Annotated in this window: 48 protein-coding genes and 2 pseudogenes (1 of these 50 running past the window's edge); 21 read left to right on the forward strand and 29 right to left on the reverse strand. The window is 43.3% G+C overall.

The annotated features are described in order from the left end of the window. Window positions 1-55: 55 nt before the first annotated feature. The 4 genes and pseudogenes from ACED28_RS06705 to coxB all read right to left on the reverse strand — a co-directional run. Window positions 56-748: pseudogene (locus tag ACED28_RS06705) on the reverse strand (cytochrome c oxidase subunit 3); the annotation flags it as partial. A 38-nt stretch (window positions 749-786) separates the two neighbouring features. Then, window positions 787-1,461, reverse strand: a complete 675-nt coding sequence (locus ACED28_RS06710) for a cytochrome c oxidase assembly protein (protein WP_248367173.1) — start codon at window positions 1,459-1,461, stop codon at window positions 787-789. A gap of 11 nt (window positions 1,462-1,472) precedes the next feature. Further along, window positions 1,473-3,134 (reverse strand): cytochrome c oxidase subunit I, encoded by a 1,662-nt coding sequence (ctaD, locus tag ACED28_RS06715; protein WP_371709533.1) that lies wholly within the window; start codon window positions 3,132-3,134, stop codon window positions 1,473-1,475. Continuing rightward, window positions 3,131-4,333 carry a cytochrome c oxidase subunit II gene (gene coxB / locus ACED28_RS06720; RefSeq protein WP_371709534.1) on the reverse strand — a complete coding sequence of 401 codons (1,203 nt, stop codon included), beginning with the start codon at window positions 4,331-4,333 and terminating at the stop codon, window positions 3,131-3,133. The genes ctaD and coxB overlap by 4 nt, the downstream gene beginning before the upstream one ends. Window positions 4,334-4,823: 490 nt before the next feature. On the opposite strand from coxB, the gene ACED28_RS06725 reads away from it, so the two are divergent. Then, window positions 4,824-6,548, forward strand: coding sequence for a phospho-sugar mutase (locus ACED28_RS06725; protein ID WP_102249373.1), 1,725 nt, complete (start codon window positions 4,824-4,826; stop codon window positions 6,546-6,548). A gap of 127 nt (window positions 6,549-6,675) precedes the next feature. On the opposite strand, the gene ACED28_RS06730 is transcribed toward ACED28_RS06725, so the two are convergent. The 4 genes from ACED28_RS06730 to yegD all read right to left on the reverse strand — a co-directional run bounded on the left by ACED28_RS06730 (window position 6,676) and on the right by yegD (window position 11,418). Beyond that, a complete protein-coding gene (locus ACED28_RS06730) occupies window positions 6,676-7,308 on the reverse strand; it encodes a LysE family translocator (protein ID WP_371709535.1) in 633 nt (210 codons plus the stop codon). A 150-nt stretch (window positions 7,309-7,458) separates the two neighbouring features. Beyond that, complete coding sequence (locus ACED28_RS06735; protein ID WP_009845667.1) at window positions 7,459-8,091, reverse strand: fumarylacetoacetate hydrolase family protein; 633 nt, start codon at window positions 8,089-8,091, stop codon at window positions 7,459-7,461. A 390-nt stretch (window positions 8,092-8,481) separates the two neighbouring features. After that, window positions 8,482-9,540 (reverse strand): porin, encoded by a 1,059-nt coding sequence (locus tag ACED28_RS06740; protein ID WP_102249374.1) that lies wholly within the window; start codon window positions 9,538-9,540, stop codon window positions 8,482-8,484. A gap of 525 nt (window positions 9,541-10,065) precedes the next feature. Next, complete coding sequence (gene yegD, locus ACED28_RS06745) at window positions 10,066-11,418, reverse strand: molecular chaperone (RefSeq protein ID WP_371709536.1); 1,353 nt, start codon at window positions 11,416-11,418, stop codon at window positions 10,066-10,068. Window positions 11,419-11,842: 424 nt separating this feature from the next. Here yegD and ACED28_RS06750 point away from each other — a divergent pair, with 424 nt between their 5' ends. Beyond that, window positions 11,843-12,151 (forward strand): DUF1289 domain-containing protein, encoded by a 309-nt coding sequence (locus ACED28_RS06750; RefSeq protein WP_135380773.1) that lies wholly within the window; start codon window positions 11,843-11,845, stop codon window positions 12,149-12,151. Between the two features lie 188 nt (window positions 12,152-12,339). On the opposite strand, the gene ACED28_RS06755 is transcribed toward ACED28_RS06750, so the two are convergent. Next, the gene (locus ACED28_RS06755) at window positions 12,340-12,690 is read right to left on the reverse strand and encodes a HopJ type III effector protein (RefSeq protein WP_371709537.1); all 351 of its coding nucleotides are present in this window, start codon (window positions 12,688-12,690) and stop codon (window positions 12,340-12,342) included. 193 nt (window positions 12,691-12,883) lie between these two features. Here ACED28_RS06755 and ACED28_RS06760 point away from each other — a divergent pair, with 193 nt between their 5' ends. Then, window positions 12,884-13,543 carry a PilZ domain-containing protein gene (locus ACED28_RS06760; RefSeq protein ID WP_371709538.1) on the forward strand — a complete coding sequence of 220 codons (660 nt, stop codon included), beginning with the start codon at window positions 12,884-12,886 and terminating at the stop codon, window positions 13,541-13,543. Between the two features lie 145 nt (window positions 13,544-13,688). Here the strand turns inward: ACED28_RS06760 and luxQ are convergent, their stop codons facing one another. The 5 genes from luxQ to ACED28_RS06785 form a co-directional block, all read right to left on the reverse strand. Further along, window positions 13,689-16,262 carry a quorum-sensing autoinducer 2 sensor kinase/phosphatase LuxQ gene (gene luxQ / locus ACED28_RS06765; RefSeq protein WP_371709539.1) on the reverse strand — a complete coding sequence of 858 codons (2,574 nt, stop codon included), beginning with the start codon at window positions 16,260-16,262 and terminating at the stop codon, window positions 13,689-13,691. Beyond that, the gene (locus ACED28_RS06770; protein WP_371702639.1) at window positions 16,262-17,356 is read right to left on the reverse strand and encodes a substrate-binding domain-containing protein; all 1,095 of its coding nucleotides are present in this window, start codon (window positions 17,354-17,356) and stop codon (window positions 16,262-16,264) included. The genes luxQ and ACED28_RS06770 overlap by 1 nt, the downstream gene beginning before the upstream one ends. Window positions 17,357-17,662: 306 nt before the next feature. Next, window positions 17,663-17,977, reverse strand: a complete 315-nt coding sequence (locus tag ACED28_RS06775) for a GIY-YIG nuclease family protein (protein WP_009845674.1) — start codon at window positions 17,975-17,977, stop codon at window positions 17,663-17,665. Further along, window positions 17,978-18,634, reverse strand: coding sequence for a YceH family protein (locus ACED28_RS06780; RefSeq protein ID WP_371709540.1), 657 nt, complete (start codon window positions 18,632-18,634; stop codon window positions 17,978-17,980). A 63-nt stretch (window positions 18,635-18,697) separates the two neighbouring features. Continuing rightward, complete coding sequence (locus tag ACED28_RS06785; protein ID WP_371709541.1) at window positions 18,698-18,898, reverse strand: hypothetical protein; 201 nt, start codon at window positions 18,896-18,898, stop codon at window positions 18,698-18,700. 195 nt (window positions 18,899-19,093) lie between these two features. On the opposite strand from ACED28_RS06785, the gene ACED28_RS06790 reads away from it, so the two are divergent. From ACED28_RS06790 to ACED28_RS06800, 3 genes are all read left to right on the forward strand, one after another. Continuing rightward, window positions 19,094-19,408, forward strand: a complete 315-nt coding sequence (locus ACED28_RS06790; RefSeq protein WP_004730049.1) for a DUF496 family protein — start codon at window positions 19,094-19,096, stop codon at window positions 19,406-19,408. Between the two features lie 170 nt (window positions 19,409-19,578). After that, complete coding sequence (locus tag ACED28_RS06795; RefSeq protein WP_009845677.1) at window positions 19,579-20,205, forward strand: D-Ala-D-Ala carboxypeptidase family metallohydrolase; 627 nt, start codon at window positions 19,579-19,581, stop codon at window positions 20,203-20,205. A 165-nt stretch (window positions 20,206-20,370) separates the two neighbouring features. Continuing rightward, the gene (locus ACED28_RS06800; RefSeq protein ID WP_009845678.1) at window positions 20,371-20,607 is read left to right on the forward strand and encodes a hypothetical protein; all 237 of its coding nucleotides are present in this window, start codon (window positions 20,371-20,373) and stop codon (window positions 20,605-20,607) included. A gap of 32 nt (window positions 20,608-20,639) precedes the next feature. On the opposite strand, the gene ACED28_RS06805 is transcribed toward ACED28_RS06800, so the two are convergent. After that, window positions 20,640-23,225, reverse strand: coding sequence for an ATP-binding protein (locus ACED28_RS06805; RefSeq protein ID WP_371709571.1), 2,586 nt, complete (start codon window positions 23,223-23,225; stop codon window positions 20,640-20,642). Between the two features lie 814 nt (window positions 23,226-24,039). Here ACED28_RS06805 and ACED28_RS06810 point away from each other — a divergent pair. Beyond that, a complete protein-coding gene (locus tag ACED28_RS06810; RefSeq protein WP_009845680.1) occupies window positions 24,040-25,476 on the forward strand; it encodes a glyceraldehyde-3-phosphate dehydrogenase in 1,437 nt (478 codons plus the stop codon). Window positions 25,477-25,721: 245 nt separating this feature from the next. On the opposite strand, the gene ACED28_RS06815 is transcribed toward ACED28_RS06810, so the two are convergent. Continuing rightward, complete coding sequence (locus tag ACED28_RS06815; protein WP_371709542.1) at window positions 25,722-26,801, reverse strand: 2Fe-2S iron-sulfur cluster-binding protein; 1,080 nt, start codon at window positions 26,799-26,801, stop codon at window positions 25,722-25,724. Window positions 26,802-26,913: 112 nt separating this feature from the next. After that, the gene (gene hcp, locus ACED28_RS06820) at window positions 26,914-28,575 is read right to left on the reverse strand and encodes a hydroxylamine reductase (RefSeq protein WP_012600311.1); all 1,662 of its coding nucleotides are present in this window, start codon (window positions 28,573-28,575) and stop codon (window positions 26,914-26,916) included. A 276-nt stretch (window positions 28,576-28,851) separates the two neighbouring features. Between hcp and ACED28_RS06825 the strand changes: the two genes are divergently transcribed. Continuing rightward, window positions 28,852-29,082 (forward strand): hypothetical protein, encoded by a 231-nt coding sequence (locus tag ACED28_RS06825; protein WP_029222888.1) that lies wholly within the window; start codon window positions 28,852-28,854, stop codon window positions 29,080-29,082. Window positions 29,083-29,135: 53 nt separating this feature from the next. Further along, complete coding sequence (locus ACED28_RS06830; RefSeq protein ID WP_012600309.1) at window positions 29,136-30,299, forward strand: carboxylesterase; 1,164 nt, start codon at window positions 29,136-29,138, stop codon at window positions 30,297-30,299. Window positions 30,300-30,408: 109 nt separating this feature from the next. Here ACED28_RS06830 and ACED28_RS06835 read toward each other — a convergent pair whose 3' ends face one another. From ACED28_RS06835 to ACED28_RS06845, 3 genes are all read right to left on the reverse strand, one after another. After that, a complete protein-coding gene (locus ACED28_RS06835; RefSeq protein WP_029222887.1) occupies window positions 30,409-31,023 on the reverse strand; it encodes a LysE family translocator in 615 nt (204 codons plus the stop codon). 100 nt (window positions 31,024-31,123) lie between these two features. Beyond that, window positions 31,124-32,071 carry a LysR family transcriptional regulator gene (locus tag ACED28_RS06840; protein WP_017100954.1) on the reverse strand — a complete coding sequence of 316 codons (948 nt, stop codon included), beginning with the start codon at window positions 32,069-32,071 and terminating at the stop codon, window positions 31,124-31,126. A 93-nt stretch (window positions 32,072-32,164) separates the two neighbouring features. Then, entirely contained in the window at window positions 32,165-32,626 is a 462-nt protein-coding gene (locus tag ACED28_RS06845; RefSeq protein ID WP_371709543.1) for an Lrp/AsnC family transcriptional regulator, read from the reverse strand. A 243-nt stretch (window positions 32,627-32,869) separates the two neighbouring features. Between ACED28_RS06845 and yjeH the strand changes: the two genes are divergently transcribed. Further along, window positions 32,870-34,141, forward strand: a complete 1,272-nt coding sequence (gene yjeH, locus ACED28_RS06850; RefSeq protein WP_371709544.1) for an L-methionine/branched-chain amino acid transporter — start codon at window positions 32,870-32,872, stop codon at window positions 34,139-34,141. Window positions 34,142-34,187: 46 nt separating this feature from the next. On the opposite strand, the gene ACED28_RS06855 is transcribed toward yjeH, so the two are convergent. Continuing rightward, entirely contained in the window at window positions 34,188-35,645 is a 1,458-nt protein-coding gene (locus tag ACED28_RS06855; RefSeq protein WP_371709545.1) for a PLP-dependent aminotransferase family protein, read from the reverse strand. Between the two features lie 90 nt (window positions 35,646-35,735). On the opposite strand from ACED28_RS06855, the gene ACED28_RS06860 reads away from it, so the two are divergent. Further along, window positions 35,736-36,395 (forward strand): pyridoxamine 5'-phosphate oxidase family protein, encoded by a 660-nt coding sequence (locus tag ACED28_RS06860; protein WP_102394154.1) that lies wholly within the window; start codon window positions 35,736-35,738, stop codon window positions 36,393-36,395. Between the two features lie 83 nt (window positions 36,396-36,478). Then, window positions 36,479-37,381 (forward strand): urea transporter, encoded by a 903-nt coding sequence (locus ACED28_RS06865; RefSeq protein ID WP_371709546.1) that lies wholly within the window; start codon window positions 36,479-36,481, stop codon window positions 37,379-37,381. A gap of 6 nt (window positions 37,382-37,387) precedes the next feature. Here ACED28_RS06865 and ACED28_RS06870 read toward each other — a convergent pair whose 3' ends face one another. After that, entirely contained in the window at window positions 37,388-38,395 is a 1,008-nt protein-coding gene (locus tag ACED28_RS06870; RefSeq protein WP_017097042.1) for an AraC family transcriptional regulator, read from the reverse strand. Between the two features lie 134 nt (window positions 38,396-38,529). Here ACED28_RS06870 and ACED28_RS06875 point away from each other — a divergent pair, with 134 nt between their 5' ends. From ACED28_RS06875 to ACED28_RS06900, 6 genes and pseudogenes are all read left to right on the forward strand, one after another. Then, window positions 38,530-38,880: a hypothetical protein gene (locus ACED28_RS06875; protein WP_012600300.1), complete on the forward strand. Its 351-nt coding sequence runs from the start codon at window positions 38,530-38,532 to the stop codon at window positions 38,878-38,880. After that, window positions 38,874-40,097, forward strand: a pseudogene (locus tag ACED28_RS06880) (HlyD family secretion protein). Before ACED28_RS06875 ends, ACED28_RS06880 begins: the two are co-directional and overlap by 7 nt. Before the next feature lie 754 nt (window positions 40,098-40,851). Beyond that, the gene (gene codB / locus ACED28_RS06885) at window positions 40,852-42,090 is read left to right on the forward strand and encodes a cytosine permease (RefSeq protein ID WP_371709547.1); all 1,239 of its coding nucleotides are present in this window, start codon (window positions 40,852-40,854) and stop codon (window positions 42,088-42,090) included. A gap of 9 nt (window positions 42,091-42,099) precedes the next feature. Beyond that, window positions 42,100-43,377, forward strand: coding sequence for a cytosine deaminase (locus ACED28_RS06890; protein ID WP_371709548.1), 1,278 nt, complete (start codon window positions 42,100-42,102; stop codon window positions 43,375-43,377). A 361-nt stretch (window positions 43,378-43,738) separates the two neighbouring features. Then, a complete protein-coding gene (locus tag ACED28_RS06895; RefSeq protein WP_004730009.1) occupies window positions 43,739-43,951 on the forward strand; it encodes a cold-shock protein in 213 nt (70 codons plus the stop codon). Window positions 43,952-44,355: 404 nt separating this feature from the next. After that, window positions 44,356-45,372 carry a GGDEF domain-containing protein gene (locus ACED28_RS06900; RefSeq protein ID WP_371709549.1) on the forward strand — a complete coding sequence of 339 codons (1,017 nt, stop codon included), beginning with the start codon at window positions 44,356-44,358 and terminating at the stop codon, window positions 45,370-45,372. A gap of 260 nt (window positions 45,373-45,632) precedes the next feature. Here ACED28_RS06900 and ACED28_RS06905 read toward each other — a convergent pair whose 3' ends face one another. Next, window positions 45,633-46,235 (reverse strand): malate synthase, encoded by a 603-nt coding sequence (locus tag ACED28_RS06905; RefSeq protein WP_009845698.1) that lies wholly within the window; start codon window positions 46,233-46,235, stop codon window positions 45,633-45,635. A 170-nt stretch (window positions 46,236-46,405) separates the two neighbouring features. Between ACED28_RS06905 and ACED28_RS06910 the strand changes: the two genes are divergently transcribed. Beyond that, window positions 46,406-47,938 (forward strand): DUF3612 domain-containing protein, encoded by a 1,533-nt coding sequence (locus tag ACED28_RS06910; protein ID WP_017097047.1) that lies wholly within the window; start codon window positions 46,406-46,408, stop codon window positions 47,936-47,938. 914 nt (window positions 47,939-48,852) lie between these two features. On the opposite strand, the gene ACED28_RS06915 is transcribed toward ACED28_RS06910, so the two are convergent. After that, entirely contained in the window at window positions 48,853-50,424 is a 1,572-nt protein-coding gene (locus tag ACED28_RS06915) for a DEAD/DEAH box helicase (RefSeq protein WP_012600290.1), read from the reverse strand. A gap of 164 nt (window positions 50,425-50,588) precedes the next feature. Beyond that, a complete protein-coding gene (locus tag ACED28_RS06920; RefSeq protein WP_017097049.1) occupies window positions 50,589-51,944 on the reverse strand; it encodes a diguanylate cyclase in 1,356 nt (451 codons plus the stop codon). Between the two features lie 273 nt (window positions 51,945-52,217). Between ACED28_RS06920 and ACED28_RS06925 the strand changes: the two genes are divergently transcribed. After that, on the forward strand, window positions 52,218-53,426 hold the full coding sequence (locus tag ACED28_RS06925) for a DUF3541 domain-containing protein (protein ID WP_017097050.1): 1,209 nt from the start codon (window positions 52,218-52,220) through the stop codon (window positions 53,424-53,426). Between the two features lie 97 nt (window positions 53,427-53,523). On the opposite strand, the gene ACED28_RS06930 is transcribed toward ACED28_RS06925, so the two are convergent. From ACED28_RS06930 to ACED28_RS06945, 4 genes are all read right to left on the reverse strand, one after another. Then, window positions 53,524-54,135 (reverse strand): trans-aconitate 2-methyltransferase, encoded by a 612-nt coding sequence (locus ACED28_RS06930; protein ID WP_017097051.1) that lies wholly within the window; start codon window positions 54,133-54,135, stop codon window positions 53,524-53,526. 45 nt (window positions 54,136-54,180) lie between these two features. After that, entirely contained in the window at window positions 54,181-54,450 is a 270-nt protein-coding gene (locus ACED28_RS06935) for a hypothetical protein (RefSeq protein WP_017097052.1), read from the reverse strand. Between the two features lie 339 nt (window positions 54,451-54,789). Continuing rightward, window positions 54,790-55,998 carry a NupC/NupG family nucleoside CNT transporter gene (locus ACED28_RS06940; RefSeq protein ID WP_009845705.1) on the reverse strand — a complete coding sequence of 403 codons (1,209 nt, stop codon included), beginning with the start codon at window positions 55,996-55,998 and terminating at the stop codon, window positions 54,790-54,792. 441 nt (window positions 55,999-56,439) lie between these two features. Then, a complete protein-coding gene (locus tag ACED28_RS06945; protein WP_017100968.1) occupies window positions 56,440-57,060 on the reverse strand; it encodes a hypothetical protein in 621 nt (206 codons plus the stop codon). A gap of 420 nt (window positions 57,061-57,480) precedes the next feature. Between ACED28_RS06945 and ACED28_RS06950 the strand changes: the two genes are divergently transcribed. After that, window positions 57,481-57,671: the beginning of a hypothetical protein gene (locus ACED28_RS06950; protein WP_009845706.1), read on the forward strand. It continues 286 nt past the right edge of the window; only the first 191 of its 477 coding nucleotides appear in the window; it begins with the start codon at window positions 57,481-57,483; the stop codon falls past the right edge of the window.

Genomic DNA, 57,671 nt, shown 5'->3' on the forward strand with positions numbered 1-57,671 from the left:
CTCATTAGTGATTGTACTCACTTAACTCAGTGTCCAAAACTGCTGGTGCGGATCAGGTATTGCCATAGATGCCAGATTGAAGTGTCAATCCCATCTCTTGATAAGCGTGAAGGTACTCTTCAACTTGGAAGAACAGGAAGAAGCCAGCCAGAACAATGGTTATCTCTAGCCACACAATCAAAGCCATACGCTTATTTTGTTCAAGACTGATATGTGCCATGTGCAGCGTCACAGAGGAAAGCAGCAGGATAATGGTGTTCTTAAGCGGGATACCTTGCCAAGGCATGGCTTGTGTCGTTACGCCATCAGGGGTAGTCGTTAATGGCCATATCGATTGGAACATCGGCCACAATACTTCATGGGTCATTTCATTATTACCCGCACCACCAATCCAAGGGACAGAAATCATACGAGCATAGAAAAGCGCGCCAAAGAAAGCGCCGAAGAACATGATTTCGGAGAAAATAAACCAACTCATTCCTTGTCTAAAAGAACGAGATATCTGCTCAGAATAAACGCCACTTAATGATTCTGTGATCACATTGCTGAACCAACCTGCGAGCATGTAAAGCAGCACAGCAAACCCGACTAACAACACCGCTTTGCCAAATACACCACCGGCTGCGTCGGTGCCCATATTTTGTACCGTCAAGCCAGCACCAACCGCGACCAAAAACAGCGCTACGGCACCCACCAATGGCCAGTGGCTTTGATGTGGAACGAAATAAACTTCCTTTTTAGAACTCATCGCTCAACTCCTTATGTTGATACTGGTTCTGTAAATCCCTAGTTACTTGCGAGTGTGCTCGCTTTTGGTGAGCCAGATTGTAGTGTGTTCAATGTTGATGTGCTCACTTCAGGCTTACTTGCCTCTCCACTCACCTGACTCGTGATGTTAAACAGCGTATAAGAGAGTGTAAGCGTATGTATTGATTCAGGAATGTCTGGCTCAATGTAAAATATCAAACCCATTTCTGCGCTCTTGTGCCCATCCAATGGTTGCTGATTAAAGCAAAAGCACTCCATCTTATTGAAGTAAGTAGCCCCCATACCTGGAGAAACCGATGGTACGGCTTGACCAACCAATGAGGCTCCAGAGAGGTTTTTGGCAATGTAGTTAGTTTGAACCACCTCACCAGGATGAACCTCTAACACACGAACTTCAGGCGAAAACTGCCACGGCATATCTGGCTTAATGTGCGACATGAATTCCACTCGAACAGTACGAGAATAGTCGGGCAGCATTCCCTGAGGTTGAACCGCTGAAACCGTGTTGGTTTTCCCGTTGATCCCCAAGGCTTCACACATTACGTCATACAGAGGAACCAAAGCGAAACCGAAGCCAAACATCGCAACCACACTCAACACCAAATAGCCCGTCAGCTTTTTGGTTGACCGCTTATTAGACAGGCGCTTTGGTTGTTTTTTATCTTGATTGGGATCGCTTTGCTTATCACTCATGGTTCTGTCCTCTAATCCACTTTAGGTGGATGAGTAAAGGTGTGGTGAGGCGCAGGGCTTGGTACTGTCCACTCAAGTCCTTTAGCTCTGTCCCAAGGCTTGCTTGGTGCAGGCTCTCCCCCTCTTACGCACTTAATCGCTAGCCATAAGAAAATCAGCTGAGACAACCCAAAGGCAAAACCACCAATCGACACGACTTGGTTAACGTCAGCAAACTGAATTGCATAATCAGGAATACGACGCGGCATACCCGCTAACCCTAAAAAGTGCATAGGGAAGAACAGTACATTGACTGAAATCACCGACGTCCAGAAATGCCACAGGCTGAGCTTGTGGTCGTACATATGTCCGGTCCACTTAGGTAGCCAATAATAGGCAGCAGCCATAATCGAGAACACAGCACCTGTTACCAGAACATAATGGAAGTGAGCCACAACAAAATAAGTATCGTGATATTGGAAATCAGCTGGCACGATAGCGAGCATCAATCCAGATAACCCACCAATCGTAAACAAAACAATAAAGGCAATCGCAAACAGCATTGGGGTTTCAAAGGTCAAAGCCCCCCGCCACATGGTCGCCACCCAGTTGAAGACTTTCACACCGGTCGGCACCGCTATCAACATGGTGCAATACATGAAGAACAGTTCAGCAAATACTGGCATACCCGTGGTGAACATGTGGTGTGCCCAAACCAAGAATGACAACAGTGCGATACTACAGGTCGCATAAACCATCGAGTGATAACCAAACAGGCGCTTACCACTGAATGCAGGAATGATCGCCGAGACAATACCAAAAGACGGCAAGATCATGATGTACACTTCGGGGTGCCCAAAGAACCAGAATATGTGCTGGAACATCACCGGGTCCCCACCACCAGCGGCATCAAAGAAGCTAGTGCCAAAGTACTTGTCAGTTAGTACCATGGTCACCGCACCCGCGAGAACGGGCATCACGGCTATTAGCAAGAAAGCGGTAATTAACCAAGTCCATACGAACATCGGTAGCTTGAACCAAGTCATGCCCGGCGCACGCATGTTCACTATGGTTACGATCACGTTAATCGCCCCCATGATCGAACTGATCCCCATAATATGAACTGAGAATACGAATAGCGCGGTACTGTCTGGACCATAAGTTGTCGAGAGTGGCGCGTAGAAGGTCCAACCAAAACTTGGGCCGCCTCCCTCAGTAAACAAAGATCCGATCAAGATTAGAAACGCAAAAGGCAAGATCCAGAAACTGAGGTTGTTCATTCTCGGCAACGCCATATCTGGAGCTCCGATCATCATCGGGATCATCCAGTTAGCCAAGCCCGTAAATGCTGGCATCACGGCACCGAATACCATGATTAAACCATGGACTGTAGTCATCTGATTGAAGAAATCTGGCTCAACAAGTTGTAACCCGGGTTGGAATAGCTCAGCACGGATCACCATTGCCATGGCACCACCCGTTAAGAACATCGCAAAACTGAACCACAGATAAAGTGTACCGATGTCTTTATGATTGGTTGAGTAAAGCCAACGCGCCCAGCCTTTAGGTGCCGCATGTGAATCGTGATCGTCAACAGGCAAATCATCATTGCCCAGCGTACCTTCCGCAGAATGGCTCAGAACTTGGTCTTCTGCAGGAGCCGATTTCACCGGCTTATTGATTGGTGAACTCATAACTGATCCTTAGCATCATTTTGTGCATCATCCGTTGAGCTTTCAGAACTGCCTTCTTGCTTCGCCTTATAAGCGTTGATATCTAAAGCCTGAACAATATCGCCGGTGTTATTACCCCAAGCATTTCGTTGATAAGTCACTACCGCTGCGATCTCTTTCTCGGTTAACTGATTATCGAATGCTTGCATCGCCGTTCCGCCACGACCATAAACAATGGTGTCGATATGAACATCGACATCACCAAGGGCAATAGGACTTCCTTTGATGGCAGGGAATGCTCCGGGAATTCCCTCACCGTTTGCTTGGTGACAAACCGCACATCGAGTTTTGTAAACCTCTTCACCGATGGTATTCAACTCTTCCAAAGAAAGTGACGCATCTAATGCATCTTTCGCGGCTTGTTGTTCGGCTATCGCCAACTCTTTCTGTTCTGCTAGCCATGCGTCAAAATCGTCTTCTTCCATGGCATGCACCACTATCGGCATGAACCCATGAGCGCGGCCACACAACTCTGCACACTGCCCTCGGTAGACACCGGGCTCATCTATCTTTGTCCAAGCCTCATTAATAAAACCCGGAATGGTATCTTTCTTAACGGCGAATGCTGGCACCCACCATGAGTGAATCACATCGTCGGAAGTCATCAAGAAACGGACTTTACGGTCAACAGGCAGTACAAGCGGCTTATCAACTTCTAGCAGGTAATGCGCGCCTTTCACTTCAATTCCTTCAATCTCTTTATCACTGGTCGCTAGACGGCTGAAAAATTCGACGTCTTCACCAAAATAGCTGTAATGCCATTTCCATTGTGAACCAGTGATTTTAACGGTCAGATCTGATTGGGAGGTGTCTTCCATCGCTATCAAAGTTTTGGTGGCGGGTATCGCCATAGCGATGAGGATAATAATAGGGATGATGGTCCAAAGAATTTCGACTTTCGTGCTTTCGTGAAAATGGGCAGCAACTGCGCCCTTTGATTTCCTGTGCCTCAGAATCGAATAGAACATCACTCCAAAAACAACAAAGGCAATCGCACAGCAGATATAGAAGATCAGCATATGAAGCTCGTATACCTTACCGCTGATCTCAGTGACACCTTGAGTCATGTTGTATTCACTGCTTGCATGCACCAAAGGCGACACCAAAACCACAACAAAACTTTTCAAAAGCCACGCTAGCCTAACCAGTAATCTTTTCAAAAGATCTCTCCTTATCCTTCCTAATTGGATACTTGCGACCTAAATGTCGTTGCGAGCTACATGTCATTACGAGCTATGTGTCATTCCGAGCCAGACAACATTCATTGTTATTCCAGCTGAACATGAAAAGCTGAATCTCAATCTACAACTCACATGGAGCTAGCCTGTAAACGGGCTGCTGACCTCATCTGAACTTAAGAACCAATACGGATCATAAGCGTTGTAAGTTTCCACTAAAGATTCAAAAACGACGAACTTGTTAAGTTTTGTTATATTTATGTAAAAGGCTAGTTAGTGATATCCAATTGTTCAAGGTAAGTTTACTTATTAAACAGTCAATTATTTGAAGTGGCTTTACCCATATGCCTTTCCCTTACTGTTGGAATTTATTTTAAATCGAGTTTTACGATTGCTTTCATAGAAATGATAATCAGTATCATTTAAATTAAATCAACAGAAAGACACCCCGATATTAAAAGGTTTAGTGATTATGCAAGATGCAATGAACTGGTTAGCGAGAGACCCAGACCCAAGAACTCGTGAAGAGCTTCAATACCTTATCGATGAGGGAATGCACGACGAACTTGAAGACCGCTTTATTCAACGATTAGAATTCGGAACGGCGGGACTGCGCGGCAAAGTCGGATGCGGCCCAAATAGAATGAACCGCTTGGTCATACAAGAAACAGCCACAGGCCTTGGCCACTATTTAATTGAACATGTCGAAAATGCCTCTATGCGTGGTGTAGTGGTTGGCTACGACGGTCGTTTAGATTCAAAGCAATTCGCGATTGATACAGCTTCTGTACTCACCGCTTTAGGTATTAAGGTTTACCTAACTTCGAATGTTGCAGCGACACCTATCGTTGCCTTTGGTATTGAGCACTTCAACGCGGCGGCGGCGGTTGTAGTGACGGCGAGCCACAACCCGCCGGAGTACAATGGCTTCAAAGTGTACTGGGAGAATGGCGCTCAAATCATTCCCCCTCATGATGCAGGCATTGCTGCTGAAATAGATATCGCATCGACCAAGCCCATCCCATTGATGAGCCTTAGTGACGCTGAAACACAAGGTAAGTTGGTATGGTTAACTGAAGGTTACTATCAGACCTATCGTGCTGCTATCAACCAGAGCCCACACGTGAGTAAAGAGATCGAATCGGCGAATACCACCATCACCTATACCGCTATGCATGGTGTCGGCGCACAAATGGCGGAAGACCTACTTCATGATTCTGGATTCCATAAAGTGTTCAGTGTTGCCGAACAGAGAGAACCAGATGGTCACTTCCCGACGGTGAACTTCCCCAACCCGGAAGAAAAAGGCGCGATGGATCTTGTGGTTAACTTAGCAAAAAGTGTCGATGCCGACATCGCTTGCGCTAATGACCCAGATGCAGACCGATTTGCGGTTGCCGTTCGAACCGATGATAAAGTCAGAACTGAAGATGCTTCCTACAAAATGCTCACGGGTGACCAAGTGGGTGTGTTATTCGCGCACTACTTGCTATCAAAGCCACACACTAAAAACCAGTTAGTTGGTAACAGTATCGTATCTTCAACTCTACTTGAGAAAGTGGCTCAATCCCATGGTGCGACTTACTTCCAAACGCTGACTGGCTTTAAATGGTTAGCGAATATTGGCATGCAATTAGAAGATGAGAAAAACGAGTTCTTGTTCGCCTATGAAGAAGCGTTAGGCTACACAATTGGTACTCAGGTACGAGACAAAGATGGGCTGTCTGCTATCGTCGTGTTTGCTCAACTGGTTGAGGAGTTAAAATCTCAAGGGCGAACCGTTTGGGATCTTCTCGCTCAAATTTCATTTGAACATGGGGTTCATACCAACGCGCAACGTAGTATTGCCCTAGACCCAGATTCACCATCGATTGGTTCTAAACTCCGCTCGGCACAACCAAAAGTAATAAACGGTGTCGCTATCTCTGTGATTGAAGATCTGCAGTCTTCTTTGCGCTTTATTGTCGGTGGGGCTACCGAGGCGATTAACCTGCCAGCAAGTGACGTACTCATCTATCATCTCGAGGATGGTTCACGCATTATCGTCCGCCCTTCAGGAACAGAACCAAAAGTTAAGGTTTATTATGAGACGGTAACAAAGTTCGAAGGGACAGAAACCTATGACGATACTCGCAAGCGCGGTGAAGAGTACATGGATAGGCTCATCGAACAACACCAGAAAGAGTTGAACTCTTAGATCATCATTCTTTCAAAAAATCAGTTCCATGAAGTGCAATATGTAACTGATCGACATAAAAAATGGACGCTCGAAGCGTCCATTTTTGTATCGGCGGCTAACCCCGATAAACTGTTTGAGTTGCAGTCTACGAGGTAAAGAAGGAAGACAACATCCACACCGCTAACACGAGAAAAACTCCGCCCATCACTTTTTGCTGATAGGTACGAAACTTAGCATTTTCTACCAAAGATTTACCAATAGTACCCACTAACGCCACAAGTAAAAAGTTGAACGTCAAACCTAGCACATTCAGCAATAAACCCAGAACGAGCATCTGCTCACCCGAAGTCGCTTCAATACTCGTCGATACAAACTGCGGTAAGAACATCACGAAAAAAACCAACGCTTTAGGATTAAGCAGGTTACTAATAAGTGCTCGTTGGTAGTACGCTTTTGCAGCACGGTTGTCGCTTAACTCAGGCGCATTGCCCTGTTCTGTTCGAAGACAATCCCACCCCATCTTTAATAAGTATGCACCGCCTAATAGATGAAGGGCTTTTAAAGCCACTGGACTCATCGCAATCAATGCTGAAACGCCCATTGCTGCCAATACTGTCAGGATAATTCCAGAAGTCGCATTACCTAAGCTCGCAAACACACCGACTTTACGGCCATAGCTCATGCTTGAGCTTGCGATGAGTAACATATCAGGGCCTGGTAAAAGGAGAAGAGCTACAACGGCCGTCAGGTAAACAGGTAGGATGGTTAAATCGATCATGGGTTTCAGTATTGATAAAAATGGAGGCGAATTTTATATCAATTACTAACACCCTTCCAGATGCAATCAGTTGCTAGGTGTTAAATTAATCGAATTAAACACCATCAATGAACAGTAAAGCCAATTTATTAACTAAATACAAAAGACTAATTAACGTGCTACCCACTCGATCTCAATCACAGTGGTTTCGCCACACTTTAGACGACCAAGGAAAATATCACCTTGATGTACCTCTCCAACACCTTTCGGAGTGCCCGTCATCACAACATCACCGTCAAGCAAAGTCGTATAAGAAGATAACTCTTCGAGGATGGTCTGTGGGGAATAAAGCATCTGTTCAACATGCCCTTTTTGAACGCGGACACAGTTAATAAATAACTCTATGTTTAAGTCAGAGAGGTCCAAGTTATCTATGGGAACAAAGCGACTAAAAACAGCAGAACCATCAAAAGCTTTAGCACGTTCCCAAGGCAGACCTTTCGCCTTCAAACTACTTTGTAACTCGCGTTTGGTAAGGTCTAAACCTAGCCCCACGGCAGAGTATTCACCGTTTTCAACAATGAAGCAGATTTCAGCTTCATAATGTAACGTTTCTTGATGGAAAGATGATAGAGAAGACGTAACGCTAGTGCTCGGCTTATTAAACACCACCATAGAGTCAGGGATAACATTATTAAGCTCTTCGATGTGATCAACATAATTGCGCCCAATACACAGTACTTTGCTGGGTGTTGCTGTTCGTTTCGAATTCATCAATTGCTCCTGATCTACAACGCTGCTCATAGTTTGTCCCTAAACTGTTTTTTGGAGCGCAGAGTTTACCGCATCATTAAAAGAGAATCTTCGACAAGATGGTTATCAATATCTAAATTCTGATCTTTAGCTCAATTAAATGATTTAAATACTTTTATCCGAAGATCGCGACGTATAAGAACTGATGACAAGAGCCATAGCTACGTAGATCATCGCTGCGTAGATCATAGCTACGTAGATGAAATGAATGGCTGGGTAACATGAAGGAAAAGCTAAAAAAGATGCGTATAGAACGAAAGCAGCCCTCTCAAACCAAAAGGCTTGAGAGGGCTTAGCATGGTGTCTAGGACAGTATCCAAAAAGGTAAATTTAAGGAGTAAACACTATGCATAATAGTGGTCAAACTAAATGAGTCGCGACTTATAGGTAGAAACGAGCACCAATAGTCCACTTGTCGTCAGTTTTTCTGTTGTCTGCATCGTTTAGATCAAACTGATAGCCAGTGTAGCCAACAACATTGCTAGTAAAGTTGTATTCAGCTTGTAGAGCTAGCTCTTCACGGTCAGTTTGTGTTGCCGCGCCTTTCGTCGCTTCGCCTTCAACAACTTCGTAGTTAACGCTTAAGTTTAAGCTGTTCGCTAAAGCGTAAGCCGCTAGCAATTCATATGCATCACTTTCTTCAAGGCCTACGTTCATGTTTTCGTTTGAAGCGTAGATACCTGCTAGGTATAAACCTGAGCCGTAAGAACCGTATGCAGCAGAAACTAGGTGAGATTCAGCCGTCTTAGAAACACCACCCTCTTTGAAGTCACCAGTGTTGAAGGCATAACCCAATTTAACACCAGCGATTGAGTAACCAAGAGTCGCTTGAATACGATCATCGTACGCAACTGTTGTACGAGAGTGAATGATATCGTTGATATCTGTGTCATCGTAAACGTCTGTCGTTACTGTGTTACTACCCTGCCAACCTAGACCAAAGCTAAGCTCACCCGCTTCACCAAAATCAAATCCGTTGCGGTAACTTGCCATTTTGTCTGCACGACCAGTACCTAGCGCACCGTGGTTGTCGTATAAGAAATCGTTCGCGAAAGCGATCGGCATATCAGTAGCTGAAGCTACATCGTAGTATGGCGCCCACTGCGTACCTGCAACAGCACGACCTAGCTCATCATGAGTTAAACCTACGTAACCAAGACGAGTAGTAAACGACTCATCACCACCGTTTAGGTAATTAAGCGCCCATTCGCCTTTAGCGTCAGCTGTGAAGCCATTACCTAATTCTTGCGTAGCATTAAAGTTGATACGTGGTGAGTTTGTACCAACATCCGTATCGCCTTTCTCTGAACCATTCAGGTTTACAGAAACGTGACCACCAACAGAGAAGGCTGTACCGTCTTCGTTATAAAGCTCTACCGCAACTGCCTGTGTACCAAATACTGCACCAGAAATTGCTAGCGCTAAAAGTTTCTTATTCATTGTCATATCCATTTGTAACTGGGAGAGTGATTCCATAACAACCTCGTACTTACGAAGAGGTTGTTACCTGCATTTAACAAGTGGGAAAACACTAATATACGACTGACAAAAAAGTTGCATTAAAATATATAAAATAAAAAAAATCGCGCTATAAAAACAAAAAATATCATTAAAAACAAAGCATTAAAAACAAACCTCAAGCTAATTTTTGGTATTCTTTGATATAAAAACCTTTGATTTTTTGATTTTCCAATCATAAAAACAGCATTAGACACTTAAGCTACAAACGACTTTCCAGACCATTCTGCGACATACCATTAACTTAGAAACATCCAGTAACATAATGAGCCGTGCTGAAATATTTAGCCTTGTGAAACAATTCCCAATTTGAACTAGGAAAAGTTGCTTTATTGGTTATTGGTTATTGGTTATTGGTTATTGCTTTATTGAAAGTTCACTAGAAAAAATACAAAAAAAAGGGCAACCAATCCGTGACTGGTTGCCCTAATACAAGTTAGTACATTCTTATTTGAAGCAAACCTCAGCCCAACGTGCTAGGCCTGAGGTTACGGAACCAAAATAGTTACCACTCACAATTGGCACATTCGGTACGGCTTGTTGTACTGCTTCTCGAAGAATAGGAGAACGGGCTGAACCACCCGTCATATAGATGACATCTGGCTTTTTCTGACCTTGTTGAATCGCTTCTTTGACCAATTCAATCATCTTAGATTTTGGCGTTTCAATCGCTTCAATCATCTGCTCAACGGAGATATCCACTTCAATCAGATCTGATGCAACATTGATTGCTGTTCGATATTGGGAGGATTCTGCCAATGCAATCTTGGCTTCTTCCGCCCGACGCACAATGCTGTAACCTAAAGTATCGTGATAGACCTTCATTAAACGGTCTAACTTTTGAGGCTCTGAAGCTTCTTTACGAAGTAACTTTAACGCGGCTAGGTTTTCCCTTGAATAGAAGTTTTTTTGAGCTTCTACATTGTTTATCGCAATTGGATTCCAGAATTGAGTCAACGGCATATCGATACCCGAAATACCCTTACTACCCATACCGAAAGGTGACATCAATTGTTTGAAGGCAAGGTAAATATCAAGATCATTACCCCCAACCCTTTGTCCACTGTGTGCTAACAAGCTTTGGGTGCGGTTCGCTTTACCAGACCAACTTGGCCCCATTTCTAACAATGAGCAATCGGTGGTACCACCACCAATATCGACAACTAATACCGTTTGGTTCTCAGTCAGAGTACTTTCGTAATCAAGGCCTGCAGCGACCGGTTCAAACTGAAAAGCGATATCAAGGAAACCTGCACGTTTGGCTGCACGTGAGAGTATATCTTCGGCTTGTCGGTTTGCTTCTTCACCACCACGACCGTGGAAGTTAATTGGTCGCCCAATAACAGCTTGTTTGATCGGCTCTTGAGTCGTGATTTCAGCTTGATGCTTGATATTCGCCATCATGGCGCACACTAAATCTTCGAAGAAACTCACCTGAACATCATGCAATCCACTGGCACCAAGGAAAGACTTAGGGGACTTAACGTAATAAACGTCACGAGGGTCTTCCAAATAAAGGTCCAATGCAGCCTGACCAAATGCCATGTCTTCTGGCACTAGGTCGATACTCTCTTCTCGGTTCAGAGCGATAGCACGTCGCAACACCTGCTCACCAATCGCATCACTCGGTTTGATATTCAAATGGCGAAATAGGTGCTCAGAAACGCTCTCACGAGTAGGTGAAAATACCGTTGAGGGAATATAATGGTTGCTACCTTCTAATGGTAACAGGCTTGGTTCTCCATCAACCATCGCCGCGACAGAACAGTTCGCTGTTCCATAATCAAACCCAATAAACATAATATCCCCCACTCAACAAAAGGGGCGAGATGCTACATGAAAAGCCTTTAAATTACGAGGTCATTTGTCGATTTTACTTAGGGTCTGTTGACCTTTCGTGGTTAAATTTTTGTTCGAGATAGAATCGTTTTAGGCGCGGCAAGATGTATGTAGCCTAGTCATTCTAAGTAAATACATCTTAACAAAGTATAAAACGATTCTAACCGAACCCTTCGGGCAGCCTTTGTGGTTCATTTCTACTGTGTTATCGGCTTCTCATGTAGGCTAGCTACACTTCAAAGCCTCTGCCTTGTAGAAATTTCCCACAAAGTGCTGCAAAAATCAGCTCGAAAGATCAACAGACCCTTGTGTTTTTGGTTTGATGACTCTTAAAAAGGAAACAAATATGCTACATTTCAGCCCAAATGAATCATGGGTTAGATAGATGAAAACACCTTGCCGAGCGGCTTGTAAAAATAATGGCGGAATGTGCAGTGGCTGCTTTCGAACAATGGATGAAATTATAGGTTGGAAAGGCTTATCTGAAGACGAACGAACGTCAGTCATGGATAACCTTAGTGGCGAGAGTTCGACTCACCAATGTCCGCAGTGTCATGAGCCAGCTCAATGCGATATTAGTGCGGGTAAAGAGACGTGTTGGTGTTTTGAGTTAGAGAAGCGTGATACTAGCAACATTCCAAAGGCTGGTACTTGTATGTGCCGTAAATGCCTGTCTGCCTTGCCTATTCAGTAGCTTACGAACCTAGTCAAGAGTTTTCATACATAATCAACAGCTTGCAAACATAATCAATAGCTTACAAAGCTACTCAGCAGCTTACGAGCCTGTTCATCATATACAAAAAAGCGAGAGGTTGTTCTCTCGCTTCAAGATACGACATTAAGTTTCGACCTACTACTTACTAATAGTTATCTAGTTAGTGGTTACTTCGATTTTGCAATCAGCGCAGGCTGAGAAAACTCTACTCCGCTCCAGCCATGAGTCATGAAGTTACGAATATTTTGATGGTCAGTGTTGTCTGGAAAACCTAATACGTCATTACGATAAAATTGACCAAAACAAGCAAGTGTTTTCTCTGCAGATAGACCTTGCTCTAAACCAAAAGCAAAAATCTTACACGAACCATTATTCTGCCCAGCGGCATTCACTACATCGCCATTACGAAATTCACTCTCAGCAAAATCATAATGAGCTTCTATCACTTTTATTGTGTCTTCAAATTGCACGCTTTCTGGGGTATCAGCCAGAGTATTCAATAAGGTTTGCAGTTCCATTTAATATTTCTCCATCAAGTACATATCTGAAGCAGTGTATCTTGTTTTTCAGCAAGAGTAAGCCGTTGTTTACTTGAATCCGTTATTCATTTTTTTGACGTCCATGACTAATTACTTCAATGAAACTAATGACATATTTTTATCAGAGCGTTATATTATTTTATCAAACGATCAATATTGTTTAGTAACGAATATGCATAAAGACAGAAGGTTAGAACTGTTCAGATACCTTAAACCAGGTACAAAAACAGTGGGTGTATTGGAGTTTGGCCTAGATGACTCAATCCAGATCAGCACACTTTATATCGGACACAAAGAAGATCAGTACCTTATACTTGAACTTTCAAAAAAAGCGACCGAAGCACTAACGCTAAGAAAGCTCATCAACGTTGATATTATTGTTCGTGCTATTACCGATACTGAACTTGGACACATTGTCGCGTTTAAGACGACTGTACTGGCCCACATCACCTCGCCAGCACACCTTATCTTCCTTCGCCCTCCCTCAAGCTTTGCGAACAAACCTATCCGTGAACATGAAAGGTATAAGATGCGTCTCAGCTGTGAAGTCACTGTTGATACTCTATCACTAGACGCCACTCTGGTTGATTTTTCAGCTTCAGGCTGCGGTATCTATCTTACTCAACAGTCAGATATCGATGTGGGCTGGAAGATAAAAGTAAATTCCAATTTAAATGAACATTTGGATGACGATCTGGTTTACACCGTGGTGAGTAAGAAAAGGCAAAAACAAGGCTGGCTATTAGGCATTCAGTTTCCTCAACACCTAAATATGAGTGATGAGTTGAAAACGCTTCTGTTGGAACAAGCTTTTGTAACTGGCTCTATCTAAATACACGCTAACAGGAATACAAGCTAAAGGGAATACAGATACAAAAAGAGCTCTTACTCAGCTCGAAACCCGTAAAACTTATTCAATTTCATCAATTAGATAACACCATTTACAACCAGTTAAAGAGCACCATTTAATCTTCAGCTTAATGCTGAGTATCATCCCAGTACAATTGTTTGAAATGAACAAAAGCTTTGTGCAACGACGCTTCTTTTATCGGTTTTACGATCACGTAATTTGCTCCAGCAGCCATGAACCTTTCTCTTGTTGACTCTTGAGCATCGGCAGTACACGCATAAATCGGAGCTGTTACGCCAATTTGCTCTCTTAGTTGCTGAGTGGTTTCAATCCCACCAAGATTAGGGAGTTGATTATCCATTAAGATAAGATCGTAAACCGTGCTTTTTGCTAGCTCTATCGCTTCCAAGCCACCTTTTGCCCAAGTAACCACCATCCCATATTTTTTGCAAAATGCCTGTGCGATAAAGGCGTTGGTGTGATTATCTTCCACTAGCAGCACTTTCAACGAACGACTAAACAACGCCTCAGGATCGATGTGGGCTTGTTTCTTAACGTCGGCTAACAGAGGCTTGGAGTGTAACTCCACTGGGATTTCTACAATGAACTCAGACCCCAGATCTTTAACGCTTCGGACTTGAATGTCTCCCTCCAGCATATCGACAAGGTTCTTTACAATCGTAAGCCCAAGTCCTGTACCACCATACTCCCGAGTCGTCGTTTCTTCTGCTTGAACAAAAGGTTCAAAAATAGCATCGATCTTACTCTCATCAATACCGATGCCACTGTCTTTTACTCGAACAATCAAGCTAGCGTAATCAGTATTCAAGATACTTTCGATTTCAAAACTGACGGAAATACTGCCTTGATGTGTGAACTTAAGGGCGTTGCTCAGTAAATTAAACATGATCTGGTTCAAGCGAACCTGGTCGGTGTTTATTTCGATGTCATCAACCAAGTGATTCACAATGGTGAACTCGACGGATTTATCCTCACAAAGTGGGCGATAGATGCTATCTAAGGTGTTAACCAACTCTCCTAGAAGGAAATCTTTCTTCTGAATATTGAATTGTCCCTGCTCTATCTTAGAAAAGTCCAAAATATCATTTAGTACCGCCAGTAGATGTTCTGCACTATGACAAAGTACATCAACCTGATCACGGTTATCTTCACTGTGTATTGAACGTTTAAGCAACTGAGAGACACCGAGAATACCATTCAGTGGCGTACGAATTTCGTGACTCATTTTAGCGAGGAAGTCTGCACGCACACTGGCAAGATGCTCTGCCTCTTCACGCGCTCGATCTGCCTGTCTTTCTGCTTCTATAAGTTTAGTAATATCTTGACCTTGTACCACCACACCGCTGATGCCGTGTTCAACACGGATTGCAGACATGTTCCAGCGAAAAACCTTCTCGCCGATTGGCACGTTAATGCCCGTTAGTTTAGAGCCTTGAACCACCATCTGGATATTCGGCAACATACGGAGCTCAAACTCTCGAGCCATTGCACCATAGTTATCATCTTCATCAAATAGCGCCATACGAGCCGCTGGGTTCATCTGAATTAAGTCACCTTTTTCGGACCAAACCAAAATTGGAGAATGCGCAAAATTAAACAGATCTTGAAATTTTTGGTGTTGCTCAGATAAGCGCTCAAAAGTATCTTCCAACGTGCAGCCAATGTGGTGAAATTCGAAAATATTTGAACCATCAAACTTGCTGAACTCTTCATTGCCACTTGCAGAGCGAGTGAATTCCATTAACTTATCAAGTTCTGCTGCGACTTTTCTTTGAATCCAAGCTCGCGCAAGGAAAGACATGATGATGATCACCACAATCATAACAATGATGGTACGTTCATAATTGTCTTCGAGTGCAATGAGGTTAGTGTTTTTCTGGATCGCACGAATGGTTAGAGGAGTTTCAACAGCATTGATCTTAATGGTTGCAACAGTGACGAAATGACGAGGTAGTTGCTCATACGTTTTATAACTGAGGACGTCTTTTATCGTATAGCTTTCGTCGCCACTGAATGTCGATGTCACAGGAGTACCATGCGCTTCAATGACGATATTTTCGCAATTACTGCCTTGCTGGATAGATTCAGCCAATGGAAAGTTGTTGTCTAGAACAATAGCAACATAAAGCTGCCCTAGAACTTCACCAGTCTTGTTATCAACAATAGGCGTTCGTCGAGCCAACAAATGACGCTTGCCGATATCCGTAGCCAGCTGAATGAAGTGCCAGTTACTGCTAAAAGCGACCTCATCAGAAATATGTTTTAAATTGGACGTATCCAAACCATAGAACTGACCATTGCCATCTTCCCAAGCCAAACCGTTATAAGTAGAAACAAAGCGTAAGTCGGGAGCATGTTCCGGCTCGCGTTGGTCAACACCATAAAAAAAGTAGCTCAGAGCCTCTTCATTGTTGGTATCAAAATACTCCCTTAAAGTTTCACTGTGTGAGCTACTGTCTTGATGGATTTGCAGCACTGATAAGCGATAATCGAACATGTTTTGGATCAAGCTAGAAGTTTGCTTAACCGTTCTATTCGTCTCTTGCTTAACGATCCTACTGCTTGTTTCGTAGTTATGAATAAGCACGCCAAGTGCCATCACGCCTATCACTAAAATAATGATACGCGTAATTAATTTGGCTAAAGTGTTCTTTGGTGTAATGGCGTAGCTTTTTTTCATTATTGGTCTGAGTACCTAAATGCTCGCTGCTTAAGTTCTAAAATACGATCTGGAGAATCCTCTTTAGTCACAATTTCAAACTCACCTGAATAAACGGTAGGAACTTCCAACCCTGTAAGATCCCATTTAATCGCCTCTGCCATCGCAATACCCGTATCATCATTCATGCGCATGACCGTAACATCTAAGTCACCCCTTGCTATAGCTTCCAATTCTGCAGAGCCGCCTCCCCAGCCATTCACTAATACATCTCGACCAGATTCTCGAATAGCTTCTGCTGCGCCCAGAGCAATATCAGTTGCACATGCATAAATAAAGTTTAGATCCTTATCGTTAGCAAGGCTGATTTTAGCTGCTTGGTAACCGCTCTCTTTATTTGACTTAGTGTAAAAGGACGACTTAAGAGCAAAGTTAGTATCAGAATTCACATCATGGATAAAGGTATCTCCACGAGCATCACTGATATAACCTTCAGAACGATATAACACAGAATACTTGCTGTCCGGTTCACTCACTTGTTTGAAGTAATCCGCTAGCTTTAAACTACCCGTCATATGGTCGAAACCCACGTACATGAATGGCTGCCTATCGGCCCATGCACGTACTGGTGTGGTAATATTTTGCAAAATCAACTTGGTGTCCGTTGAGCTCAACACATGTTCAATAAACTTACGGTGTCGCGTCGTCTCTAACGTAAAAATCAAATAATCCGTTTTATTTTCAATCGCTTCTTGCAAAGAGATACTCTGCTGAGAGGGGTTAGCATTATCACGAGTAAAAACCTGATTTATTTGATAATTAATTCTCAATTTATCTAGGCGTTTCTCAAAGGCTTGGATATTACGAACCCAATAATCAGAGATCTGTTGCCCCGGGTACACAACTGAAATGGTGATAGGTTCATCCTGAACTTGCCTCAATGGCATAGGGGGATTTTGCACAGCTTCAACCATTTTATCGGTCAATGCTTTTTGCTCTGGAAATTTAGTGAGGTAATCCTGATATTCCCAATAGCCATTCAGCACGTGGGTACCGTGGGAGAGAGCAGACGCAGAAAACACGGCAACTCCCAATAATATAAGTAAACGTTTCATATTTTTCTCGTTTTATATGAGCTACTTTGGCTCATTTTTCAACCTAGCATGACACCATCTCTTTGTATGGCTGAAGGATATTATGTAGGACAACGAGGATAAATGATAGCGTCTAATACTAATTGGAATGCCATTCTAAATGTGCAGTGTGTAAATTTGGAATAGAGACTAAGATTAATGAGTCCTAAGATAAAAACAACTCAATTAAAAATAAAAACATTACCATTTAATCAATAACTTAAGGGGTAAACTTGCAACAATTCACGTGACTAACATTCAGCCGAGAATAAGAACTCTAACGATAAGTTACGATACTGGAATATACTGAATTTTGTCTTGTTGCCACTCAATGATTAGTTTGAGTGATACTAATTTTTCTTTACGAGATTTAGGTAATTGTTTGATCGCGTATTCGGTCTTTAACGCCTCACTTTTTGACCCAACACCAATACTCCAAACCAACTTAAGTGGGCCTTTACCTTTTAAGGCTTTTGCACCTTTGCCCGTTTGATGTTGTTCGAATCGACGTTCTAAGTTATTCGTCACTCCACAATAAAGAGCATTGTGTCGATTGCGGATCAAATACACGACCCAATCCGCATTTTTATCAGATTCCGACATTTAAAGCAGTGATTCAACCAGAGCCTTAAGCTCTGCCACTTCTTCACGTAAGCTCGCGACTTCGGATTCAAGTTCTTCAAACTTTTCACTGGATGCAGATGATGAAACAGCGCTTACCGATGCCGTCGCAAACGCTTCAATGTCTACTTCGCCGTTCAGTAAGTGTTGGTAGCGTGATTCTCGTTTACCCGCTTCTCGTGGTAACTTTACGACTAACGCACCCGCTTCTCTTGCCGCGAGTTTTTCGAGTATTGATTCAACCTCTTTCACATCGCTAAAGTTTGCAAGACGACCAGTTCGAGTACGAAGCTCACCCGGGGTTTGGGCCCCACGAAGCAGCATGCAGCAGATGATTGCACGCTCTTGCTCTGTAAATTGCAGATCACCAAATTCAGTGTTGCAGAAACGGTGCTGATACTTATTAACTCGGCTGTTGAAGCTGCTTTCATCGCTCACCATACGACGTCCTATCAAACCATCAACCGCATCTAAAACGTCTGACTCAGACAGAAAGAGCACAGGTTCACGGTTACTCTTTTGATTACAAGCCGTTGTTAAGCTATTTAGTGTCAATGGGTAATGATCTGGAGTAGTCACTTCTTTCTCGATCAAACAACCGATAATTCTCGCTTCAATTGGGGAAAGTACTGTGTTCATCGTTTTTCCTTTTTATTATTTTGATAATTCCATCTCAACATTTAACAATGCAGCCAGTCATGGCTAATGCTCAGACAAAATCGGTACTCGTTTCTTTCTGCCTTGTTCATCAATCATTATGATCTTAGAACGATTTAGCTCTATTTCCACGATTTCCAAATTAGTGCGCTCTTGTACATACGCATCACGAAGCTTATTTTGTTCTGCCGAAGATTCAACGACATCGTCGCCCAAATCTTCTGTTTCCAATTGTTGTTGATTCATTTCACATGTCGTATCAATGCAGTATCTAGATGGGATACTAACTTGAACGGTAAGATAAAAACAATCACACGTTAGAGAGAGTGACGAATAATTAAACAACCTTACTTTTGCTTTGATCTAAATACTGTTACATCATCAATTGATGTGCTTTAATCAGAACCAGACAACGTATTTGACGATTAGGAAAAGGAATCTATGAGCAGCGTATTTGAAATTGTTAACCAAGCACGACGTAAGAACAAACTTAAGCGTGAACTTTTAGACAACGAAAAGAAAGTTCGTGACAACCGCAAGCGTGTCGACCTTCTTGATAACCTACTTGATTACATCAAGCCAGAGATGACTCACGACGAGATCCTAGGCATTATCAAAAACATGAAAGCTGACTACGAAGACCGCGTTGATGATCACATCATCAAGAGTGCAGAGATCTCTAAAGCTCGTCGCGACATCAGCCGTCGTATTCGTGAACTAACAGAAGAAGACAAGCAAACTCAAGGTAAGAAGTAATCTAACCTAAAGAATTTACTTGCAACAATGTTAGTAACCCACTCTTTGTAGTGGGTTTTTTTGTGCCTAAATTCCGGCGTCTATACTTAATCGAACGTAATATCCTTAGTGTACGTAAGTAACTAGGTGAACGTTAATAACTAGGCGAACCTAAGCGATGGAGAGACTTTATGTACGGAAGTATTCTGATTACCTTGGCACTATCAACAACGCAACCTTACCCTGAAAAATTTGAGAAACTTTATACCGAAGAAACCGAAATCACTTATGACGACCTCGTGGTCGATGTTCATGGCTACAAGGTTCCCACGAGATCAGCATTTCGAGGTTGGATGCTCCTTAACCACGCCCAAGATCAAGTCAAGGCGATCGGACAGCAACTCAAAGATAACGGCATCACCCAAAGCATGCCTCTGCACTTAGTCTTGTTGCAAGGCACCGACTGGGCAATGAGCAACACCACTCTGTTTACCCTACCCAATAAAAAGCATGTACCAAAAATGATTAATACCCTTAAGTACATTCAACAATATATTGAGCCTGAGATTGGCGTTGTTATTCCTGTGTCTGGAGAAAGAACCGATATCTACAATAAGCAAGCGGGTGGCGCACTGCGAAGTAAACACTTAGAGTTCTGCGCTTTAGACTTAGTGCCTGCTAATGATATTACTCGCGAAAATCTACACGTGAAGCTTAAAAAGATTCATGCGGAATTTGGGCAAAAGAATAACGTTGGACTGGGTTTGTATTCTGGTGTTCGATTCCACATCGATACTTGTGGATTCAGACAGTGGTAAGAACACAAAAGGGTCATAAAGACACACAAATCAATAGAGTCACTGTGACTCACAAATAGAATCACGAAAAATTAAACTATTGATTTAACACTAAAAATATAACTGGAACGCTAATTGCTATTGATAACAAGTATCATAATTATTAATAGCAATTAGGAATTCAATATGAAGACGATGACTCAACGCTTTCAAACTCTACTTTCTGTTTCAAATTTCAGTTTAGCGATCACCGCCTTGCTAATGCTACTCAGTATTATTGTTGCTTATCCGATGGCCGATTACTTCTCACTACCCATTCAAATTTTCGCACACATCAGCACCATATTAGTGGCCGGGTTACTAAAAATCAGCTACGTAGGCCGCTGTGTTGCACAATACAGCCTTGGGCAAGAAGTACGCTAAATCACACAGCGCTAGCCTTGATACTGGAACCATTAGACAATATCAAGGCTACTGAAAAGATCATACAGTTGGTGGGATTTATAAGGTTTCGGCAAGTAGGCGTTCATGCCTGCTTCAAAGCAATTTTTGATGTCCTCTTCTAAGACACTAGCGGTTAAAGCAATAATGGGGAGTGGTGGGGTTTGTTGATCTGTCTCCCACTCTCGAATCACACGAGTCGCCGTTATACCATCCATAACTGGCATCATGCAGTCCATTAGAATGGCATCAAACTGAGCGCCCTGGGTGATGACATCGACCGCCTCTTGGCCATTGCTGGCAATCAAATATTCATAGCCCGCTTGCTCAAGGAAGAAGCTCGCTATCTTCTGATTCATCAGGTTGTCTTCAACAATCAGAATACGTCGATTCAGAGAACGAACTTCTTCATCTTTTACTTCCACCGTCGGTGATTGTACTTCACCGGCATCAAGCGATCGTAGGCTGTTTAAGAAGCGTCTACCCAAAAATGGTAATGTATGGGTCGAGTGAACCGTTTCTGTGATTAGATTGGTTTTAAATAGGTGATGCTGGCACACAATAACGCGAGTCAGCGGATACAACGCCTTTAACGCCTCAAGATCTTTCCTCATAGAGTGATGCAGCGTGTGACAATAAAGTACCAAGTCACTTTCTTTCAGGCTCTCACCAAGATCCGAAATGGATGACACAACATTAGGTCGAACATTTAAGCGCTCGCACTCTTTGACCAATTGATCGAGGTAATTGAAAGAATTAGAAATAATTGTCGCACGGCTTAGGTTATCGAACGTTTGAGCGTGAGCCTCGACCGTGTCTACGTACAAACAAAAGGTGAATGTAGAGCCTCCTCCTTTCACTGAGCGTGCGGTAATATAGCCGCCCATCAAGTCAACAAGCTGCCGACAAATCGCAAGCCCTAGCCCTGTACCGCCGAATTGGCGAGTAATACTGCCATCTTCTTGAGTGAAAGGTTCAAAAATGGACTCTAGCTTCTCTGGCTCAATCCCAATCCCGCTATCAGACACACTGCATTCAAGCTTACCTCGCCCCAAAGACATCGGTGTATAAGCAATATCCGTTGTAATCGTGCCTTTTGAGGTAAATTTAATAGCATTAGACAGCAAATTGGTTAGCACTTGTCGAACACGATACTCATCGAAAAACAGCTGTGTTGGGGTTTGAGCATCGATGTTGATATCGAGTTCAATGTCTTTACTGATCGCTTTCGACAAAATTACGCTCACCGAGTCGTAAACCGCTTCTCGCAAATCGGCATTATGCGGCGACAACATTAAGTTACCCGACTCTATCTTAGAAAGATCGAGAATGTCATTGAGTAACACCAACAACGAATGTGAAGACGACTCGATATCCTCAAGTACCTCTTGTTGGTTAGCACTCAGTTGACTCTGAGATAAAATTTCCGCCATACCGATAATTCCATTAAGCGGCGTACGTATTTCATGGGACATGTTCGCTAAAAATGCACTCTTGGCCTTGTTAGCCGAAATTGCATCTTCTTTTGCTATTATCAGCTCTTTGTTGTGTTGTTGATTGCGCTCCATAACTCTATTTAAAGTATCTACAAATTCAGCGAGCTCATCATTACCGTTGGTTTGTATGGCTTTATGCTTACCATCAGCGCATTCCGAAACCCCTTTTAAGATAAGTGATAGATTTCTATTTAAACGCAGAGAAGTGGTTGAGCTTAACCATAATAAGACACCTGCGACAGCAAGTATCAACAACGTCATTACCAAGGTTTGCTTTTTTTGTCGGTCAATACTCTTTGTTAAATCCAATTGAAGTTGCTTGGTATAAGCACCAACCGCCTTTGAGATCGCCAGTTTCTTTCGCTCTAAACTTTCCACATGTTCATATATTTCAGGTGCCGAGAAGTCACCTTTGAGAAGCCGAGCAGTAAAACGGTCTTGAAATTCATCTTGGGAGAACATGTTTAACAGTTTGCTAATTTCCAGCGAGTGGCTGTCTGATCGTAAAAACGTACCTAACAGCTGTTGTTGCCTGTCTAAAGCACCAACATAGCTCAATAAATATTGATCGATCAGCTCTGGAGAACGATACAAGCGGTAACTCAGCCACGCTTCTCGCTGAGTCCAGAACACGTAGTGAGTAAGATTGATAAACATCGCATCTGTTTGGCTGATCTTTTCGTCCACTATATTGGCACGATATTCAGACAGCTCCATTAACACGCCTTTTAACAGGTCAAAGGCTCGTTCTGTTTGCTGTGCGTTGCTGACAGTAATCTGTGATGCGTCGCTGTCAGTACTAGTGGTTACCCGCGCGAGCTTCTTTAACACACTCTTTAACTCAATCAACTGCGGCTCGACAGTCCAACTGTTGTCGAACTGTTGAAGTTGTATTTCGTAATGAGCAAGCCTATCCACTTCCGCTTGCAGCTTTAAAAACAATGGACCTTTCTCTGGGGAGTCTTTAGACAGCACTAACCATTGATAAGCACCACTTGAAACAGCATTAAAAGATTGAAGTGCTTCCACCTTAATTCGCGTTGCTTCAAGGTGATTCATCTTCTTATCGTTCTTGAGCACTTCATTGACTGTAAACCCAAACATGATGAATACAGAAACTGTTGAAAGAAAAATAAGACGCCATCTAATTGACATATTTATCATTTTTATAACGACTCCTTTCCCGATAGTATTTTTACCTAGCCCAATATAAGAATAGGACATTAACAGGAGTTATTGATCAAATTGAATATGAACAAATGACATTATTAGCTAATCATAGGGAATTCGCGTCAGTCGTTATCCACACACAGGATTTAAGGAGGAAGGTCTGTTTTAAACAAGTGAAAGGATAAGGTTATGCCTCTAGATGACCGCAAGTCACTGCTCTAGAAACCAATAAACACCAAAGTTAAGTCAAATTTGTGAGATCTAATCGTTTGCGTCACGAACTTTCTGTACTCAAACTCAGCTTATTCAAAGGTCGAACAAGAAAACTCGCTAAATACCTTATCCGTCGTTTACTTTTTAAGTGTAACTAGTGCTAATGATCACATCTTCAATGATCGCAATTCCCTTTATTACACATCATGTTTTGATCTGAGTATTTTTTGGCGAAAATTAAGTGCTACAGACTGTTAAAGTCAATAGCCTTTCTTGACACTAAAACCTTAATTTATGACCAATTAAAAGCCAATTTTCAGATAATTAATCTATGTTTATTTTTCCTAGCAGAATAACTCGTCGTACCTTACAATCCTGCCACATAAAAATTACAAATTACACACAAGGCATATCAAGCAAATTTAAGTGGCGTTAAAGACCACCAAAGCTTAGATAGCTCAACTCCCCCATGCACTCATGGCTACCCTACATTCGCTATGATTGCAGAAATTAACGTGAAAGGTCCCGAGTAAAGATGAGTCCCGAAAAGCACCTCCTAGACTGGCAAACTAGTCAAACTATTGCTGAATCAATCGCTCCTACTTTAGGTCAGTTGTACCGCCAAAAAGGCGTTGAAGTTATCCTCTTCGGTAAAACACTGGTTAACGCAACAACTATCGACATCATCAAAGCTCACCGCATCGCAAAACGTTACACAGGTTCTCCGCTTACCGCAGAACAGACTCAACCCATCATTCAACACCTTCTCTCTATGGACTTGTCTCCATGTCGTATCGATGTTGGTCGCCTTGCTCATACATTCTGGCAAGATCGCGAAGACACACACGGGTTGGATGATTTCCTACAAACTGCACTTTTAGAGTCGCTTGAAGGCGAGGCGATGACAGAACCTCGTGATGTTGTCTTGTATGGTTTTGGTCGTATTGGCCGCTTGCTCACTCGTCTATTGATCGAGAAAAGTGGCCCAGGTTACCCACTGCGTTTACGTGCAATTGTTGTTCGTGGCGGCAAAGATGGTGACTTAGAAAAACGTGCAAGCTTGCTACGTCGTGACTCTGTTCATGGCCAATTCAACGGCAGCATCGTTGTAGACCAAGAACGTAAAGCGATCATCGTTAATGGTAACTTCATCCAAGTTATCTACGCAAACAAGCCAGCAGAAGTGGATTACACATCTTACGGTATCGAGAATGCACTTGTGGTTGATAACACAGGTGTGTGGCGTGACGCTGAAGGCCTAAGCCAGCACGTTGCGTGTAATGGTGCGAAGAAGGTTCTACTGACTGCGCCAGGCAAAGGTGAAATCAAGAACGTCGTATTTGGTGTAAACCAAAATGACATTCAACCAGAAGATACGATCATCTCTGCTGCAAGCTGTACAACAAACGCAATTACGCCAGTATTAAAAGCGGTTCACGACAAGTTTGGTGTCCTATCAGGTCACATCGAAACGGTTCACTCATTTACCAATGACCAAAACCTAATCGACAACTTCCACTCAGGTGATCGTCGTGGTCGTGCTGCGTCATTGAACATGGTACTGACATCGACTGGCGCTGCTAAAGCGGTATCAAAAGCGATGCCAGAAATGGAAGGTAAGCTAACAGGTAATGCGATTCGCGTACCTACGCCAAACGTTTCAATGGCAGTAGCAAACCTAAACCTTGAGAAAGGCACAAACAAAGAAGAGTTGAACGAATACCTACGTGAAATGGCGCTATCTTCAACTTTATCTGCACAGATTGATTACACCGACTCAACCGAGATTGTATCTACCGATTTGGTTGGTTCTCGCCACCCAGGTGTGGTTGACGGTGTTGCAACTATCGCGCAAGACAACCGCGCTGTTCTTTACATTTGGTACGACAACGAGTTTGGCTACAGCTGCCAAGTTGTTCACTGTATGGAACAGATGATGGGTGTTCGTTACAAGACATACCCTGAAGTTTAAACGACTTCGATCTTGTAACTAACTCAGCGCAAACGGCTCCACAACATAATAATTATATCTGCGAAGTCTATTATGGGCTTCGCAACCCTTCTTGTTTTACTCCCCCGTATAAACAGGAAGGTTGCCACTTAGATCTGCTCTCTCTATCTGATCTAAGTGGCCTTTTTACATCTGTTACTTTAATTTTGGTCTCTATTACGCCAACTTTGTCTTTACCGTTCTAACAAAGCTCGACTTCACACCTGTTACAGCTCAACCTCAACATCTGACTGAATCGTACTCGAACACGCAAGGACATAACCTTGCTCAATCTGTTCTGGCGTCAATGTTTCTTGGCTGCTTGATTCCACTGAACCTTTGGTTACCTTGCACTTGCAAGAACCACAAATCCCACTGCGACAAGCAATAATAGTCGGAACGCCAGCTTTCTCTAATGAATCAGCCAGTGGTGTACCCACTTCCGCTTCTACTTCTGCGCCAAATGCAGGAACAAACACCTTAACAGCGCCATTTGAATCTGCAGACGCTTCCGCTTGTGATTCTTCTGAAGCTGTATTGCTATTGGTTAGTGAATCAGTGTTTTGGTTCGCTGGCGTGAAACTTTCTTGACAGAAGTTATCCATATTGAACTCAAGTTCTTTCAGGTAGTTTTCTATGTCTTGCATAAAGCTAACCGGCCCACACAAGTAAACGGTTCTGTCTAAAATGTCAGGGCTGAGTGTTACCAACCAACTCTTGTCTAGACGACCTTGGGGAGCAGTTGTTCCTTCACTGTCTTTTAGCAGCAATTTAAGATTGAAGTTGCTGTGCGCCTCATCAAGTTGGTTAAGCTCTTCAAAGTAGATGGTCTCGCGTCGATTACGTGCCATGTGAACAAAATCGATCTCAATATCACTGCCTTGAGCTAGCCAATACTTTGCCATCGCCATCACAGGTGTAATACCGCAACCTGCACTCACCAGCGTCACTTTTTTCGTCGCTGTTGGCATGCAATCAATACAGTTAAACGCGCCAGCAGGCTTCAATACTGAAACCTCATCACCTTCATCAAGCTCATCAACAATAAAGTTCGAAACCAAGCCACCTTCCACACGTTTCACCGTCAACTTCAGGCGATTATCTTCAGGACAAGAAGCCACAGAATAGGCGCGATAATCTGTTTTCGTCGGCATATCTAAACCCAGGGTAATAAATTGCCCCGGCTTAAAATTGAAATGTAAGTCTTGTGGAATACTGCCAAGCTCAAAGCTGACCGTATCTGGCGTCTCGTGCCATTTCTTTAAACACACTAAATTGATTGAATCGCTATCCGACCATGCATACATAGTTCACGCACCTTACTGATGATTAAATGACTAAAGATTTAAATCTAAAAAGCCCCGGAGCTGTTTGTTTTATTAAAAACGTCACAACAACGAGGCTTCAGGTTGGCTTAAATTAAGCCGCTAAGATTGTTTTAAGATCTTGTTCTGGCGTTGAAATAGAACGCATATCGAACTCGTCTTGCATAATCTTAAGTAGGTTTTCAGTTAGGAACGCAGGTGCTGTAGGGCCTGTGTAGATACCTTTCACACCTAGAGCGAACAGAGTAAGCAAGATAACGATCGCTTTTTGCTCGAACCAAGATAGAACCAGCGTTAGCGGAAGTTCGTTGATACCACAATCAAACTCTTGAGACAGTGCGATAGCAAGCTGAATCGCAGAGTAAGCATCGTTACATTGGCCAACATCTAACAGACGTGGGATACCGTTAATGTCGCCGAATTGGTTTTTGTTGAAACGGAATTTACCACATGCCAATGTCAGGATTACTGAATCTTCTGGCGCTTGAGCTGTGAAGTCTGTGTAGTAACTACGTTCAGATTTGTCACCGTCACAACCACCCACTAGGAAGAAGTGTTTGATGTTGCCTTCTTTCACTTGCTCAACAACCGCAGGTGCCGCTTCCATCAGCGCGTTACGACCAAAACCGACAGTGATCATTTGCTCGATCTCGTCGTGTTTGAAACCTTCTTGCGCTAGTGCACAATCAATTACTGCGCTGAAATCGTCGCCTTCAAGGTGATCAACACCCGGCCAGCCCACGATGCTGCGTGTAAATAGACGGTCTGCGTAAGAACCTACATCAGGGTTAAGCAGGCAGTTAGACGTCATTACAATTGCGCCAGGGAAGTTAGCGAATTCTTTTTGCTGGTTCTGCCAAGCGCTGCCGTAGTTACCCGCAAGGTGTGGGTACTTGTTTAGCTCTGGGTAACCGTGTGCTGGTAGCATCTCACCGTTAGTGTAAACGTTGATGCCCTTGCCTTCAGTTTGTTGAAGAATCTTTTCTAGATCATGTAAGTCGTGACCAGAAACAAGAATACAGTGACCTTTTTTAGTCTTCACATTCACGGTTGTTGGTTGAGGGTGACCAAAGGTATCTGTCTCGCCTTTGTCTAGCATTTCCATTACTTTGTAGTTCATCAAGCCAATCTGCATTGATGTATCAAGTAACTGTTTTAGATCGGATGGATCTGTACCTAGGAACGCCATGATTTCATGGTATTCAGCAAAAATAGCGTCATCAGTTTGACCAAGAACACGAGCGTGCTCCATGTAGGCTGCCGCACCTTTTAAGCCGTATAGGCAAAGAAGACGAAGACCAATCACATCTTCGTGTTGAGAATCGTGACCACGGTTTACAGCAGCTTGAGGCGCAAGTGCCAATAGCTCTGAAGAATCTGTTGGAAGATCGAACTGTGCTGCTGCAGAAAGCTCTGGAATTTCAAAACCAATCAATGTTGCTGCTGCACGAACTTTTTGCTCTAAACGCTGCTTGAATTCATGAGACTGTTGTGCGAATTCGATAATACGAGCAGGGTCGAAGTTAACGTTAGTCAGTGTTGCGAAGAACGCTTTTGGCGCCCACTCATCAACTTCTGTATCAATAACATCGCAAGCGCGACCTAAGCTTGCCCAAAAAGAAACGCCTTGAAGAGAATGCACCAACACGTCTTGAAGGTCGGATACTTCCGAGGTTTTTCCACACATGCCTTGTGCGAAAGAACAGCCTTTTACGGTTGGGGTTTGAATTGTTTGTTCACATTGAATACAGAACATATAAGGGGCTCCAGTAATTTTTTATTAGCTGTAAGTACTTTGCTTACAGTGACTTATTCCAACCCCTATAGAGCATCAAGCGTGCCAACTTTTAAGTTATTGATTTTATGGAACTTACTGTTATTCCATAATTTTAGTGCGTGATTATGACTACATATAAACTCTCAATCCACACACACCTGTGTCATAGTGACTCTCTGATATTTATTAACGGTGTTCATGTTTCGTTCAGAATGGAAGCGATATAGTAACAACATAGAGAAAAGAGGAATGAATATGAAAAATATATTAGTTACGATTGTTGCGTTGTTTACTGGCCTATTGGCGTTATTCACGAGCTTGATTCTTGCTATTCCTTTAGCTATTGCAGCTTTAATCACTGGCAAGCGCATTCAGAATCAAATGAAAAAACAGGGTTTCGGAGCTCACATGAACACACGTCAATCATCTACCAGTGATGCCGGTGTTATTGAAGGTGAATACGAAGACCTTTCAAGCAGAAAGTAATCTAAACTTCAGTTTCAGACATAGTAAAAGAACAACAGAGACAACATCAAAAAATGCATAGAAATACCATTCTAACGCTACTCGCCTTAACGACTTTAAGTCTCGTTGGTTGTTCCAACGAGACAACGATACCTGCTTACGAAACATCTCCAAACTTGCCTGAATATCAGCAAGACAGCTTTGATGCCTACGTCAATGAAACTCAAGATTGGTTATTGAAAAACCGTGTATTCATGACCAAAGACAAGCAGCTAGAGATTCGACTCAATTCACCCACCGAATACAAACCTGCGGCACCTAACGGTAAGGCAGTTTTATTGGTACATGGTTTAGGTGATTCTCCGTACTCATTTAAAGACATCGCAACGCACTTAGCAGAACAAGGCTACCTAGTGAGAACGGTATTGCTACCGGGCCACGGCAGTCGTGTCGGTGACTTAATGCAACCAAGCTTAGAAGATTGGCAAGGTGTTGTAGCTCATCATACGAAGCTATTGGAGCAAGAGTATGATTCTGTGTGGCTTGGCGGTTATTCAACAGGTGCGAACCTTGTGACTTCACAGGCGATGAACGATCCTAAGATCTCTGGGTTACTGTTGTTCTCTCCTGCGTTTCAACCGAGCTCTTCTGCAGTTCAATATGCGGAGCTAGCAAGCTATTTTGTCACTTGGGCGGATCAAGATCCTGAAGACAATGTACTTCGCTATAACTCACTGCCAATGAATGGTGCTTCGGTTTACTACCAAACCTCAGAAGTGGTTCGTGAGGGCCTTCAAGACAAACACTTTGATAAGCCCGTGTTTATTATGATGAGTGAAGGCGACAGTGTCATTGATACCCACTTCGTTCAGCAGGCATTTACGGAATCCATGCCAAACCCAAATAACGTGTTGATTTGGCAAGGGGAAACCACACTTGACGATCCTCGCGCTGTTCAATACAGCATGAAGATCCCAGAGCAACGTATTTCGAACGGCTCTCATATGGGTTTACTGTTCTCGCCAAGCAATCCTTACTACGGGATCAATGGTAGCGAGAAGATCTGCTCCAATGGTCAAGAGGAAGGTTTTGAAGCACAGTGCAACGCGACAAGTGAAGTGTGGTACTCAGCGTGGGGATATCGTGAAGAAGGTAAAAACCATGCGCGTTTGACCTACAACCCGTACTTTTCAGATTCCATGGAAAAGCTCGATGCGGTGCTGAATTCAGAAGGCTAACAAGCTCAAGTCTTTCGAAACCAATCCATAGAAGTCAAAAAGGCTCACTAGATAACGTCTAGTGAGCCTTTTTAATGGATATCGTTTCTTACCAATATATGGACTACCGCTATATCGTCCACACCACGCGCACAGCGAGCAGAATCAACACCACGCCTGATAATCGATCGATCAACTGCGCTTTTGCTCGAATGCGCTCTACGATCAACGGGCTAGAGAGCACCAAAGTGATAAAGGTATACCAAAGGCCATCAACAATCAGCGGCGTTGAGACAATAATCACTTGATTGCTCAGTTCATTACCTAACGCCACAAATTGGCTAAATAGAGCGATAAAGAACAGAGCGATCTTAGGGCTCAAGATAGAGATCAAGAAAGCCTCGCGAGCAGACTGCATGTAGCTCATCTGTTCACCCGCTTCCAATTTCGCAGCAACTCCACCTTTTGAGCGCAACGCGTTTACACCGAGATAGAGCAGATACACAGCACCCGCTAAACTGATCCCTTTGAACAACATTGGTGATTGCTCAAGTAACACCGCTAAACCGACAATGGTTGCGAACGCGTAAATACCTATGCCCGCAGCGTGTGACCAAGCTGCGATAAGTCCGTTCATACGGCCACCAGCCAAACTATGCTTAGCGATCATCGCCAAGCTTGGGCCCGGAGACATTGCACCCAACAAGCAAATCGCTAACAAAGAAAACCAAATTGTTACTGTCATCATTCCATTCCTAGTAAAACAAAGCGCTCTAGCTGAACACTCTACAATTAATACTCAATACTTAGCGCTTACAATAAGCCGCAGTAGGTATTATTTGAAATCAAAGATTATCATCACTGGTATGATTAGAAATCATACTTATATTGTAACTCGACTTTTGAATGGCTTTAAACGCTTTCTCTCGAGCCCATTTATGGGCAGAGTCGTTGTCATACTTAGGATGCCACATCAGCCAATAGGTATGCATTTCTGTCTCAAACGGCAGAGAAAAGTAAGCGACATCGAGATGACGACCCAAGTTATAAGCAATATGCTCCGGCACAATCATCAAGTAGTCGTCTTGCATTAACACGTTTCCCGCCGATGAAAAGAACGGTACCTGCAACGCGATTCTGCGTTTATGTCCCTGTTTCTTTAACGCAATATCCGAATAACTGTCTTTGTCTCCCCCACCCGTAACTTTGATATGTGAGTAACTCACGATGTCTTCCGAGCTTATGGCTGATTGCTTAGCCAACGGATGAGAGGCTCTCATCAAACACACGGATTTATCCTCTCCGAGCTTGATACTTGAGACATGATCCGGCTTTTTGGGGAACATACTCGACGCCAAATGAATACCTGATTCATTGAGCGTTTCAAGGAAGTTAGGCTGCCATAGACGATAAGCCAAGTTGATATGAGGCGCGTCCTTCGACACCTCGGACACAATAATGGGCAAAATATACTGAGCAACATAATCACTCGAAGCCAACACCAATTCACCTTGCCAATCTTGTGGATCAAATGGCTTATCATCTAATAAGTGGTCAAACTCGCCAAGCAAGTCGTCGAGCTTGCCTTTAAGCAATAAAGCGCGGTTGGTTGGAACCAGTTTGTTCCCATCACGAACCAAAAGAGGATCACCACATAGATCTCTAAGCTGAGCCAGTTGACGGCTCACCGCCGACTGCGTGATGTGCAGACGCTGAGCTGTTCGACTGACATGGCACTCTTCAAGAAGCACATGCAGCGACCGCAGTAAATTTAAATTGATATTACCTAACATCAGCAACCTTAGAGCGAATAAAAATAGAGTGAGTAACAATAAGTTGAGTAAGTACGGACAAATGACGACACGGTGAAGGTAAGCAGTATTAACTCAAGACATATTAAAAGACGAAGTTTGCTTGTTGAAGAATTCAGTTAAGACAGTATGAGTCATAAGATGTCGAAGTTCAGGATAGCCTTGCAGCTGGTCGCGAATTTGGTTCAAACGCTCCATGCTTTCAACTTCAACATAAAGCATCATGTCGGTCTCACCGCTGATAGAGTGACACCACTGCACACCATCAATAGCGTAGATATTTTTAGCGTAAGACTCACAATTATGGTTACTGCTCGACATGTCAAACTTCAAAGAGATATAAGCGCCAACGTTCTTCGGTAAATCAGGCTCGGTCACCTGTGCACTAGATCCTGTAATGATCTTATCGTTTTCCAGCTTCTTGATTCTGGCGTTAACTGCAGAGCGAGACAGGCTGACATCTCTGGCGATATCGCTCACTGAGCATCGAGCGTTAGTTTTTAGAATATCTAAAATTTGGCGATCAAATTTATCCATGCTTCTGATTCTTTCCATTTATTGTTCTATTTATAACGCCTAATTTGACACAACTTTCCTACTTATAACAGCCATTATGACCGCCGACACTTTCACGCTTAATCAAATTAATACCGTTAAATTGACGGTGTCTTAAGACGTTTCGCTAGCTGTACTATTGATGTCGACAATGTATGCTTTCAATCTCAGCCTCACAAGACTGCACCATAAAATCGATATCAAAGCCAATAGCAAGGACAGCGAATGACACAACTCAAACAAGAAATCACGCTTATTTCAGGAATCGGACAACTCTCGACGACCTTGCTAGGCACTGGATTATTTATGATCCCTGCCATCGCAGCAGGCATTGCAGGGCAGTTGTCACTACTCGCGTGGTTAATCCTGTTTATCGCTATTTGCCCGATTGCACTAACCTTTGCCGCACTAGGAAAACGCTACCCCAATGCAGGTGGCACGGCCTATTTTGTGCGTCAGGCATTCAGTGAGCGATTAGAAACCAGCGTGGCTTGGTTGTTTGTGAGTGTTATTCCTGTGGGTATTCCGGCTGCGATTGCATTGGCTGGAGGTTTTGCTCAACAGTTGTTACCCGCACCTCTCGACACCCCACTGGGTGCTCAATCCTTTACCGTCGCCCTACTTATTGCCGTCAATTTGATGGGCAGTAAGTCTTCTGGCCGCTTACAAACGGTGATCGCCTTGTCGATTTTTGCCTTGGTTAGCGCCTTTGTTTGGAAAGCCGACATCACAGCAGCTGACATCGCAGTTCCGACCATGACGTCCGATTCGATGTGGTCGATTGGCGCAGCCTTAGCGGTGATGTTTTGGTGCTTTGTCGGGATAGAAGCCTTTGCTCACATGGGAGAAGAATTTAAAAATCCACAGCGTGACTTTCCCATCGCAATCATTGCAGGGTGTTTCGTTGCGGGCATAGTGTACTGGGCTTGCTCGGTGGTTATTATCAAGCTAGGCGCTTATGGTTCACCTGAATTTGATGCTGCATCCATCCCGTGGGTAACAGAACAACTGTTTGGTAATGGCTTTAAAACCGTCATCAGTGTACTTGGCTTCTTTGCTTGTTTTGCTAGCCTAAACCTTTACACCCAAAGCTTGTCTCGCATGATATGGGCTCAAGCTCGCCAACACACTCCGACCAATAAAATGGCGCAGCTCAACAGCCGTGGCGTACCACTTTATCCAACCTTAGCAATCGGCTTTATTGCGCTTATTTCGTGTGTAATCGGCGAGCTGTCTAATCTCGATCTCGAATTCTTTCTTAAACTCGCCAACGGTATTTTCGTTCTGGTTTATCTGCTTGCAATGTTAGCGGCCTGCCGATTACTGACTGGCGCATCTAGATACACCGCCATGCTCTCACTGGTCATCTGTACCTTGGTGTTTATCTGTTTAAGCTGGTCGATGCTCTATGCCGCCACTATTTTTGTGACATTGTCACTCCCTTGGCGTAAATGGCTAGGTAAAAGTAAACCCACCGTTTCTGTCGACAAGCTATAACTCGATTAATGATGAATCGACAAATTGTAAGCAAGCCCAACCAATATTACTGATAAAAAAGCCGAGCGATCTGTTTGATCTTCGGCTTTATGTCAGCCAGTCGGATATTACCAAACCCCAGCACTGCACCACTCCAATCACGAGCATCACTTGATCCATATTCATAAAAGTCAAAAGGACGAATGATGATATTTTCAAACTCTGCTCTACGGCTCCACTCATGTTCAGATATCCCTTGATACCACTTCACTGTCACATGTAGCCCTGCAGCCTGACTGATCACTTCAAGATCGCCATGAAACTCACTTTTAATCGCTTCTATCATCGCTTCATGCTTGAGTTTGTATGAACGACGCATCTTTCTAATATGGCGCAATAAATCGCCTTCACGTACAAAGTCCGCCAGCGCTTCTTGTGTATGTGAGGCCGTGTCTCCAGTGAGCGCATCTTTAATCTCAAGACACTTCGCCACCAGACTTTCTGGCACCACCAAATAACCTAGTCGCAAGCCATTGAACATCACCTTACTCAGGGATCCGACATAGATGATGCGATCATCGAACCCTAACTTTCCCGCTAACCCTTGCATGCTGGTATAAGGGCGATGAGCAAACTGAAACTCACTGTCGTAATCATCCTCAATGATCCATGACTGATGTTGATTGGCCCAATCGATCAGTTTAAGTCGTTGCTCGGTATTTAAGGTCGTGCCCATTGGGTATTGGTTACTCGGCGTGACATACAGAGCCTTGCCGTTACTGGACAGCACTTTTTCAATATCTAATCCAACCTTTTCACGCACACTCACACCGTCTAGCTCTAGCCTCAACAGATCGATGATTTTATGCACTTGTCGATAGCCGGGCTCTTCCACAAGGATTTTGTCCCCCATCGCTAACGTCGCCATCAAACCAATTGAGATGGCTTGCTGCGCACCTGCGGTGATGATGATTCTATCGGCACTGCAGTGAACCGAGCGACTACTCGCAAGATACCCGCTCAATGCTTCCCTCAAGGCCAAGCTTCCCTGAACCTCTTGATTACCCGCAATGTTCTGACGTGTAGAGTGACGTTGCAGCAATCTCTGCCATTTCGCAAAAGGGAACGCATCTAAGTCAGGGACTCCGGGGGCAAAGCTGCGGTTAATGTCGTTAGGTGTCGCTATGTTTGCACTCGACTTACTTATTACGTGCTTAACCTGTGTACCCTGAACACTGTTTGCCTGAGACAAACTTAAGAAGTGTTCTGGTTGTTCAACTGACACGTAAAAGCCTGAACCTTGCTTACTCTCGATATAGCCTTCAGTAACCAGTTGTTCATACGCGTAAATCACCGTATTTCGACTTACTGACAATTCCACAGCCAACTTACGTGTTGAAGGTAACTTACTGCCCTTGCTCCATAAATCTTGAACGATCTTCTCTCTGATCGCGTGGAACAAGGCGGTTTGACGTGTGTCATGTTGCTCGTCTAACTGTAGGTCACCGATATCAATAGGCTGCATAACTGGATCCAAATAGTGTTTAAAAGTGGCTCTATTTAAGAGACCAGTTAATCGCTACATTAATCAAAAGGCAATGATTAAGGAGCGATTATGTTATCTAACACGAAAAGAACCACGATTAAAAAAGGGGCTCACAAAGCCGTATTTGAACAAGAGAAACTTCATCAAATCATAGATGAGAGCTTAATCGCACACATTGCATTGCAGGGCGAACAAGGGCCAATGGTTATCCCGATGCTTGCGTGGCGAGTGGATGATATGGTCTACATCCATGGTGCTAAAAACAGCCGCTTGTTGAAAGGCTTAAAAAAAGGAGAGCCAACCTGTTTAACGTTCACTTTGTTCGATGGTTGGGTGTTAGCTCGTTCGGCATTTCACCACAGTGCGCATTATCGTTCTGCAGTGGTGTTGGGGTCATTTTCAGTCATCGATGACAACCAAGAAAAAGATCGCTTATTGAACATCTTCATTGAGCAAATCGCGCCGGGAAGAACCGACGAAGTCAGGCTCAGTAATGAGAAAGAGCTCACCGCCACCGAGCTATTGGCGATCCCTTTAACAGAAGCATCCGTGAAGATTGGTAAACATGGTGTGAATGATGATAAAGCTGATATGGATATCCCTGTATGGGCTGGCGTATTACCTTATCGAACGGTCGTTGGGCCATTAGAAACCGTTCCAGAGCAAGAAGGCATCATTGAAACACCAGATTACCAACAAGCCTATGGTGAGCGCTGGTATCAGAATTGATACGCAAAGATGGTCAACTTAATAAAATTGCATACAATCTGAGCTACAAAAGATTCAACATAGCAAAAGAATGTAGTCAGACAATGAGAACGAATAAGGATATTCTACCATTTCAAGGCTTGCTCAATGGCATTGGGCAAGTCTATTTCACTCCGTCGGTCATGACGTCGTTTCTGCTATTGTTTGCCATTTCTATTGAGTCACTTGCGCTGGCTTTTCTTACCTTGTTTGGCGCCAGTTGCAGCTACGGATTTGCCTTACTGACCAATAAACCGTCTCATGATATTGAGAATGGCATGTATGCGTTAAATGGCGCACTGATTGCTTTGTTCATCGGGAATTTTTTTGAAGTAAATGGGTGGCTGATTATAGTAGTAGCCCTCGGCTCGCTGATAACCGTACCCATCGCCAAGATCGTGTTTAACTTTAAGAAGTATCACGGTTACACAAGTGCCTTTATCCTCACCTCTTGGCTGATTTATGCTATCCAATCAACCTTGGGGCTATCGGCGTTTTCGGCACCTGACTCCGCACTGAGGCCACTAATCAGTCTTGAGGTAGGCTCGTGGTTCAGCTTACCAACAGCGGTGCTCCCGTTATTGAAAGGGATCAGCCAAGTCAGCTTTATCGATAATGCACTATCGGGTCTAGTCATCTTGGTTGCCATCGCACTCAACAATATCAAGCATGCGCTATGGGTAGTACTCACAGTGTTAATCAGCACTGTTTTTAGCCACATGATTGGCGCTTCTGGCGCGCTAATTGAGCAAGGTCTTTACGGGTACAACGCCACTCTTGCCACTCTAGCACTTGTGCTCTATCCGCGAATTCCTTGGCCGTTAATCCTATTAGGCATGCTGTTGAGCTGTCTCATCACACTTGGTTTTCATGAACTGTCACTGCTACCACTTACCGCGCCTTTTGTCCTTAGCACTTGGATAATCGTTTACCTATCCACTCATTTTAAAAAGCTAGATGAAGACTAATGATGATCAGTATTGACTATCAAAACGCTCAATATACTGCTTAGGCGTCAAACCTCGATGTTTCTTAAACATCCGATTAAAGCTCGCGACGTTGGTATAACCTAACCTCTTCGAGACCTCTTCCACTGGCACTGAATACATCAGTAGCTCTACCGCCACGTTGCTTAACGCATACCCCATAATGGTAGAAAAATTGATGCCCGATTTATGCAAACGGCGTTGAAACTGCTGCTCAGAGAGCCCTAATAAACTGGAAACCTTGTGAAGGGTTGGTAAACCAAAGTGGCGACTGTAGTTGATCATCTCATAGGTGACCTTATGTTCATCACCAGCATCTGGCATGTTTAGATAGTTATCCAAGTCATGAAAGTTCATCGCCAGATTTGCTTTACTGTTCGATAGTGATTGATTGATGGATAACCTCGATTCACTCGGGATCCAAACCTCTGTGCGAGGCTGTCCCCATTGAATCGTACAGCCGAAATATTCATGGTAGAGGTCAACATTCTCTCGACGACCGGCTATTGAAACCGCGACGGGTTTAAAGTCATCACCCAAATATCGACGTAAAATCTTCATAATGAAAACCGCGACTCTTATTGAGTCATGCACTTTACCCGTTTCTGAGTAAGCAGGATTGTCGTAGCACCATTTAATCATTGTCCCTACCTGTGCACCGTATAAGAACGCACCAGACTGTAAACAGTGCAGGCCGATGTTCACTCGGCGGATCGTAGAAGCAAGATCATGTCCAGAAAAAAACCAGTTGGTTAACGGGCCTAATTTTTCAATATCCACCCGGTCAGACAGTTTCAGAATAATATCTGGATCATTAGTTTGCTGTTCAAGAAACCCATACCATTTATCGACTTCATTGACCGGAATTAGATTCATTGAGTTAGTAAATACAGACTTCGGAATACCTAAACGCTCCGTATTAACCACAGGGTTTGTGACAGCGTGTTGATAAATACCCAAAATCCCTAACGCTCTTAAGAAGTTACAATTGTTCATTCGTCGCTAACCCTTAGAAAGGAGATCATAGATCAAATCATATAATTGCCATTATCGAAGTAATTAGTAAATTTACAACCTGTAAATCCAACTTCCATCACACTCGGCGTTCAAATTTTACTTAGGGTTGATCAATGAGTTTACTAAGTGTCCCATTTGTTGGAACAGGCGCAGACACCGCATTACACGTCGTAGCTGGCGTTGTGTTGGTCGCAACAATCGCAGCTGCATGTTACGGCTTTTGGCGTGTTCATGAATTACCAATCAATAAAGCCCACAGTAAAGAGCATCACCAGCTCGGTTTAATCACAGCTTTAACTTGGATTGGCTTCATATGGCACTGGGTATGGGTACTTGCCGTCATTTTAGCGTTTGTTGATATGGAAAAAGCCATCATAAACCTGAGAGACACATGGAAAGCACCTGCGGAACCAACAGAACAACAAGTTAAGAATGATCAAGATGGGGAGAGCCAAACATGTTAGAAGGCTTAGCTCTGTGGGCACTGTTCATCTATCTACTTAGGCTTATTGGTATGCCATGGAATAAGGGCACCAAAGCATTTTCTTATCTAGGTGGTACATCATGGTTATTGTTTGTTTGGGTTGGACTCATTAACTACACACCGATGGATCTCTCTGGAGGTTCAGTCGTTCAATCACCACACATTCAGCTACGTCCAGATTCAACCAATGTGTCAGGCAAAACAACCAAGGTTCACATTAGACCGAACCAAGACGTGATTGAAGGTCAGCTCATTTACGAAATTGATGACACCAAATATGTTATTGCGAGAGATAAGGCTAGCGTGCAACTTGAATCGGCGAACGTTGCTTTAGATACCGCTCGCCAAGAAGTGAGCATCGCTAAAGTAAGCTATCAGTCAGCGCTTGAAGATATCAAAGCCTCTGTCGCTCAGATAGAATCAGCAAAAACAGATCTTGTTCTGCAATCTAAAACACTTGACCGTTACCAAAAGCAAAACAAAGTGGTAGAACATACGATTACTGAGACTGACATCGACCAACAAACGGCAAAGGTAGACTTGGCAACGTATAACGTCACCACGTTGGAATCTCAACTGAGTAAGAAAGAAGTTGATGCTGAGAACGCGAAGTTAAACATCCACAAGGCAGAAACCAACGTCAGTAAGAAACAAACTGAGGTAGATTCGGCAAAAGCAACATTGGCTCAAGCTCAATGGGATTTGAACAGCACCAAAGTAACAGCACCGACTGACGGCTTTGTAACTAACTTCATTCTTCGTGAAGGACAACGAGTATCAATGATGCCTCGTATCCAAATGTACACTGAATAAAAATACGTGTTAATGCGAGTGAATCACCAAGCTATTCGTAACGTAAAAGTGGGCCAGCCTGCTGAGTTTGCAACGGCGGTATACCCAGGCAAGATATTCTCCGCAACCGTAGAAGGCATTGTTGAAGCGACGGGTGAAGCACAAGCTAGCCTGTTAGGTATTGATGAACAAGTTCGTGTCACCACAGGTAGAAACCTTCAGAACAAGCACCACTTTGTCCGCTTAAAAATTGACGAGGCGGAAGGTTACGATATTCCAGTCGGCTCTGTAGGGTTAGCTTGGGTAAGCGGTGAGAAGCCTATCAGCTTTATGGCGTTCCTAGACGTAATACGCGGGATCATCATTAGAATGAAGTCCCAGTTATATTTCTTCTACTCGATCTAATACTTGTTTTAGATAAAACGATACAAAACCCGTGAGATCTGAGATCGCACGGGCTTTTTATCTATTTTACCGTTAGTTGCAGACAGAGCAGCAAAAATCAAAAAACTAAGCAGTATTCAGTATTCAGTATTCAGTATTCAGTATTCAGTATTCAGTATTCACTTTTATCGTTTATTCCTTAATGACAAGCAATACAAATCGCAAAATGCAATTGCAAAACGCAACTGCCAACTTCCAAAATGCAAGCAAACCGTTTAAATACGCACCAAATTGCTATAAAACACCCATTTTACGTTACTTTAAAAGTTGGCACACTAACTGCAATGTACATATTGACCCTTCTTAAGCCGAGGGTCACCTAGCCAACTGACGTTGTTAGTGAACCTTTCTTGTTCACGATATATATAGGCCAATTGCGAGTATTGCGATTGGCCATTTTTTTGCCTGCAATTTAAGAAACATCGCCCATCCAATATACAGACACCCATTCACAGCCATAATCGCCAGCATTCATAGTGAGGTTCAACTCTGGCTCACCACCTACGCCATAGAAAACGTTTTCTAATTATTTTTTAAGAATAAATATGAAAAGTAACCTTATGTTTTAAATGTCTATTTTTAACATAACCGCCTTAATCGATGGCTTATTGACAAAACTAGCATTGACTATGTTATTTATATCACGATAATGCGCACGTTTGCCTGCAATACGGCGACCGTTAATTTTAATTTTGAACAATTGCGGAGGTAAAAAATGGCTGCGGATAATAACTACAGTCTAGGGCCGGTTCCTACATCGGCTAGGAAAGGAGTTGCTTCACTCACCATGGTAATGCTTGGACTCACTTTCTTCTCTGCAAGTATGTGGACAGGTGGTTCACTCGGGACAGGTCTTTCATTCAACGATTTCTTCCTCGCCGTTCTCATCGGTAACCTAATCCTCGGTATTTACACTTCTTTTCTTGGCTACATCGGCTCATCTACTGGCCTCTCTACTCACCTTCTTGCTCGTTTCTCTTTCGGTACTAAAGGCTCATGGCTTCCTTCTGCGCTACTTGGTGGTACACAAGTCGGTTGGTTTGGTGTGGGTGTTGCGATGTTTGCTATTCCAGTTCAAAAAGCAACGGGCATTGATACCAACACCTTGATTATCGTGTCTGGCTTGTTGATGACGGGTACAGTGTACTTCGGCATTAAAGCGCTAATGGTGCTTTCAGCGATTGCAGTGCCTGCGATTGCGATTCTGGGTGGTTACTCAGTACTGACTGCGGTAGACAGTGTTGGTGGACTAGAACAACTGCAACTAATTAAACCAGAGACACCAATGGACTTCTCAATGGCTCTTGCAATGGTTGTAGGTTCATTTGTTAGTGCGGGTACGCTAACGGCCGATTTTGTTCGCTTTGGTAAAAAGCCTGCGAGCGCAGTATTAATCACAATGGTCGCGTTCTTCATCGGTAACTCACTGATGTTTATCTTTGGCGCAGCCGGTGCAGCAGCAACAGGCCAATCAGACATTTCAGATGTGATGATTGCACAAGGGTTACTGCTTCCAGCGATCATCGTGCTTGGCTTGAACATCTGGACAACCAATGAGAATGCACTTTATTCATCGGGTCTGGGTTTATCTAACATCACTGGTCGCTCAAGTACTACAATGTCTATCATTAACGGCATTATCGGTACGATTTTCGCGCTTTGGTTATACAACAACTTCGTTGGTTGGTTAACCTTCCTTTCGCTGGCGATTCCACCAATTGGTGGCGTAATCATCGCCGACTTCTTCGCGAACCGTAAACGTTACAAAGATTTTGCAAATGCAGAGTTCCAAACCGTAAACTGGGCTGGCATTATCGCGGTAGCAACAGGCGTAGCCGCTGGTCACTTCCTACCTGGCGTTGTTCCTTTGAACGCAGTGTTAGGTGGTGCAATCAGTTACCTCGTGCTTAATCCTCTATTGAACAAAAAAGCTCTGAAATCTCAGGCCGCTTAAGGACACACTATGACAACCTTATTAATCAAGAACGCGAAACTTCAAGACCAAGAGGGCTTGAAACAGATTCTGATTGAAAATGGTCAATTTTCTCGCATTCTCGATAATGACGCGCAAATCAATCATCAAGGCGACACCCTTGATGCTGAAGGTGGCATTGCAGTTACTCCTTTCTGTGAACCGCACATCCACCTAGATACTACTCAAACTGCTGGTGAGCCTAACTGGAACATCTCTGGCACTTTGTTTGAAGGTATTGAGCGTTGGGCTGAGCGTAAAGAACTGCTATCAATCGAAGACGTAAAGTCTCGTGCCAAGCAAACACTGAAATGGCAGATAGCTAACGGTGTTCAACACGTTCGTACACACGTTGATGTGTCAGACCCAACACTCGTTGCGTTAAGAGCGATGGTTGAAGTTCGTGAAGAGATGAAAGAGTGGGTCGACATCCAGATCGTTGCATTCCCTCAAGAAGGCATTCTTTCATACCCTAACGGCAAAGAGTTGCTTGAAGAAGCAGTGAAGATCGGCGCTGACGTTATCGGTGCTATCCCTCACTTCGAATTCACTCGTGAATACGGTGTTGAATCTCTGCATTACGTGTTCGATCTTGCACGCAAGTACGACTGCCTGATCGATGTTCACTGTGATGAGATTGACGATGAACAATCTCGCTTTGTTGAAACGCTGGCAGCCCTTGCGCACAAATTCGAAATGGGTGAGAAGGTAACGGCAAGCCATACCACAGCAATGGGGTCTTATAACGGTGCTTACGCATCTCGCTTGTTCCGTCTATTGAAGATGTCTGGTATTAACTTCGTGGCTAACCCGTTAGTGAATATTCACTTACAGGGTCGCTTCGACGACTACCCGAAACGTCGTGGCGTAACGCGTGTTAAAGAAATGCTAGCAGCAAATATCAATGTGTGTTTCGGCCACGATGATGTGTTTGACCCATGGTACCCACTAGGTACAGCGAATATGCTTCAAGTTCTGCACATGGGACTGCACGTAACGCAAGTGATGGGCTACGACCAAATCAACACCTCACTTGATTTGATCAGCAAGAACTCAGCACGCACACTGCATATCCAAGACAACTACGGCATTGAAGAAGGTAAGCCAGGAAGCTTACTAATTCTTCCTGCAGATAACGGTTTTGATGCAGTACGTCGCCAAGTTCCAGTGCAGTACTCTATTCGCCACGGAAAAATAATCGCAGAGACTCAACCAGCTAAGACTAAAATTAATTTAGATAAGACTGAAGATATCAACTTCAAACGATAATATCGTCTATACTAACGAAGAAAAGGAGGCTTAGGCTTCCTTTTTACTTTGTCATGGCGTGTAACTTTATAAACCTATCAGCTGTTGTAGGTAGTTTTTGTTAACGAGCGCAACATGACAAAAAAACTCGCTGATTTATCAATCAATGAGTGTACAACCCGAAAGACTGTGTTAACATGCACTCGCTCTGTTAGCCGGAGTTATTTAAGTTAGATGAATAGTAAAAAATGACATGTAAAATCGTTACCCGTTTTTGTAAGTAGTTTTTCCTTATTTCTTAGCAATATTAAATAATTCAATTATCAGCGCATTGCAGTAATGCAATCAACAATTTAGAAAATTTATGAATAAGGGACAAATTATGTCTAACACAAATACTGGCACTGTAAAATGGTTTAACGAAGAGAAAGGTTTCGGTTTCATTTCTCAAGACAACGGCGGCGCTGACGTATTCGTACACTTCCGTGCTATCGCTTCTGAAGGTTTCAAAACTCTGAAAGAAGGCCAAAAGGTTTCTTTCGAAGTTGAAAACGGTCAAAAAGGCCTACAAGCAGCAAACGTTGTTGCTCAATAATTAGCTTTTAGCTAAAAAGAATTTTAAAGCGCTGATTTTTATCGGCGCTTTTTTATGCCTGAAATAAAACTTCCACTGAGTTACTATCGCTTCCACACTCACCCGTGTTACCCATTTTCGGCAGAGTGTTTGAACTAGCTTAGCTAACCCATTATTGACCGCGATTGGTATTGCAGCCCCCCCTCACCAACAGCCGTATCAACCCCTAAACCGGATCTCTCCTCTTTGGTCAAATAACACCCTATTTATTATTCGATATAAATATGCAATCGATTTCCATAATGAAAATGAGTTGTTTACCCAATCCTCATCCATTAATTATATAATTTTTAAAGCAAAGATCGGTAAAATCCGCTAATCTTGGTCGCAGTGGCTTAGTTAGTTTGGTATCTGCAGTAAAAATCATGAAAAAAGACGAATTTCAAAAATCCACCGCAAATCTAAAAAAAGCGGTGCCTCTTATGATGAAGAACCGAGTGTCTATTACACCTGCAAATTACGCACTTTGGTACACCTATGTTGACAATGCTATCCCACAGCTGACAAAAGACATGGATGGTATCTTGGAATACTATGGCATTTGTCCTCCAGCCGTTGGTGAGCAGCTATACAATAATTATGTTGCTAGCAAGTCTGAAACGAATATCAATGACCTCCGCGCCAATTTAGAATTGTTGGTCTCGGAAGTTTCGAATTCGATGAATGACACACTGACCGATACCTCTGCTTTTTCTGAGATGATTGATAAAAGCTTCGAAGATTTGGCCCGCGTTGACAATGAAAATTTATCGATCGATGAAGTCATGTCTTTAGTTCGTCAGTTAGTTTCGGAATCTCGTCATATTCGTCACTCTACTCAATTTTTAAATTCTCAGTTAAATTCTGCAACATCAGAAATCACTAAGCTAAAATCTCAGCTGGTAGAAGTGCAGAAAGATGCACTCTTTGACAGCACAACGACACTCTATAACCGTCGCTCTTTCGACCGTGATATAGAAACCTTATGTGAAGCGAAACAACCTCTGTGTTTAATTCTTCTCGATATCGATCATTTTAAAAACTTCAACGACACTTATGGCCACCTATTTGGTGACATGGTTCTTAAAGGCATTGCGCGCAAATTGAAACAAATGTGCCGTGAAGGTATTGCTGCTTACCGGTTTGGTGGTGAAGAGTTCGCGATAATTGTGCCAAACAAATCATTACGCATTGCACGCCAGCTTGCTGACACCAACCGCCGCTCTCTAGAAAAGCTATCGATTAAAGATCGTCGTAGCGGGCAACAGGTAGGTAGTATCACCGCATCGTTTGGTGTTGCTGAACTTGAACCCGGTGAATCGGCACAATCACTGATCGAACGCGCTGATAAGCTACTTTACGAAGCGAAGTCACTTGGTCGAAATAGAGTGATGCCTCTGTAGTCTGCAATCATCTAAACAAATTTACAGTTTAACGGCGTACTTACTAAGCTCTAAGCTCTAAGCTCTAGGCTCTAGGCTCTAGGCTCTAGACTCTAGGCACAAAAATAGACTCGTAATTGACATCGAAAGCAAAAAGCCCCAATCAATAACCAGTAGGTTAATGGTTGGGGCTTTGTCGTTTATGCATAGTCGTCAGTGTTTAATTGCTAAATACGTCTAGCTCTACATCTTTCATAAAGACCAAAGATGTAGCTGTGACGTTAAAGGGCGTAGCAATAGTTAAGACAGTAATCTTCACCGCTCTTAGCTCGGAACTCTTTGTCTTCGCTACATGCTTTGGGTTTACCCTTCTCATCACCTTGAACTAGGCTGATCCAGTGACGTATTGCTGTAGTGATTCCTTGACGCTCCGTATTCGTTTGTACCGCTTCCATTGGCGACTGGCCAAACGTGGTGCACGACTCTAACTGAATATCATCGATATCGACCAATTCAATACACCCCGTCCCTTTATGACAACCAAACATCACTTCTAAATGGCTTCCACTGCTATCTCGGAACAAGATTGAGTCTGGGTCACACTTCTCACCCATGTAAGCTACAAACTGCTTAGGATGCTTTAGACCGCTGTGTTGGCCATCTTTGAAATAAGCCATGATATGGCGGTAATCAACTACGTAGCTCGTTACATCTTGATGTGAGCCGTTCTCTAATGGGAACAATCTGTCTAGCAGTTGCTTCGCTTTGAGTTGCTTCTCAGTTTGCTGTTTGGCACTGATAGTCTCCACGGCAAAGACAGCTTCAGCGATAAATGGTTTTGTTTGTTTTTGGATTTCTGTTTTATCGAATGTAAGCATATTCATAGTCTTTCCCTCTTGACTAACCCGGTGAACATTCACCGATTTTTATAGCAAAAATGTGTCCTAGAGCAATTATTCCAAACTAACGTTTAACTTATTTGTCATTTTGTGAATTGCTTAGTTTGTAGACTAGCGCTTTTTTGCCTACAATTTCACAACAAAAATTTTACAATGTGAATTTTACAAATATGGCCTTGTCAAAAAGTTTAGTTCGTCAGTCTCATTTCCTAGGTACGAAAATACGTAACCTAAGAAAACGTAACCATTTAACGATGGAAGATCTGTCTGCGCGTTGTATTAGAATCAACCCAGAATACGCACCTTCCGTTTCTTACCTTTCAATGATTGAACGTGGAAAGCGCGTCCCAAGCATCGATATGCTAGAAGTAATCGCGCAGGTCTTTCAGAAGAACCCAACCTGGTTCCTTGACGACGAATCTGAACAACAAGCCATTGCTCCTGATAAAGGAAATCGTGGTGGGATAAGTGGCATGGCACTCGAGCCTAGCTTTCTTTTCTCCAACGACATCCTGCAAATTGCAATTCCAGAGATGCTATCTCAAACGGGGATCTCAGGCCGCCAGTTTGCACACCTCTTGATTCGAGCACACCAAGAAAGCAATCAGAACCACTTCCCTGACCTTGAGCGCGCAGCGGAAGAAGTTGGCTTAAAACGTCTTAACCTCAGCGTAGAAGACCTTATAGACATCGCTAGAAGCCTAGGAATTAACATCCGTTGGGTAACACGCACACCGAAAGACGTTGTTGATGAACTCGGAATTAATGCCAAACAGCTAGTCACTTCGTTCTTTGAACCTCCTAGCACAATCTTCTTAAACGAAATCCTGAAAGAGTACCCCACTCGTCTGAAATACGATTTATCGGTCTATATTGGCCATTGTATTCTGCATAGCAAAGAAGGCTTAAAGAGTGTGTTGTCGGTCGGCAACAACAACACATGGGACGACAACCAGGTTTCAGGCTCTTCGCAACTTAATTCTCAAGATATTCTTCAAGCATGGCGAGACTTTGAATCTAGCTTCTTTGCTGGCGCACTTCTTTGCCCGAAAGTTCCATTTAGACAGTTGCTTGACCGCACTGGTTACGAAATCGACGTTCACAAAAGAGCGGGGGTTTCCCCCTCTGTTGCTATGCGTCGAATGACGGTAGTATCGCCCTACCCTCACTGGCACTACTTTGATGCTTATGGGCCAGGGAAACTCAAGGCGGTGTACCGCGGGAACGGGATTCCACTGCCTTGGGGAAATATGAGAACTGTTGCCGACCCATGTCAACATTGGGCTGTGTTTCGTCGATTGTCAGAACCTCGCGCAGGGAGTTCGGCTCAAATATCTATTTTAAATGTGGGTGATGAACCAAGAATCTACTGTTGTGAATCCATCAATATGACGGACCCTGCAGGTAACAATCGCGTATTGTGTGCTGGCATAGACCTTAACCCTGCAATTGATGCACAAGGCGGTAATTCAAGAGACATTGCAGAGCAACTTAAAGCATCATGCGTTAACAATGGTGGCTCTGTGGTAATCCCGCGTAACATCAAGAAAGATCTCACGACAATAGCCAAGATTCTAAATATAAATTGGATTGAACGTGGGATTGAGACAGAGGCTAGGCTTATCTGCTCCCGAGGTGGAGAATGCCCGCGCCAACCAAGCTGTTACTCAAAGTGTGGTGAGTGTTAGCGCAAGAATGGTATGAGCATGATTAGTAAATTGTCGTGCTCTGCTTGTTTTGCTTGAGCTAACTGCACTTAATAATAAGTGTAGTAATAACAATTAATAAAAAGTAATACCAACAAGTAGAACTCAAAATTCACGCAAAAAAAAACCAATCACAAAAGGGTGATTGGTCATATATTTTGTGTGAACAATATGGGTTCACTAACAACGTCAGTTGGCTAGGTGACCCTCGGCTTAAGAAGGGTCACTATTACTAATGCACTATGCGTGCCAACTTTAAATATACGTATTTACTACGCATCTGAACACGTATTCGCCATAAATGCCTGTTTGTTTTGCAAACTGAAATTGCAAATTGCAAAACCCAACAAATCGCTAGTGATTATGTTATTATTAATAGATCATTAAAGATTAATTTCTCTTCCTATAAATACCTACTTTTCAATAAATTCGATAGTTTCAACTCTGAAGAAACCTCTTCTTGTTTGCTTAGGGCGTGTTGATCTTTCGAGCTGATTTTTGCAGCGAGTTGCTGGGTATTTATACAAGGCAGAGGTTTCGATGTGTAGCTAGCCTACATGAGAAGCCGATAACGTAGTAGAAATGACCAGCAAACGCTGCCCAAAGGGTTCAGCTAAAAGCGTTTTACTCTTTGTTGAGGGAGATTTGCTTAGAATGACTAGGCGACTTCCCCCTCGCCGCGATTAAAACACTTTTAGCTCGAACAAAATTTAACCGCGAAAGGTCAACACGCCCTAATTACACCCATAAAAAAACGCGAACATTGAAATTCAATATTCGCGCTTGTTCGAGTTCGATAGCAGGAAGTCGTCAATGAACGAGAACCCTCCTACGAAGCGATCTCGTTACATAATCTTTGCAAAGCTATGCTCAACGTTCTGTCTACCAAAGAGCTACTATTTCTGAGATGCAGGCTTAGAACGGCTTCTAGATGGTGAAGGTTTGTTACCTGTAGGCTTGTTACCTGCTGACTTGTTAGACGGTTTGCTCGAACCATTACTTCCACCGAAACCAGACTTTTTAGGTTTACCTGCACCACCTGGCTTGCCAGAACTATTCGTAGAAGGCTTATTACCGCGCTTATAGTTGCTGCCATTATTTCTTAAAGACTTATCATCACCAGCAGCTGCAGAGTTGCTGTCTGAAGCTTTGTTGCCTGAGTTAGGCTTACGCTTTGGAGCAGATCCATTACCTGCTACATGACGCTTGTTCTTGCCTGCTGGCTTATGGCCGCGAGCATTCTCACCAGAACGTTGGCCATCCGAGTGTTCGCGTGTCTTTTTCGGTTTCTTAGGCTTAATCGGACGCGAATCCAAGCGAGATTCTGGTAATTTGTTTACGGGTGCAAAACCTTCCAGTTCACGACGCTCCAGTACTTGTTGAATAAGGCGTTCAATACCGAATAGCTCACCCACTTCATCTGCACAAACCAATGAAATTGCTTTACCAACTTCACCAGCACGGCCAGTACGACCAATACGGTGAACGTAATCTTCTGATACGTTTGGAAGGTCGAAGTTAACCACTTGAGGAAGTTGTGGGATATCAATACCACGAGCAGCGATATCGGTCGCTACGAGTACTCGTACCTTACCGGTTTTAAAGTTCTCTAAGGCTTTAGTACGCGCGCCTTGGCTCTTGTTACCATGGATAGGAGCAGAAGTGATGTCTTGCTCTTCAAGGAAACGAGCAAGCTTGTTTGCACCATGTTTTGTTTTGCTGAACACCAACACTTGTCGCCAATCATTATCTTTGATCAGCTTAGCTAGCATTGGCGCTTTTTTCTTTTTATCTACTGGATAAATACTTTGTTCAACAGTGGGTGCTGTTGAGTTTGCAGGGCTTACCGATATTTCAACAGGGTTATTTACTAAGCCTTTAGCCAAGCTACGAATATCATCAGAGAACGTTGCAGAGAACAGTAAGTTCTGACGCTTCTTAGGTAGAAAAGCCAAGATCTTACGGATGTCGCGGATGAAACCCATGTCTAACATGCGATCAGCTTCATCTAATACTAGAATCTCTAGCTGATCAAAACGCACTGCATTTTGGTTGTATAGGTCAAGTAGACGACCCGGTGTTGCCACCAACACATCACTGCCTTTACGAAGTTTTTGCATCTGAGGGTTAATTTTCACGCCACCAAACACGACCGTAGAAGTAAGCGGTAAGTTAATACCGTATTTAACTACGCTGCCATTCACTTGCGCAGCAAGTTCACGGGTCGGTGTTAGCACTAGTGCACGAACTTGGTTCTGACGTACGCGAGGGCCTTTTGATAACATTTCAAGAATAGGTAGCGTGAAGCCAGCAGTTTTACCTGTACCTGTTTGAGCAGCGGCCATTACATCTTTGCCCGTTAGGACAGCTGGTACGGCTTTCTCTTGGATTGGTGATGGCTTATCGTAACCTTGTGCTTCAATAGCTTTAAGGATCGGTTCAGAAAGGCCAAGGGAGGTAAAACTCATAGATTATTTTCTCAGTTGAATAACATTTAGTATGAGCAACGCGCAGAAAGAAGTCGTTGCTACAGCTTTCGCTCATCAATAGGATTGATAAAGAGCAAAGCGCGGTATTCTGAGGCTTTTCCCCACATTCAGCAACTAAATTCTAATAACAGATCCAATCCAACCTATAAAATTTGTCGTTTCTGTTCGTACATTTTTTCATCAGCTGCTTTGAGTAGTGCATCGACATCACTGTAGTTATTGCTATGAATTACCCAACCAACGCTAATTCGAAGATAAATCGAGTGCGTATCATAAACAACAGGTGTGCTACATATCGCTCTTCGAAGTTTAGCTACAATCGAAGAGACATGTTGATCATCAATGATGCGTGGTAACAAAACTAAGAACTCATCACCACCGATTCTCGCAACGATATCTGAACCACGTAACTCGCTCTTAATGCGATTAGCACACTCAATAAGCACCTGATCGCCAGCCGCATGCCCAAAAGTATCATTGATCGCTTTAAAGCCATCAAGATCGATATTTACCACAGCAAAGGTTCTTGCTCTCTGCTTTTGGGTGACTTTGAACGCCTGCTTTAGGCTGTACATAAAGTATCGACGATTAGGTAGCATGGTGAGTTCATCATGCATAGAGCGACTATCTGCAATTCGGTACAGGCGATAAATAGTAAAGAAGGCAAACGCCAGCACTAACATTATGGTGTAACCCACCAACCTTACTGCTTGAATTCGATACCACTGCACATCCATCAACACATGCTCATTACCAGAGAGAGCAAGGTACCAACCACCGTATGGAAAGCTCACCTGTTCAGTCACAAAAGCATTATCAAATACGTCCTGAGAGCCATAAAAGACCGCGCCATCTTTACCCGAACTGTTTGCACCGCGAATCGCGAGTTTATACTTGTTTTCGAGTATCCCAATTCCGACATCTTCAAACAGCTCATCTAAACTAATAACGGCACTGGATACACCCCAATAGTCTTCGTTAAAAGGCGGGTCTCGAAAGATCGGAGTGCGCGTAATGATAGCTTGGCCACCTTGAAACAGCTCAAAAGGACCAGCAATAAAGGTGTTGCCAAGATTACGGGCTATCTCAACAGACTCCCATTGGTCTGGATAATCACGATAATTAATACCGAGAATCTGCTCATTGCCTTCCATAGGGTAAACAAAGTTTAGAATGTCGTCTTTGGCTAGCCCAATAAGACGAATATGGAAACCATCTTTAATAATACTTTCAGCAATCTTGTCCCAATTTTTCACCTCACCATCAGGGTTTATGGTCACTAAGGTCGAAAAATTATTGAGGATATACATATCTGACACGATCGCGGCTTCGATTCGAGAACGAATGATCGATAGCTGCTTTTTTGCCTCAGAGTAGGATTCATCTTTCAGGTAGGATAACTCTTTAGAGTGAAAAAACTCGATAGCACTCATTACCACTAAAAAAAACAGTAAAGATAATAATTTGGCAGGCCATTGCTTGCTAGAACCACTTGGCATTCAGACCTCCTAAACCTTTTTGTTCTTAAATTTGCTCATATCAGACTAACTCTTTAAGTATGCCGTTAAGCTATTTAAATACATACACTTAGCCTAGTGCTCATTTCATTATTGAGTCATTCATCACTTAAAGTCCATTAGACACATTGATTACTGAACCAAATATCGAATCAATCTCATTAAAGATTACAATGTATTGACCAAAACCTTACATTGAAAGATTCATGAGTGTTATTTTATATTCACAATTAATCAGCTTGGTACCTTACGAACATGAAGCTAAAAACGCTAACTCTGTGCACATTGTTATCAATCTCAGTTGCGGTTGCGGTTCACGCACAAGCTACTTCAGATACGCTAACGGCTTTTGACACACAACAGACTGTTACTATACAAGAGCCTGTTAACATACAAGCAACAAGCGTACCAAGTATTCAATTACAAGCTGGTGTTCTCGACTCTCAAGAGCAATCTTTTAAACAATCCGCCGATCTGATTCGCACAACCTACGAAAGCCAACTTTACACTCTGCCTGCATTCAAAGAGGGTCACTATGGTTTGCGTATGTATCGACAAACATTAGACGACAAATATTCTGCCGCGGTATGGAGTGACATGGCACGTGTCGCAAGTAAGCTCAGCCGCTTGTCGAATGATGTTCACACCATGGAACAAATCGTACTGTACTCAGAAAAGCGTGTTGCTTCCTATGTTGGCGATAGCGATGAACGCAGTGTTCGACGCTACAACATCACCAAGCACATGCCAGAATATCTATATCTTGGTGTTGACCTTCTCGGCTCTATGGCGCGTGCCAATGAGTACGGTTTAGAACACAAGAACGATGTCAAACTGCGCGAGATTATTCGTCGTTATGACTTTTCACGATACGTGACCAATGAAGATATGGTGAAAGCGTGGGCAGCCCAACTCGCTAATCAAGTTTACTGGCTACGCCAATTGGGTGAACAAGATGTCGTTGATGAATTTGTCGATACCTTCAAAAAAGCCTACCCAGACGATAACGACAAGAAGCTTTCAAGCCAGCAATACGGCAATAAGATCTATGGTATGACACATGTGATCTTTGGAGATTCTGAGTATTACCAGCACCAAGTAAGCGAGCAAGAACACCAATGGATCTACGATTACTTCAGAGAAAACATCGATACTATCCTGTTACGAGCTAAAGAGGATGTGATTGCTGAGGTTGGGTTGACTTTCTTATTAGCCGGTCTAGAGAATGACCCGGTTGTAGAGAAAACTAGGCTCGCAATCCAGGCATCTATCGATAAGACAAAAGGTATGATCCCTTCAGTCACCGGTGATTTTGATCTCAAGTATGGAGAGCACCGCAACGTACTCGCTATCATGCTACTCGATTGGCAGCAAGTGAACGAAGCACCGACTTATGAAGGTAACCCAAAAGTCTTTACTAACATCCCTTACGGACTAGTTGAAAATCAACCGCTGAAGCACTAGCAGTAATACTTAAGTTGATTTTAGAACCCAAAAAGCCGCAAACCTCTCAAGGTCTGCGGCTTTTTTAACTCTTACCACACCAACACTTCATTCAGACTCAGGGTACGACTTTGTTCATCACTATCGTGAAATCCCCTTCTGCGTATCCTTCTATCAAGGAGACATCGTCACAGAGTGTTTTACAAAATCGATATACGCCTTGAGGGTGATAACTCATCAAGGTATTGCGTGAAGGATATTGGCTTGAATTGAGCAGATTAAAAATCACCGTCTGATTCGCTAGTCCAAACATGCGAGTAATCATGTTAGTCAGATAATCCGAGTCGCGAGAGATGTAATTCAATGAGCCACTGGCGATAACTACATCGTGTACCTCAAGGCTCATTTGGCTCATATCACCCGACAAAAACCGACAACGATCTTCTGTATAACTCTGCTTCGCCTTCTTTAAAAAGCCTGCGTGTTGGTCAACGCCCGTATAAGATTGAATGCGATAGATGCTGTCGAGCAGCTCAAACAGCTCGCCATAGCCACAACCTAAATCTAAAATACTCTTCTTTTCGAAATCAGCCGAACGAGCAATCACTTCAAAGCGACACAATTGGCTCTCTTCGCTGGTCCACCCTAAAGCTTTAGCCTTGTCGCCATTCGAGCGGTTAGCCTGTTTGCGATGATAGCGATACACTTTCCAACGATCGAGCCAGTGCATTCAAACAAATCTCACTTCAATGAACATAAGTACGCCTCAATAAACTTAGACGTCAGAATTTGAAGAAAAGAGCCCACCGATTTTATAACCGACCGCATAACAAACCACGGCGACAGTCACAAACACCAAAGCTGAAAAGACATAAGCCACCGATGCTGCGACGCCAGTGCCCCATACTACGCTAAACACCAAACCGAGATACGCTTCTTGCGGCCACTGATAGATAGGAAACTGAGTACCACCAGCAATAAGATAAACCATCGCAAACAAGCCAATGAAGGTAGCAATAAGACCGATGAGAGCGCGCATGTTCATAGAGAGACCCTTGATAAATTTGAGCTTGGTTGCCGTATTCTTAGTCGGAACGGAATATTCTTATTCGGAACCGAGTGTTCTTAATAGAAACCGGATTTTCTTAATTGAAGCCGAATGCTATTAATCGCAACCTAATGATATTCAAGTATATCGGATAAAACAGGCTTGCTCTATTACTCTTCCGAGTGAGCCTTATACACCGCATAGCAATAAAAGTGGTGGTTCAAAATCTGAATCAACTTAACGAGCAGGCACAAAAAAGCGGACACCCTTCTCACGTTAAATCCGCAAGAAAGGTGCCCGCTTCAACTGAATTTAGGCGCTTGAACTGAATCTCGCTTAAAGCAGGATGAAGATACCCGCTAAACACGCACTCATTAGGTTTGCAAGCGTACCAGCAGCGACTGCTTTCAAGCCTAAGTTTGCCACTTCAGCACGACGCTCTGGTGCCATAACACCGATTGAACCCAGCTGAATAGCAATAGAACCAATGTTAGCAAAACCACATAGAGCAAAAGTGACGATGACTTGGCTATGTTCAGATAACAGCGCTTTGTTCTCAACGAAGTCGATGAAAGCAACAAACTCGTTCATTACGATCTTCTGACCAATGTAAGAACCCGCCATCAATACTTCATCACTTGGGATACCGATCAGCCATGCTAGTGGTGAGAACAGGTAACCAAAGATAGCTTGCAGCGTAATACCGGCAAAACCGAACGTCTCACCTAAGCTTTCTAGGCCAGTGTTCACCATCGCAATTACACTCACGAATGCAATCAACATAGTACCGACAGCCACCGCGACTTTCATACCGTTCATCGCGCCGCTTGCCAGTGCATCGATCACGTTGCTTTGGTCAGCTTTATCGAGTTCGATATGGTCGTAGTCACTTGGTGTACTGCGCTCAGGAACGATAATCTTCGCCATTAACAGACTACCCGGAGCTGCCATGAAGCTTGCGGCGATAAGGTATTTAAGTTCAACACCTAAACCAGCATAACCACCAAGCACACTACCCGCTACCGACGCCATACCACCTGCCATTACAGCAAACAGTTCCGAACGAGTCATAGACTTTAAAAATGGACGAATAAGAAGAGGAGACTCACCCTGAGAAAGGAAGATATTACCTGTCGCTACCAAGGATTCAGCTTTACTGGTGCCCAGCAGTTTTTGCACCGCTCCACCCAAGATTTGAATCACTTTTTGCATGATGCCGAGGTAGTAAAGTGCAGAAATCAGAGCACTGAAGAAGATAATGATTGGAAGTACGCGTATCGCGAAAATGAAACCTTCAGTTGCAAGGTCGCCGAAAAGGAATGCGATACCAGCGTCTGCAAAACCAAGCAGGCTAGAAACGCCATTACTTAGGCTCGTTAGCGCCAATTGTCCCCATGGGAAATATAACACCAAAGCCGCGAAGCCGATTTGAAGTAATAGTGCACGAGAGACTGTTTTCCAGTTAATCGAAGAACGACTTTCAGATAGCAGGTACGCACAAGCAATCAGTGCAAGAACACCGACAAAACCAAATAGAATATTCATAATGTGTCCTAGTAATCCTTAAAGAGTGAACATGAGCCAAACGAATGACATCAAAGGAATAGGACAAAGAACCGCAAGCAAAACGCTACGCGATGAAGGAGCTAACAGGGTTAGCGAATGTAACAACGAGTTGTTCATGTAAAAATCACCTTATACAAGCAGTGGAACGTAGCTGGTCCGGTCCGTGGGGTCATTCACATATCCATGTGACGGCTTGTATTGGCTAAGCACCGGCTTAAAACCGGAAAAGAAGTATAAACAGTTAAGTGAGACTTTCATCACATTTTTCAACGCAAACGATCGCGCGGTCAAGGATTAAACAAAACGCAGTGTTTATCGTCATTTTTAACTTATCAGTCAAAAAGAACGTCGAGGCAGGAAGTTTAAAATAAAAAGCCACAAAGTGTGGCTTTCTAAAGGATATTATCGAAATGGGCAAAATTAATTAAGCAATGCACTTTTCACTTCAACGTCTTGGAAGATTTCTTCGAAACGTTGTTTATAGATAAGCTGCATTTCATTAATGATCACACCACCATCTGGCACATCGTTCTCGCCTTGGAAGTTTTTGCTCAGCAGTTTCTTACCTACTTCGTCGTAAATAATCACATTTACGTTGTACCAAGAGTTATCCGTAAACGCATGGAAATCATATTTCCATTCATTCAAGACGAACATCATCGATTTATTGTCGAACGCTTTCATCTGCTCAGCGACTTTAGTGATGTCTTCGTTTGGTGTCGTCTCGACTGAGTCCACCGTCACTTGCTGCTTCTTTAAGCCCGCAACAAGTCTATCCGTCAAAAACTGAGACATCGGCTGTTGTGTCGCCGTGTTGTGTGAATAAGGAATACCGAGAGAACTACGGATAATGCCCTCAAACTTTGGCTCTTTATCTTGGTCTAAAACGTATGGGCGTTTATCAATCACTGCAATAGTCAGTGCTTTTTCTTGAGGTACGACACTCAATTGTGGCGCACTCTGTTCTGGAGTTAATACTGTTGCACAACCTGAAAGCCCTAGCGTGATTGTGGCAAGGAGCAAACTGACGAGTTTTGTCATTAGATTTACCTATCTTATTGTTTTGAAGATGGTGTTCTAACAAAAATTGTCTTACTCAGTAAACATTCATTAAATCAATAATTTATACAATTCTTATTTATATAAATTGGCTCACATATCAGGTTGGTTTTATTGAGTAATTACCCAATAAAACTTTAAGCAGCAGGCGTTGTAAATGAAGATCATGAAATGAATGTGATATGTTCAACCTATGTAGAGAGCTGCGTAACCTCTCGGTTAATTCTGTGTGATTATTACCACTTTTCTGTGTTCTCCCTCATTTACTATGACTTCAAGATTCATCTTAAGTTTAGATGCGTATATACTTTGTATTATCTCACCCATTCATTATCTATAAAACGAGACGAGCTGATTAGATATAACTGCCATTGAGACTAAGAGAGGAAACACGTGAAGAAAATGGAAGCTCCGCACGACATGAACAATGGAGCTAGATTCAAAACAAATAGACACGGCTATGTGACAGTAGTTGAGTATTATAATACCTATACTGTTATTGTTGCGTTTGAAAACACCGGAAATATCCGCGCTATCAGTGCGGCGAAATTACGTACAGGTCAGTTAACCGATCGCTCTGTCGCACCTGAATC

The organism is Vibrio sp. 1F253 (assembly GCF_041439295.1).
Classification (GTDB): domain Bacteria; phylum Pseudomonadota; class Gammaproteobacteria; order Enterobacterales; family Vibrionaceae; genus Vibrio; species Vibrio tasmaniensis_A.

Coding starts and splice junctions, on each gene's coding strand:
- ACED28_RS06710 (WP_248367173.1), bottom strand. CDS start 1,461: ATGAGTGATAAGCAAAGCGATCCCAATCAAGATAAAAAACAACCAAAG.
- ctaD (WP_371709533.1), bottom strand. CDS start 3,134: ATGAGTTCACCAATCAATAAGCCGGTGAAATCGGCTCCTGCAGAAGAC.
- ACED28_RS06725 (WP_102249373.1), top strand. CDS start 4,824: ATGCAAGATGCAATGAACTGGTTAGCGAGAGACCCAGACCCAAGAACT.
- ACED28_RS06730 (WP_371709535.1), bottom strand. CDS start 7,308: ATGATCGATTTAACCATCCTACCTGTTTACCTGACGGCCGTTGTAGCT.
- ACED28_RS06735 (WP_009845667.1), bottom strand. CDS start 8,091: ATGAGCAGCGTTGTAGATCAGGAGCAATTGATGAATTCGAAACGAACA.
- ACED28_RS06740 (WP_102249374.1), bottom strand. CDS start 9,540: ATGAATAAGAAACTTTTAGCGCTAGCAATTTCTGGTGCAGTATTTGGT.
- yegD (WP_371709536.1), bottom strand. CDS start 11,418: ATGTTTATTGGGTTTGATTATGGAACAGCGAACTGTTCTGTCGCGGCG.
- ACED28_RS06750 (WP_135380773.1), top strand. CDS start 11,843: ATGAAAACACCTTGCCGAGCGGCTTGTAAAAATAATGGCGGAATGTGC.
- ACED28_RS06755 (WP_371709537.1), bottom strand. CDS start 12,690: ATGGAACTGCAAACCTTATTGAATACTCTGGCTGATACCCCAGAAAGC.
- ACED28_RS06760 (WP_371709538.1), top strand. CDS start 12,884: ATGCATAAAGACAGAAGGTTAGAACTGTTCAGATACCTTAAACCAGGT.
- luxQ (WP_371709539.1), bottom strand. CDS start 16,262: ATGAAAAAAAGCTACGCCATTACACCAAAGAACACTTTAGCCAAATTA.
- ACED28_RS06770 (WP_371702639.1), bottom strand. CDS start 17,356: ATGAAACGTTTACTTATATTATTGGGAGTTGCCGTGTTTTCTGCGTCT.
- ACED28_RS06775 (WP_009845674.1), bottom strand. CDS start 17,977: ATGTCGGAATCTGATAAAAATGCGGATTGGGTCGTGTATTTGATCCGC.
- ACED28_RS06780 (WP_371709540.1), bottom strand. CDS start 18,634: ATGAACACAGTACTTTCCCCAATTGAAGCGAGAATTATCGGTTGTTTG.
- ACED28_RS06785 (WP_371709541.1), bottom strand. CDS start 18,898: ATGAATCAACAACAATTGGAAACAGAAGATTTGGGCGACGATGTCGTT.
- ACED28_RS06790 (WP_004730049.1), top strand. CDS start 19,094: ATGAGCAGCGTATTTGAAATTGTTAACCAAGCACGACGTAAGAACAAA.
- ACED28_RS06795 (WP_009845677.1), top strand. CDS start 19,579: ATGTACGGAAGTATTCTGATTACCTTGGCACTATCAACAACGCAACCT.
- ACED28_RS06800 (WP_009845678.1), top strand. CDS start 20,371: ATGAAGACGATGACTCAACGCTTTCAAACTCTACTTTCTGTTTCAAAT.
- ACED28_RS06805 (WP_371709571.1), bottom strand. CDS start 23,225: ATGTTTGGGTTTACAGTCAATGAAGTGCTCAAGAACGATAAGAAGATG.
- ACED28_RS06810 (WP_009845680.1), top strand. CDS start 24,040: ATGAGTCCCGAAAAGCACCTCCTAGACTGGCAAACTAGTCAAACTATT.
- ACED28_RS06815 (WP_371709542.1), bottom strand. CDS start 26,801: ATGTATGCATGGTCGGATAGCGATTCAATCAATTTAGTGTGTTTAAAG.
- hcp (WP_012600311.1), bottom strand. CDS start 28,575: ATGTTCTGTATTCAATGTGAACAAACAATTCAAACCCCAACCGTAAAA.
- ACED28_RS06825 (WP_029222888.1), top strand. CDS start 28,852: ATGAAAAATATATTAGTTACGATTGTTGCGTTGTTTACTGGCCTATTG.
- ACED28_RS06830 (WP_012600309.1), top strand. CDS start 29,136: ATGCATAGAAATACCATTCTAACGCTACTCGCCTTAACGACTTTAAGT.
- ACED28_RS06835 (WP_029222887.1), bottom strand. CDS start 31,023: ATGACAGTAACAATTTGGTTTTCTTTGTTAGCGATTTGCTTGTTGGGT.
- ACED28_RS06840 (WP_017100954.1), bottom strand. CDS start 32,071: ATGTTAGGTAATATCAATTTAAATTTACTGCGGTCGCTGCATGTGCTT.
- ACED28_RS06845 (WP_371709543.1), bottom strand. CDS start 32,626: ATGGATAAATTTGATCGCCAAATTTTAGATATTCTAAAAACTAACGCT.
- yjeH (WP_371709544.1), top strand. CDS start 32,870: ATGACACAACTCAAACAAGAAATCACGCTTATTTCAGGAATCGGACAA.
- ACED28_RS06855 (WP_371709545.1), bottom strand. CDS start 35,645: ATGCAGCCTATTGATATCGGTGACCTACAGTTAGACGAGCAACATGAC.
- ACED28_RS06860 (WP_102394154.1), top strand. CDS start 35,736: ATGTTATCTAACACGAAAAGAACCACGATTAAAAAAGGGGCTCACAAA.
- ACED28_RS06865 (WP_371709546.1), top strand. CDS start 36,479: ATGAGAACGAATAAGGATATTCTACCATTTCAAGGCTTGCTCAATGGC.
- ACED28_RS06870 (WP_017097042.1), bottom strand. CDS start 38,395: ATGAACAATTGTAACTTCTTAAGAGCGTTAGGGATTTTGGGTATTTAT.
- ACED28_RS06875 (WP_012600300.1), top strand. CDS start 38,530: ATGAGTTTACTAAGTGTCCCATTTGTTGGAACAGGCGCAGACACCGCA.
- codB (WP_371709547.1), top strand. CDS start 40,852: ATGGCTGCGGATAATAACTACAGTCTAGGGCCGGTTCCTACATCGGCT.
- ACED28_RS06890 (WP_371709548.1), top strand. CDS start 42,100: ATGACAACCTTATTAATCAAGAACGCGAAACTTCAAGACCAAGAGGGC.
- ACED28_RS06895 (WP_004730009.1), top strand. CDS start 43,739: ATGTCTAACACAAATACTGGCACTGTAAAATGGTTTAACGAAGAGAAA.
- ACED28_RS06900 (WP_371709549.1), top strand. CDS start 44,356: ATGAAAAAAGACGAATTTCAAAAATCCACCGCAAATCTAAAAAAAGCG.
- ACED28_RS06905 (WP_009845698.1), bottom strand. CDS start 46,235: ATGAATATGCTTACATTCGATAAAACAGAAATCCAAAAACAAACAAAA.
- ACED28_RS06915 (WP_012600290.1), bottom strand. CDS start 50,424: ATGAGTTTTACCTCCCTTGGCCTTTCTGAACCGATCCTTAAAGCTATT.
- ACED28_RS06920 (WP_017097049.1), bottom strand. CDS start 51,944: ATGCCAAGTGGTTCTAGCAAGCAATGGCCTGCCAAATTATTATCTTTA.
- ACED28_RS06925 (WP_017097050.1), top strand. CDS start 52,218: ATGAAGCTAAAAACGCTAACTCTGTGCACATTGTTATCAATCTCAGTT.
- ACED28_RS06930 (WP_017097051.1), bottom strand. CDS start 54,135: ATGCACTGGCTCGATCGTTGGAAAGTGTATCGCTATCATCGCAAACAG.
- ACED28_RS06935 (WP_017097052.1), bottom strand. CDS start 54,450: ATGAACATGCGCGCTCTCATCGGTCTTATTGCTACCTTCATTGGCTTG.
- ACED28_RS06940 (WP_009845705.1), bottom strand. CDS start 55,998: ATGAATATTCTATTTGGTTTTGTCGGTGTTCTTGCACTGATTGCTTGT.
- ACED28_RS06945 (WP_017100968.1), bottom strand. CDS start 57,060: ATGACAAAACTCGTCAGTTTGCTCCTTGCCACAATCACGCTAGGGCTT.